We start from the raw sequence: 55,185 nt of genomic DNA, 5'->3' as shown, positions 1-55,185 counted from the left end.
CACAGGTGTTCACGGACCTCGTCCGGTACGAGACCAGGCTCTACAACGCGCTGGGCGAACGGCTGCGCGCCGAGCACGGCCTGACGATGGGCCAGTACGAGTTCCTGCGCATCATCGACGGCCGGGACGGCTGCCGGGTCAACGACCTGGCCGAGGAGGCCGCCATCACCGTCGGGGCGACCAGCAAGGGGGTGGACCGCCTGGAGGCCGCCGGCTGGGTGGTCCGGCGTCCCAATCCCAGCAACCGCCGCTCGTCCCTGCTGGAGCTGACCCCCGAGGGGGACGCGCTGCTGGCCGCTGCCACGCCCACCTTCGAGGACGGCCTGCGCTCCTGGCTCGCCGGGCCGCTGACGGCGGCCGGCTCGCTGGAGCGGCTGGCGTCCACCGTCGCCCTGCTGCGCAGGACGATGGAAGACGCCTCGGCGGGCTCGGCAGGCCCGGCAAGCCCGGCAAGCCCGGCGGGAACGCCTGCCGGCTAGCCGGCTCTCCCGCGGGACGGCGTCAGGCTCCGAAGTCGCGGAGGGAGCGGACGAGGGAGGCGATGAAGGCGTCCTGGGTCTCCGGCGGGAGGAGGTCCAGGGAGAGGTACGGGTTGAGGTCCTCCAGTTCGACCAGGAGGAGCTCGCCCGAGGGCGCACGGCAGGCGTCCACGCGCTGGATGCCGTGGGTGAGGGTGTTCCAGTCGATGAAGGTGCGCGCGAAGGAGAGGTCCACGGGGGTGGGCTCGTAGGGGACCAGTTCCCAGCGGCGGGCCGGGTCGGGCGCGTACAGGGCGTATTGGAAGGTGTCGTCCACGAAGTAGAAGGAGACTTCGTAGGAGAAGTCGATGCGCGGCTGGATCAGGAACTCCCCCGGGGCGCAGTCCGGGTGCGGGGTGAAGGTCAGGCCTATCGAGTCGGCGCCCTGCTTCGGCTTCACCGCGTACGAGGGGGACGCGGGGAGGAGCGGGAGGTGCGCCGGGTCGTCGATCGTGGGGATGACCGGGTGGCCGGAGGCGGTGAGGTCGACGAGGTACTGCTTGCCCGCCATGTCGCCGCGGCCCGTCAGGGGGTTGTAGACGCGGACGCCGGCGGCGAGGGCGGCCGCGCGGAAGGAGTCGTAGGCCTCCTGGTGGTGGATGACCGGGCCGCTGTTGCGGACGATGACCGTGTCGAAGGCAGGGAGCAGGGCCTCCGCGTCCAGGGGGTGGCACAGGGCGAGGGGGAAGTGCTGTCGCAGGCGTGCGGTGAGGAAGACGTCCTCGTCGCCGTAGCGGCGGCCGCGCGCCGGGTACGCCAGGTCGGTCACGTAGAGGAGTGGCATGACCGGAACCTATCGCGGGCAGCGATGAGGGCGTGAAATACCTGGTACGGGACAAAATGCTGGCCATCGGGGACGACTACTGGATCGAGGACGAGGACGGCCGGCACGCCTTCCTCGTCGACGGCAAGGCCCTGCGGTTCCGGGACACCCTGGAGTTGAAGGATCCCGACGGGCGGATCCTCATCACGCTGCGGGAGAAGCTCTTCGCCCTGCGCGACGCGATGACGCTGGAGCGCGACGAGCGGCGGCTCGCGGTGATCCGCAAGAAGCGGTTCTCGCTGCTGCGCAACCACTACTCGGTGGTGCTCAACGAGGGCACCGAGCTCGATGTCAGCGGGCGGATCCTGGACCGGGAGTTCAAGGTCGAGTACGAGGGGGAACTGCTCGCGCTGATCTCCCGCCAGTGGTACCGGATCCGCGAGACGTACGCCGTCGACGTGGTCCGCGAGGACGCCGACGCCTCGCTGCTCATCGCCGTCGCGGTGTGCGTGATCCGGATGGCGGAGAAGGAGCGGGAAGGCCCGGGCGAGCCGTAGGGCGTGTCTTTCGGATCAGGCGGGGCCCGCTCAGTCGCACTCGCCGCGGCTGCAGTCCCGGAGCGGGCCTGCGCCGGGGATGGCCGTCAGGGCCTCGCGCAGGGCGGCGCGCTCGGGTTCGGTGAGGCTCTCGTCGTACGTGACCTTCAGGCGGGTCCCGGAATCGAGGAACGACTCGTTGATGCCCGTCACTCCGTACAGCCCGAGGCCCGCCTCGGCGAGGCCGTCCTCGCCGTACAGGGAGCCGGGGATGTCCACGGAGTAGGAGTACGAGGGCCGCAGCCAGGCCTCGGACGCCAGCCAGCCGGCGACGGTCAGCACCGCCGCGGTCACCAGCACGGCGATGCCGGCGTACACGCGGGCGAGGACCGGGCGGCGGCGCGGATCGGCCGAGCGGGCCAGCAGCAGCACGGTCGCCGGCGCGATGACCGGGAACATTCCGAAGATGCCCAGCAGGATCCCGAGGACGATCCCGCCCACACCGACACCGAGGCACAGGACACGGAAGTCTTCGCGACCCCGGACGAAGAGGGTCCAGCTGAAGGCGATGAGGGGGAAGAGCATGACCACACCGAGCGGGAACGACATCGCCCAGACCGCCACGGCGGCGGTGGAGAGGGTGGCGAGGCCCGCCATCGAGCGCTGGAGCCAGTGGACCCGTTCCGCCGGGACTGGTTCCGCCGGTTCTGCGCCCGCCGAAATCGTCGCCACCGGTCCCGCCGACGGGTCCGCCACCGGTCCCGCTTCCGGGTCCGTCGTCCCGTCCGTCATGCCCCGTACCCCGTCCGTGTCCTCGTCCCCCGAGGGCTCTCGTCGAGTAAAGCACCGCCGTCGCCGCGCACGTGCCGTGGGCCCTTCGGGGGGCTCAGAGGCCGAGGCGGCGGTCCTTCAGGGCCGGGAACTGCTCGCGGGTCTCGGCGACCTTCTTCGGGTCGAGGTCCACCGTCAGGACCTCCTCCCCCGGGCCCGCCTCCGCGAGGACCTCGCCCCACGGGTCCACGACCAGGCTGTGGCCGGCCTGTTCCACGCCCCCGTTGGTGCCTGCCGTGCCGCACGCGAGGACGTACGACTGGTCCTCGACGGCGCGGGCCCGGTTCAGCAGCGTCCAGTGGCCCCGGCGGCGGGCCGGCCAGCCCGCGGAGACGACCAGCGTCGTCGCCCCGGCGTCGACCAGGCCGCGGAACAGCTCCGGGAAGCGCAGGTCGTAGCAGGTGGCCAGGCCGAGGGTCTGCTCCGGCAGGGCGACCGTGGTCAGGGACTCGCCCGCGGACATCAGGACGGCCTCGCCCTGGTCGAAGCCGAAGCGGTGGATCTTGCGGTACGTGGCGGCGAGCTCGCCCGTCGGGGAGAGGACGAGCGCGGTGTTGTAGAGGGAGCCGTCGCCCGCGCGCTCCACGAAGGAGCCGGCGTGCAGCCAGACCCCGGCGTCGCGGGCGGCCGCGGACATGGCCCCGTAGGTCGGCCCGTCCAGCGGCTCGGACTCTGTCTCGAACTGCTCGTAGGCGAAGGCGCCCACAGTCCACAGTTCGGGCAGGACGACGAGGTCCGAGCCGGACTGTTCGCGCACGAGGTCAGTGGCCCGGGAGCGGCGGGAAACCACCGACTCCCCCTCATTCACCGCGATTTGGATCAGGGAAGCGCGCACAGTACCACCGTCCTGGCTTTCAAGCCGTCAACTCGGGCCTACGATCGTCACACGAAAGCACTGCCGGGGTGCTCACCGGCAGCGTAGTTTTGAAGCCATTGCACAAGCTTCCAGAACGCGCCAAAGCGCCAACGCGCCCAACAGGCCAATGAACAGCACGCGAGGGGTCCCGTTGACCGTCCATCCGCATCCCAGCCTTCAGCCCTATGCCGACGCGTGGACCCACTCCATCGAGGCGATATCCGAGCTGGTCCTTCCGTTGACGGAAGGCGAGTGGAGCCGGGCGACGCCCTGCCCGAACTGGTCCGTGCGCGATGTCGTGTCCCACGTCATCGGCATCGAGTGCGAGCAGCTGGGCGACCCGCGGCCGATCCACACCCTGCCGCGGGACCTGCGGCACGTGGTCGACGAGTTCTCCCGGTACATGGAAGTGCAGGTCGACGTGCGGCGGCACCACACCGCGCCCGAGATGACCTCCGAGCTGGAGTACACGATCATCCGCCGCTCCCGGCAGCTGCGGAACGAGAAGCGGGAACCGGACACGATGATCCGCGGCCCGCTGGGCGAGCCGGCGACGCTGGAGCACTCGCTGCGGCTGCGCGCGTTCGACGTGTGGATCCACGAGCAGGACCTGCGGGCGGCCCTGGGCGCACCCGGGAACTGGGACTCGCCGGGGGCCTACGTGGCCCGGGACGTCCTGCTCGCCGGGCTGCCGAAGGTGGTCGCGAAGAAGGCGGGCGCGCCCACGAGCTCGGCCGTGATCATCGACGTGCACGGGGCGCTGGAGTTCATGCGGACCGTACGGGTCGACGCGGAGGGCCGCGGCACCATCGACAAGGCGCCCTCGCTGGGGCCCGCGGTGACGCTGACCCTGGACTGGGAGACGTACGTACGCCTCGCGGCCGGCCGGGTGCGTCCGCACACCGTGGCCGACCGGGTGAAGGTGGAGGGTGACCCGGCGCTGGCCGAGGCCATCCTGGCCAACTTCTCCGTGACTCCGTAGGCCGGAGAGCCCCTGGTGTGGTCGGTGATTTCGTCCGCTGCCGTACCGGCAGCGGACCGGTTCGATTGGTTTTCCGACGTGGTGGCACAGCAGCTGGTGTCCACGTCGATCAGGAGTGAGCACGCGGGCGACTTCCAGGCGGAGGCCGCCGTGCTCGACCTGGGCTCCGTGCAGGTGTCGCAGTTCGGCTACGCCCCGCTGCGCGCCCGGCGCACGGCGGCGCACGTCCGCAGCAGCGACCCCGAGCAGTACCAGTTGGGGCTGGTGACCAGCGGGTCCATGTGGATCGCGCAGAACCGGCACGACTCGGGGCCCTTCTCGGGGGACCTGGTGCTGTGGGACACCTCGCACCCCTTCGAGTCGGGCGTCCCGGGCACCGAGCCGGTCCGGGCCGTGATCCTCTCGCTCCCCCGCACCGCGCTCCCGCTGCGGCCGGACCGGGTGGACCGGGTGCTCGCCGAGCGGATCCCCGCCGACCGGGGCATCGGGGCGATCCTCGCGCAGTACATGCGATCCCTGGCCGCGCACGGGGAGGAGTGCGCGCCCGCCGAGCTGGAGCAGTTGGGCTCCGTCGCCCTCGACCTGGCCGGAGCCTGCCTCGCCGAGCGGATCGGCGCCGAGGACGAGCTGTCCGAGGAGAGCCGGACCCGGGCGCTGCTGGCCCGGATCGACACCTTCATCGGGCACAACCTCGGCGATCCCGAGCTGAGCCCGTCCCTGGTCGCCGACCGGCACAGCGTGTCGCTGCGCCGGCTCCAGCTGCTCTTCCGGGAGCGCGGGGAGAGCGTCGCGGCCACGATCCGCCGGCGCCGGCTGGAGCGCTGCCGCGAGGACCTCGCCGATCCCGGGCAGCCGGCCGTCCCCGTCCACACCGTGGCCCTGCGCTGGGGATTCACCAACGCCTCGGTGTTCAGCCGGCTGTTCCGCGATACGTACGGGGCCAGCCCCAGCGAGTTCCGCCGCGCGGTGGTGGAGGAGGCCGCTGCGGGTGCCGCGGCCGGTGCCGCTGCGGCTGCCGCAACCGACGCCCCGGCCGGCGCCACCGCCTAGCCGGCCGTCAAACCCGTTGCGCGGATTGTCAACGCTCCCTGCGCGCAGTGCACACGCGGCCGCGCGGAGCCCTCGTAGGCTCGGCAGGCGTTGGCCGGAACCCGACTCCGCGGAGTGGACGGGCGGATGGGTGGGAAAGGACGGGGGTCTGTCCCACCCGGACCCGTCCTCCTCGGTACGGGGCCTACGCGCAAGCCGGGCCGGCACCGGATGTCACCGGGCCGGCCGCGGGTCGGCAGGGGTGCCGACGGGGGTGCCGGCCCCGGCGGCTGCCACGGCGGTGGCGGCCGGAACCGGGGCCGGCGGAGTGACCGGGGCGATGCCCACTGCTTCCACCCGCTCGTGTTCGCGGGCCAGGGCGCGGCCGCGCAGGCGCAGGATCTGGGCGATGCCCAGGAGTTCCAGGACGAAGACCGACGAGAACGCGATGCGGTAGTTGTCCCCGGTGGCGTCGAGGAGAAGGCCCACCACCAGCAGGGTCGTCATCGAGGCGATGAAACCGCCCATGTTGGTGATTCCGGAGGCGGTGCCCTGACGTTCCGCCGGGTTGGCGGGCCGGGCGAAGTCGAAGCCGATCATCGACGCGGGCCCGCACGTGCCCAGCACCAGGCAGAGCGCGATCAGCAGCCACATCGGCGCGTGGTCCCCCGGATAGGCCAGGACCGAGCCCCACAGCAGTGCGGTGAGGGCGACCGTGCCCAGGGCGAGCGGGATCCTGGAGGACTGCCTCCGGCCGACGATCTGGCCGTAGACCAGGCCGAGCGCCATGTTCGAGGCGACCACCAGCGTGAGCAGCCTGCCCGCGGTGGTCCGCGAGAGCCCCTGGGCCTCGACGAGGAAGGGCATCCCCCACAGCAGCAGGAACACCATCGCCGGGAACTGCGTCGTGAAGTGCACCCACAGGCCGAGCTTGGTGCCCGGCTCCCGCCAGGAGTCGGCGATCTGGCGCCGTACGAATCCACCCGCGCCGGAGGCAGCCGGGGGTACGGGCTCGTGCCCCTCCGGGTGGTCACGCAGGAACAGCACGAGCGGGACCAGGACGACCAGCCCCGCCACCGCGCTGCCCGCGAACGCCGGCACCCAGCCGACCCCGTGCAGCACGGGAGCCAGCACCAGCGTGGAGATCAGGTTGCCCGCCATCCCGACCAGGCCGGCCAGCTGCGCCATCAGCGGGCCCCGGCGGGCCGGGAACCAGCGGGTGCCGAGCCGCAGCACGGAGATGAAGGTCAGGGCGTCACCGCAGCCCAGCAGGGCGCGGGCCGCCAGCGCCATCCCGTAGGAGGGGGAGAGCGCGAAGCCGATCTGGCCGGCGGTGAAGAGCACGGCGCCGAGGGTGAGCACCTTCTTGGTGCCGAGCCGGTCCACCATCAGGCCGACGGGTATCTGCATGCCCGCGTAGACCATGAGCTGGAGCAGGGCGAAGGTGGACAGCGCCGAGGCGTTCACGTGGAAGCGGTCGGCGGCCTCCAGCCCGGCGACGCCGAGGCTGGTGCGGAAGATGACCGCAACGAAGTAGACGGCGACGCCGATCGACCAGACGAACACCGCCTTGCGGCCGCCCGGCGGGTCCTTGAAGACCGTTGTCCCGGGGGCGGCGATGGACGCGGAGCTCATCGGGCGGACCCCCGCACCAGTTCCCCGACCCGGCTCACGTGGGCCCGTACCGCCGCGGCGGCCGTGTCGGCGTCACCCGCGCGCAGGGCGTCGAGGATCTCCCGGTGCTCGGCCAGCGTCCGCTCCACCCGCTCGGGGTGCGCGTGCAGCAGGGCCACGCCCATGCGGAGCTGGCGGTCGCGCAGTTGGTCGTAGAGGCGGCAGAGGATCTGGTTGCCGGCGCTGCGCACGATCTCCGCGTGGAAGGCCCGGTCGGCGGCCATCATCGCCCCGAGCTCGCCCGCGTCACCGAGCCGGCGCTGCTCCTCGACCAGTTCCGCGAGCCGCTCCAGCAGCCCGGCCGGGGCGGGCACGGCCTGCCGGACGGTGAACTCCTCGACCAGCAGCCGGGTTTCGATCACGTCGGCGATCTCCTGGGCGGAGACCGCGAGGACGAGGGCGCCCTTCTTCGGGTACAGCTTCAGCAGTCCCTCGGTCTCCAGCCGCAGCAGCGCCTCGCGGACCGGCGTCCGCGAGACCCCGACGGCGACCGCGAGCTCGCCCTCGGTCAGCAGCACCCCGCCCTCGTAGCGGCGGTCGAGCACGGCCTGCTTGACGTGCTGGTAGACGCGTTCGGCAGCGGTCACGGTGGTACCGGCGGTACGGGCGGGTGGCATGCGCACAGCATAGATACAACAGAGGTGCAACCCGGGGCCCGTCCACCATGCGGACCGTCACGATGTAGACCGTCACGATGTAGACCGTCACGATGCGGACCGTCACGATGTGGACCCTGCCTAGGCCGGGCCGATCACCGCCCCCTCGTGCCAGCCGGAGCCGTCGCGCCAGTAGTGCTGGAGCAGGCGGTCGGTGCGCAGGACGATCACCTCCAGGTTGAACCCGAAGCTGCCCTGGAGCATCCCGGTGACCGCCAGCACGTCGTGGCCGAAGACGGCCGAGCGCCGCCAGGGGGCGCCGCCCGCGTTGCCGCGCCACCAGTGCTCGACGCGGCCGCCGCCGCCCGTCACGCACAGCTCGTAGTTCCCGGCGGTGTCCTCGTCGGCCGCCCCGTGCTGCCCCTCGATCAGGCAGGGCGCGGAGGTGATGCCGGAGCCGAAGATCTCGCCGGGGCGCCAGACGAACCCGTTCGGGTCGTCGCGCCACCACAGCTGCATCCGGCCGTCGGCGCGGGTGGCGACCAGGTCGAGGTGGCGGGAGCGGGTCTGGACCAGGGCCGGGCCGAAGTGCGCGATGCCGGAGGCGAAGCGGCCGCCGTCGTTCCAGGTCCAGGGGGCGCCGTTGATCCGCCACCAGTGGTTCAGGCGGCCGTCGGCGGTGCGGACGACCACCTCGAAGTTGCCGGGCGCCCCGTAGTCGCTCTGGATGAAGGCCGGGGTCGAGCCGACCGCCGCGTCGCCGGGGCCGAAGGCGCCGCCGTCGCGCCAGGCGCCGACGAAGTGCTCGTAGTACCAGTGGCGGAGCCGGCCGCCAGTGGTGACGTGCAGGGACTCCATGTTCCGGTTGTACGTGGTCCCCGTGAAGGCGGGCTGGCCGGAGGCGTCGGACGCGAAGCTCTGGGCGCGGATCCAGGCGAAGGGGGCGTCGCCCTCGCGCCACCAGTGGCTCAGGGAGCCCCCGCCGGCTCCGCCGAGCGCCGCCAACTCGAAGTTGCGGTGGGCGCGGCCGTTGCCGCTCTCGTAGACGTTGCCGGTGTGCAGGCGGCGCTTGCTCCACGGGTCGATGTTGGTGTCCTGCAGCCCGCACTTCGCCCAGTCGTCGATCCGCGCCTCGCCGTACGCGATCCGGCCGTAGCCGCCCACGTGGTGGCCGGTCCCCCAGGAGTTCTTGAACAGCCAGCAGCCGGCCGCGTCGTCGTAGCCGGTGATCAGCACGCAGTGGCCGCCCGCCAGGTGGTCGCTGGTGCGGTGGTAGACGCCGGAGCCGAGGCCGAAGAAGTCCTCGTACACGTCGAAGCAGGCCGTCAGCGGGCCCACCGTGTCCAGCCACACCTTCTGCTGCTCCACGTCGCCGAGCAGCACGTGCCCCCCGGTGATGCGGACGGTCCGGCCGGAGCGGTCCCAGCTCGGGGTGCACTCGGCCCGCCAGGCCTCCCGGCGGTCGACGGGTGTGCCGGGCGGCGGCGGCGAGTACGGCCGGCAGCCCGGGTCCGCGAGTCCGCCGTTGGTCCGGATCCAGTCGAGGGCGGCCTCGGGGCTGCCCGTCTGCCCGCAGGGGGACTTCATCCCCTCGTGCACGTCCCCCTCGGACCGCTCGGCCCACACGTGGTGCTCGATGCGGGCCATCGACTCCACCAGGCCCGCCGCCCCGAACGCCCAGCAGGCGCTGCACGGGTTCTGGTCCTTCACCTTGGTGAGCCAGGGCCACCCCCACCGGCTCCGCCAGTCCACGGCGGAGGGGCGCGCGGCGGCGAGGGGGTGGGTTCCGGGGAGCAGGCCGTGCGCCGCCCTGCGCCGGGTGAGGTGCGGATTGCCGCTGACCCGGCCCACGAGGCTCCGCAGGTCCACCGGCGGCGCGGCCCCGGCGGGGGTCAGCTCCGCTGCCGCCGCCGTGCTCGTACCCAGGCCGAGGGCGGGCCTCGGCACGGGGTCCCCGTCGGCGAGGTGCTCGCTCACGGACCACCGCGCCCCGCGCGCCGCGAGCAGGGCCCGCAGCTCCCCCGCGGTCTGGACACGCCCCTCCGACTGCTCCGGCATTCCGGCCCCCCAACGCACCGTACGGATCCGAGCCCCGGGAGCGTCCCCCTGCCCGGAGGGCGCGTCAAGGGGGTCCGCACGGTCGCGCGGCGGCACGAGGGGCGCTGGCCGCTTGGTGAACGGGAGCCCCGGGGTGCGGGTCGCTGCTGCTGCTGGCCGTCGGCCGCCAGGGTCCGGCGGGCGGTCCGGCCGGAGTCGTCAGGCGGGGAGGAAGAATCCGGTCACGTCGGCGAGCAGGCCGTCGCGGTGCACCGCGCTGCTCACGCCCGTCATGAAGGTCTCACCGTCCGGGCCGACCTGGGTCCAGCGGGCCAGTGACCGGTCGTGGTGGTCGAGGACCTCGTCGATGCGGAAGCGGTGTCCGGGAAACGCCCCGGCGAAGCCGTCCATGTACGCGTCCAGTTCGGCCAGGCCGCCGACCTCGGTCCCCGGGTCCCGGTAGGTGACGTCGTCGACCGCGACCGCGCCGAGCGCGGTGAGCCGTATCGAGGGGTCGGCCGACCAGCACGCGGCGTAGTCGTCCCAGAGCTGCTGTTGGTCACTCATCGATGTTCCTCTTCGTTGGCTTGCTCGGCTGTCTTGGCTCGCCTGGCGCCGATCGATGCCAGGGCTCCGTCGGTGATGGTGTGCAGTTTGGCGGCGGCCGTACCGGACCGGACGAGCACCAGCAGTCCCTGGTAGAGCGCCAGGAGCTGGGCGGCTGACTCCTCGACGTCGAGTTCCGGGGGCAGTAGCCGCTGGGCACGGGCGCGCGTCAGCGCGTCGGCGAAGCCGGACTCGATCGTCTCCAGCCCCCGGCGCACGCCCGGCGTCGCCTGCGGAACGGTGAACGACTCCACCGCGCTGTTGGTGAGCAGGCACCCCGGATCGGGTTCGGGGCCGATGCCGGTGTCGAACGCCGAGGTGAAGAACGAGCGGATGCCGGCCACGGGGTCCTCCGCATCCCGCAGATGGACGCGGACCCGGCCCTCCACCACACGCTCGTTGTAGGCGTCCAGCGCGGCACTGAACAGGCCTTCCTTGCTGTGGAACGCCCGGTACAGGCTGCCCGGGTGCATTCCGGTCGCCTCTTCGAGGTCGCGCAGCGAGGCGCCGAGGTATCCACGACGACGGAACAGGCGCATGGCGGAGGCCAGCACTTCGTCCTGGTCCCAGACCTGCTTGCGGCCCATCAACCCTCCCCGTAGTTGAACGATCGCTCACAAACTAGCACGCTCGTGGCCCCTATAGGCCAACCACTGCTGCCGCGCCCTGAGCACAGCCGGGTCAACTGAGCCGCTCACGGGCCAAGTGACGGGTGCTGACCGAGGCGCAGGCGCGCTCTTCCGGCAACACCGGGGCGGAGGCGCGCAGCCGCCAAGGGTGGGCAGTGTCAGGGCGGACGCGTGCCGCGCTCCACCAGCAGTACCGGGCCGGAGGCGCAGCCGCCACGGGTGGGCAGCGTCAGGGCAGGGTGGGGCGTGCTCAACCCCGGGCGCCCGGCGGGGCGCTGCCGCTGGTGGGCGGGCAGCGCCAGGGCCGGGGGTACGGCGGCTTCGCTACTGGACGGGCAGCGGGACCGGGAGCGGCGGGGCCGGGACCGGGAGCGGGGGCAGGCCCGGGAGGCCGAGGCCGGTGAGCAGGGCGACCAGGGCCGCGACCAGGTCGGTCACCACGTCCGTGGCCTTGGCCTTGGCGTCGGTGGAGCAACCGCAGGGGCCGGCGGCCTTGGTGAGGCCGTCGACGGAGCCCTTGAGCTTGTCGATGGCACCGGTGGCCAGGTCGAGCGGACCGGCGGCGGGCTTGGCCTTGTGGACGGAGACGGTGAGCGCCACGGGCAGCGCAGGCGCCGCCACCGGCAGCTTCGGCGCGTCGACCGGCAGCTTCGGAGCCTCGACGGGCAGCGCCGGGGCCTCAGCAGGGAGCTTCGGAGCGTCCACCGGCGGCTTCGGAGCCTCAACGGGCAGCTTGGGGGCCTCCACCGGGAGCTTCGGCGGGTCCACCGGCAGCTTCGGGGCGTCCACCGGCGGGAGCGGTACCGGGAGGGCCGGGGCGGCGGGCAGGCTCTTCTTCAGCTCGGCGATCGCGGCGTCGATCTTCTCCTTGAAGGCAGCCAGGTCCGCGTCCGGGATCTTGCCGTCGGGGGACTTCAGGACGGCCGCCAGCAGATCGGTGACGGGTTTGAGCAGCCCGCCGACCCCGCCCAACGACTGCACCTGCGCGAGCAGGGCCTCCGTACCGGGGATGGCCTTCCCGGCCGGCGCGGCCGCCACGAACGCGGCGGCCTGCGGCTTCGCGGACGACTCCGCCGCCGCCGACGCCAGACCGGGGGACGCGGTCAGCAGGGTCAGGCAGAGGGCGGCGGGAAGGGTGTAGCGCGTGATGCGGTGCAACGGATCTCTCCTGTCGAGGAGCCGCGGCATGGGACGTGCCGGGGCGTGGCGTGACGTGGGACGGGACATGGGACGTGTCCCAGCCCACTCACCGACACCCCGTCAGCCCCCGCAACCCGAGCCCCCGCACGGCCCGCGCGGACACGCCGCGCAACCGGCCTACGTACGCCCTTGACCTGCGTCTACGCCGTCACCCTCGGGCGATGCCCCGTCAGACGGGTCCCTCCCAGCGGATCTCGCCGTCCTCGACCCGGTCCGTGGCGGCGAGTCCGACCCGTGTGGCGACGGCCGCGGATGCGGTGTGGTCGGGATGCACATGCGCGATGACCGAGCGCACCCCGGCCTGCGCCCCGAGCCATTCGACCATCGCCCGGGTCGCCTCGGTGGCGATGCCGCGGCGCTGCCAGGCCGTACCGACGACCCAGGCGATCTCGGCGGCCTCCCCGAACACGGTCGCCTGGACCGTGCCGGTCAGGCAGTTCTCGGCGTCGAGCCGGACCACCCAGTTGCACCAGGAGACGGCGGGGTCCGGCGAACCGGCGACCAGTCGTTCATAGCGGGCGTGCAGCTCCGACACGGTGAGCGGGGCCCCGCCGATGAAGCCGTGCAGCTCTGGGTCCCCGAGCACGGCGGCCATCTCCCCGGCGTGCGAGGCCTCCAGCGGCAGCAGCGTCAGCCGATCGGTGCGGATCATCATCCCGCCTGAGTCGCCGCGAAGTCGGCCCACGCGGTGGCGGTGACCCGGATGACGGGCCCGTCCGCCTGCTTGCTGTCCCGGACGGCGACGGTTCCGACCACGTTGGTCGCCACCTCGACGCACTCCGAATCGGTCTGGCCTTCGCTGTAACTGGACTTCTTGAACTCGAAGTTCTTCACGTGACTACGTACCTTTACTGATCGCTTCGATCAGGTCGATGGAAGCCTGCGGAGCGAGACTCATGCGTGTCAGGCGCTCGAACGTCCGGGTGTACTTCTCGCTGGCTTCCGCCCCCTCTGCCCACACAGTAGACGCGATGCCCTCGGCATAGCCCACGTCCAGGGCCCCGGGTTCGGCGAACGACAGGACGTTGAACGCGCCGCCGGCGGCATGGTGCGCCCCTGCTCGGAAGGGCAGCACCTGGACGTGGACGTGGGGCTGTCTTGCCATCTCCACGAGGTGGTCGAGTTGTGCGCGCATGACGTCGGGGCCACCGATCTGCTGACGCAGCGCAGCCTCCCAGAGCACCGCGTGGAACCCCGCCGGCTTCTCACCCCAGAGGCGTGCTTGCCGCTTCAGCCTCGACTGCACCAGCACCTCGATCTCGTCGGGGTTCGTCCAGTCGGATGTGACACCGAGAGCCCGCACATAGTCCGCGGTCTGCAGGAGCCCTGGCACCAACGCCAGTTGCCACGTGCGGATGTAGGTCGCCACCTCTTCCATCGCCACGTACTCGCCGAGACCGCCCACCTGGGGGACGTGGTGCCACCAGCCCTTGACCTTCCGGCGTTCACGGTCCAGACGGGCCAAGTCCAGCAGTCCGCTCACGAACTCCGCGTCGGTCACTCCGTAGAACTCGCACAGCACGCGGATGTCCGGGTCGCGCATGGGCACCCAGCCGCTCTCCATCTTCTGGACCTTCGTCGGCGTCGCGGTGATCTCCCCGGCCGCCTGAGCCTGGGTTCTGCCCGCCGCTGCGCGCAGCTTGGACAGCTCGCCACCCAACCTGCGGCCCAACACCGTTGACACCCGGTTGCCCTCGGGTTCTCGCATTCCACGGTTCACCGCGCCAGTCTCGCGCCATCCTCCGGCGGAAGTCGACACCGTCACCCATTCAGGGAACATAATCCCCGAACGGCTTGTGCCCCAGAGGTGTCGTCCCTACCGTCAGTGCCGAGCGAACTACTCACCGCACAGAGTCAGTTGGCGGAAGCGCACCGGCCTGTCCACGGGACGGCACCGGCATGACACCGCCCGTACCGGAGGTGCAGCACCATGGACCGTCACGACGTACGGAACTACCCGCCCCGCCAGGACTCCGTACCCACCGCCCGCCGGCACACCGCCTGGCTCGCCGTGGCGTGGGGGCGGCCCGAGCTGGCGGCGGACGCTGCGCTGCTGACCAGCGAGCTCACCACCAACGCGCTGCTGCACGGCTCCGTCTGGGACCGGTACTTCCGGGTCGAGGTCCGCCTCACCGGAGCAGTGCTCCGCATCGAGGTCACCGATCCGAAAGGAGAGCGCCGCCCCGAACCGCGAGCGGCACTCGCCGACCACGACCAGTTCGGGCGCGGGCTGCACATCGTCAAAGCCCTCTCGGCGCACTGGGGATGCACGGACCTGGTCGTCGGCAAGACCGTGTGGGCGGAGCTGGCCGCCGCCCACTGAGGGCAGGAGATCCCCCGTTAGGGTGATCCACATGGATGGGTGGACGGCGCCGAGTTCCATCGAGCGCGAGCTGCACGAGGCCAAGGCGCGCGGGGACTGGCCGGGGTACCTCGACGCCCTCGCACGCAGCGAGCTGTTCCTGCCGCAGTCCCGGGCGCAGGTCGACGCCGAGCCCACGACGGCCCGCTTCCACCCCACCCCCGACCGGCGCTGCCTCGTCGTCCACACCCGCGGCATGCTGCCGGTCCCCGACCCGCACACCGTGTACCTGCCCAGGTCACTCGCCTGGTTCGCGAACGCATGGGACTCCGCCGACCCCCCGCACCTCGCCGTGAACCCCGGCACCCCCTCCGAGGCCTACCTCACGACCACGCCCGCCGACCTCGCCCGCTGGCGCGCCCACTGGGACGCCGTGGCCCCGGTCTGGGGCCTCGCCCCCGGAGCCGTGCACTCCCTGCACGTCGGCGGCCCGCTGCACGGGCCGGTCGCGCACGGGGTCGCCGTCGGAGCCCATCTCGCCGTCTCCAACGGGGAGTTCTGGAACGCACTGGCCTACCACGGCAACGGATACACCCGAGAGCGCGAACGGCTGCGCAAGGGCTGGGGCATCACCGGCGCCACCGAATGGCACGACACGCTGCGCCGCCTGCTGGCCACCGAGATGGTCAGCCCCGTCTGGGAGTTCGCCCTGCGCGTGCGCCGCGTGCTCGCCTCCGACTTCGCCGGCCCCGTGGACGTGGAGCACTGGCGGCACGCCGCCGCCTCCACCCTGCGCCGCAGCGCCGAACGGGCCGCCGAGCCGCAGCTCACCCCCGACGGGGTCACCGTCGCCGCGCCCCGCCCCACCGCCGAGGTGGAGGGCGAGGTGGCGGGCGTGCAGCGGCTGATCGGCCGGATCGCCCGCTACGAGCAGCGCTTCCGTGCCGACGGGCTGCTGCCCGAGGACGGCTGGGTCCGCTCCGTGGAGGGCTGGGACCAGGGCCGGGCCTCGCAGATGGCCCGTTGGGGCCTCGGGACCCGCTACGGAACACTCGCCGACGCGGAACACGGCGTACTGCGCGCCTCAGAGGCGGCGAGGGCCACGTACCGCTCCTGGGAGGAGTTCTCCGCCGGGTACGCCCTGGGGCGCTGCCTGCACTTCGACGAGGAGGAGTTCGGCGAGTGGTACACGGGCGTGCTGGCCACCCACCTCACCCTGGTCACCGACCCGGCGAGCCCCTGGCGCAACATCCCCTGGCGGGCACCCTAAGGAGCCACATGACGCAGCAAGGCCCCCTCACGACGGAGCGCATGGACGGCCCGGCCGCGGTACGGGCCGCGGACGCGTTCAGGCTGGTCTACGCCGAGGCGTTCGCGGAGGCTCCGTACCACGAGACCGACGAGCACGTCGCCGCCGCCTTCCGCCGCTTCGCCGTGCAGACGCGCAGGCCCGCCTTCCGCGCGGCCTTGGCCCGTACCCCCGGCGGCGAACCGGCCGGCATGGCCTACGGCTGGACGCTCGCGCCCGACGCGGTGTGGTGGGACGAACTCACCGAGCCCGTGTCCGACGCCATGCGGCGCGAGGACGGCCGCCGCACCTTCGGGCTGATCGAACTCGCCGTGCGCGGGCCGTGGCGCGGACAGGGTGTCGCGCGGCGGCTCCACACGGCGCTGCTCGACGGCCTCACGGCCGAGCGGGTGCTGCTGAAGGTCCACCAGGAGGCCGGGACGGCCTCGGCCGCCTACCGGGCGTGGGGGTACCGCAAGATCGGCGAAGCCCGGCCCCCGGGCGCCGACGCGGGCGGGGACGCGGGCGGGGACGCGGGCGGAGACGCGGGCGGGGACACGGGCACGGACCTGCGTGACGTGATGCTGCTCGATCTGCGGCGCTGAAGGCGACGGCCCTCAGCTCACGGCCGGGGGTCCATGGCGGCCTTGTCGGACTCGCTGCGCAGGACGCAGAACTCGTTGCCCTCGGGGTCGGCGAGGACGGCCCAGCCCGAGCCGTCGGGGTTGCGGCGATCGGCGACCAGGACGGCGCCGAGGCCCAGCAGCCGGTCCACCTCCCACTCGCGCGAGCCCTCGGGGCGCAGGCACAGGTGGATCCGGTTCTTGACCGTCTTGGCCTCGGGCACCTGGTTGAAGTACAGCGCCGGGCCCTCGGCCAGCAGCACCTGCGTCGCCCGGTCACCCGGTCTGGCGTCCGGATCCACCGGGCGGCCCGTCACGCCGCTCCAGAAGCGGGCCAGCCCATAGGCATCCGCACAATCGATCGCCACGTTCTGCACTACCGAAACCATGCGGCCAGCCTTGCCGATCACCGCTCAGGACGCCACGGGGTTGTGGCGCTCGTCACGGCTTCGCGGGAGCCGGGCGAGGGTGACCGCGCGCAGCAGCCATTCCACCGGTCCGTAGCGGTGCCGGGCCATCAGGTGCTTGCTGAGCACGAGTTGGGACCCGTACAGGGAGAGCGCGCCGAAGACGACGGCGGCCGCGCCGAGGCGGTCGTACAGGGCGAGGCCGTATGCGGTGAAGACGAGGGCCATGACCAGGGACTGGCTCAGGTAGTTCGTCAGGGCCATCCGGCCGGCCGGGGCGAGGAGCAGGGCGATGCGCCCGCCCGGGGCCGTCCTCATGAAGAGGAGCATGCCGCAGACGTACGCGGCGGTGAGCGCGGGGGCCGTGACCATACCCACGACCGAGCCGAGGAGGGACCACCGGGGACCGAGCGCACCGCCGGCGGCCACGGCCATGAAGAGGCTGCCGGGCAGGCCCACGGCGACGCCGAGCACACACATGCGGCGCATCCGGGCCGTGTGCCTTCCCGTGTCGGCGAGGAGGCGGCGCTTGCCGCAGTACAGGCCGGTCAGGAAGGCGGCCAGGACGAGGCCGCCCATCAGCGGTACGGCGAGGAGCGCGTCGGGCAGCTGGCCGAGGTTGGCCCGCACGACGGAGGCCGGGTCGCCGCGGTAGTCGGCAACCAGGGCGGCGAACTCCGGGGAGAGTTCGTTCAATCCGGCCGCCTCGGTGTCCGACATGAACAGGGAGCCCAGCCCCAGGAGGAGCAGGAAGGCGCTCGTGCAGCCGTACACGATCCGGGCCGCGCGCCGGGCCGCCCCGGGCGAGCAGGTGCGGGCAGCGATCAGGATCAGGCCGATCAGCGCGTAGGTCATGAGGATGTCGCCGGTGTACAGCAGGACGGCGTGCAGGAAGCCCAGGACGAGCAGGCCGAGCGAGCGGCGCAGCATCCGGGGAACGGCGCTCGCGCCCTCGCGTGCGGCGGAGTCCTGCTGAAGGGTGAAGCTGTAGCCGAAGAGGAACGAGAACATCAGGTAGAACTTGCCGACCGCCAAGGCCTGTACGGCCCCCTCGACGGTCCGGTCGAGCATGGAGGCATCCGGGTCGACGGCGCCACCGGGGCCGTACGGGCCGGCCATCATCAGCGCGTTCACCAGCAGGATGCCCAGCAGCGCGAAACCGCGCAGGGCGTCGACCTCCGGTATGCGTGTCGGCCGGTCTGTCCGTTCGTGCGCAGCAGCCGTTGCGGGCACCGCTCCCCCAAGTGGTCGTGGGCTCTCTCGTGGAGACGGTAGCCCGGCGGGTCGGGGCCGGGTCCCCGGCCCCTCACTCGCGCGCGTAAACCGAGAAGGGGCGCACCCCCGGACCCTGCCGCGCGGCGACTACCAGGTCCTCGTACACGAGCAGGGCCGGCAGTTCGCCCTTCGCCCGGTCCACGTCGAGACCGGTGTCCATGCTCTCCTTCTCGTCGCCGGTGGCGGCGTCGAGCACCCGCAGGTCGTCGAGGCCGTCGTTGCGGGAGCCGCGGTCGGCGAGGACGGTCACCCGGCCGCCGGTCACGTCCAGGGCGCGCAGACCGCCCGCGACGCCCACGTCCCGAAGCCACACCTGGCTGCCGCTCGCGAGGTCGAAGGCGACCACCCGGTCCCGGTACGCCTTGCGCTGCCTGCTCTCGGCGCCGAGATAGAGCCGCCCGTCCGCGATGGCCACGAGAGCCGGCGTGTCTACCCGGCCGCCGAGGAGTGCGGTCCACCGCTGCTTGCCATCGGCGAGGTCGAACGCGGCGAGCCGCAGTTCGGTGCGGTCGCAGGCGAGTACGGCCACCACCTGCCGCTCCCCGGCGGCAACCTGCTCGGGCACGCAGCCCTCGGGCACGGCGGCCGTCCAGCGCGGGGCGCCGGTCCTCAGGTCGAAAGCGCGCAGGGCCTTCGCCCCGGAGACCTTGGGCCGGGTGCTGGGAGTCCACATGTCCTCGCCGATGGCCCACATGTCGTCGGCGTCCCGCAGGACGGCTGTCCCGCCACCGACGGCGACCATGTCGCTGAACGTCTCCGTCAGTTCCCCGCCCGGGGTACGGGGCGTGTGCCATCGTTCGCGGCCGGTCGTGAGGTCGAGCGCGGCCACGGTCGAGCATCCCCCGTTCGCCATGTTCCCCCGGGCGATCAGGACGACGGAGCCGGCCGTGCGGCGGCTGACGGTGCAGATGCGCTCCTGCCCGGGCGGGGCGTACTCCCAGCGCCCCTTGCCGGTCCTCGCGTCGAAGGCGGTGACCGCGTCGTACCGGCTGCGGACGAGTGTGTCGCCGACCACCCAGGCCCCGTTGCCGTACTTCATGGCGCCGCCGTCGACCGGGGCCTCCCAGGCGACGCGCAGCGAGCCCCCCGGGGCAGAGCAGCCCGCCGTGAGGAAGTCGCTTGGGGCGAGCGGGCGCCCCGATTACCGTTCCTCCCATGACTCTTGTGCTCAGCGACACCGTCCGAAAGCTCCTCGACGCCCCGCACCCAGCGGTGCTCGCGACCCTCAACCCCGATGGCAGTCCGCAGAGTTCGGTGGTGTGGGTGACGCGGGACGGCGACGAGATCCTGATCTCCACCGTGCGCGGCCGCCGCAAGGAGCGCAACATCGTGCGGGACGCCCGGATCGGCCTCACCGTCTTCGACCTGGCCAACACCGACCTCTACGCCGAGATCCGCGGCACCGCCACCGTCACCGAGGACACCGGCCGGGCCGTCGCCGTCCGGCTCGCGGAGGAGTACGAGGGACCGGGCGCGGGCGCGGAGTATGCGAACGCCCCGGCCGAGAACGTCCGGGTCGTCATACGCCTCACCCCGGCCAAGGTGCTCGGCAGCGCGGCGCGCTGAAGCCCACCGCGCGGCAGGCCCTACGGAAGCCCCGGCCGCACCGCCGCCCAGGCGTCCAGCGCCGCCGCCAGGGGGTCGGTCGCCGCGAGGTACGGCCGGGCGGGTTCCGTACAGCCGAGCAGGTTCTTGATGCGGCGCAGCCGGAGGATGTCGGCGCGCGGCAGGTCCCGCCACACGCGTGCCTGCGCAGCCGCCTGCGCCGGGGTCAGCTCGAAGCGGGCCAGCACGGCCCGGCACAGGGCGGCGGGGTCCCGGTCGCCGTCCCCGTCCTCTCCGGGCCCGAGATACCGGATCAAGTAGGCGTGTACGTAAGGCCGTTCCTCCGGCCGGCCCAGCCGGTCGAGGGCGGCCAGCGCGACCCGGGCCCAGCGCAGCCGCACCCCGTCGGGCAGCTCCTCGTTCTGCATCGAGAACGTGGCCAGGCACCGCAGCGTCTCCGAATGCGGCTCCTCCAGCAACGGGGGCCCGGTGGCCAGCCAATCCTCCAGGTCGGCCAGCGCGTGCCCGTCCGGCGGTACGTACGTCAGCACCTGCCCGCGCGCGAGCAGCGCGACCACGGGCCCCGTGAGCTGCACCTTCGCCACGTGCCCCGCGTCGAAGGACCCGACCGCGCGCCCGTACCGCTCGATCTCCCGCAGCCTGGTCCGCAGCCCGCCGGCCGCGAACACCTGCCCGGACCGCGCCACCCCGCCGATGCACCGCACCACGCACACGCCACCCGTGACATCGGCCGTCTCGACGGCACACACCTGCAACTCCGCGAAGGACACCCGCTCCCACCCCTCTCCCGGCGGGGAGGCTACCCCCGGGAGCCCGCGTGCGCAGTCACTTCGTGACCGCGCACGGACCACGTTCGCCCGAGACGACCCCGGCGGTTCCGTTCAGGCCCCCTGTTCCGCCTCCAGGACCAGGCGGATCTCCGTGACTTCGTACCCGGCGCGGGTGAAGGCGGCGGCCATCGGGGCGTTCACGGTGTCCGTGGTGGCGGTGATGCGGTCGGCTCCCTCGGAGGCGTGGAAGCGGGTGATCTCGGCGAGGATCTCGTCGATCAGGCCCTGGCCGCGCTGTTCGGGGACGACGCCGAGGTAGCCGACGTTGCGGTGGTACGGGGTCGCGGAGGGGATCGCCATTCCGGCGAGCGTGCCGTCGGGCAGGTGGGCCAGGCGCCACCAGGAGCGCTCGCCCGGGCAGTCGGTGTAGAACTCGATGTCGTCGCGCGCCAGTTCCTCGGCGTCGATCGTGCGGAGCTCGTTCTGGGTGTGCAGGTCCAGGCTGCCGGACGAGAGGCGGACGAAGGCGTCGACGAACTCCTCGTCGGTGCCTTCGCGGAAGACGAGGCGGCCGGTGGGCTCGGCAGTCCCGGCGGCGGGGGTCCACTCGAAACGGAGCCGCTCGATCTCGCGGACCAGGCCGGAGGAGGCGGCCGCCTTCCGGCGCCAGGCGACCGCGTCGGCCAGGCCGTCGGGGGAGGTGCGCCAGTCGCGCGGGAGCGAGATGTTGTAGTCGGGGAACTTGCCGAAGGCCTCGTGTCCGGCGGCGAGCAGCCCGGCGGCGACGGCGGCCGGGTCCGCCGCGGTGCTCCGTACCTGGAGGCAGTCGAGCGCGATCGGCCGCTCGCTGTCGGCGCGGCCCCACCACAGGGCGCGGGCCAGGACCTCGCCGTTCTCGTCCTCGGCGATCCAGGTCCACTCGGGGCGCATCTGGCCCGCGGCGAGCTCTTCGCGGATCTTCTCGGGGGTGAGGGCGGGGACGGGGCCGTCGGCCGGGTAGGCGAGGGCGCGGTCCAGGTCGGCGGGGTCTGCGGTGGCAGCGCGGAAATGCATTGGCCGATGATCACACCGCCGCGGAAACCCCCACAAGGGCATTTCGCCGCGTCGGAGCGGGCACCGGGCGCAACGGAACCGGCCCCCCGGCAGGTGCCGGGGGGGCCGGTCCGGGCCGTCAGGACCAGGTGATCAGACGGCGGGGGTGCTCCAGGACGGCGGCGATGTCCGCGAGGAAGCGGGAGCCGAGTTCGCCGTCGATGAGGCGGTGATCGAAGGACAGCGCCAGCGTGGTGACGTGGCGGGCCTTGACCTTGCCCTTGTGGACCCACGGCTGGAGCTTGATCGCGCCGACCGCGAGGATCGCGGACTCTCCGGGGTTCAGGATGGGCGTACCGGTGTCGACGCCGAAGACGCCGACGTTGGTGATGGTGATGGTGCCGTGCTGCATGTCGGCCGGGGAGGTCTTGCCCTCGCGGGCCGTGGCGACCAGCCCGGACAGGGCCTGCGACAGCTCGCCGAGCGTCTTGGCGTGGGCGTCCTTGATGTTCGGGACGATCAGCCCGCGGGGCGTGGCCGCCGCGATGCCCAGGTTGACGTAGTGCTTGAGCACGATCTCCTGGGCCGCCTCGTCCCAGGACGCGTTGACGTCCGGGTTGCGGCGGATCGCCACGAGGACGGCCTTGGCGATCAGGAGCAGCGGGTTGATCCGCAGACCGGCGAGGTCCGGGTCCTCCTTGAGCTCCTGGACCAGCTTCATCGTGCGCGTCACGTCGAAGGTGATGAACTCGGTGACGTGCGGCGCGGTGAAGGCGGAGCCGACCATGGCCTGGGCGGTGACCTTGCGGACGCCCTTGACCGGGATACGGGTCTCGCGGACCGACCCGGCCACCTCGGCCGGGGCCTGGGCCTGTACCGGAGCCGCCTGGACCGCCGGAGCCGCCACCGGTGCCGCCGGAGCCGCCGGAGCCGCCGCCTGCGGGGTGAGGGCCGCCGCGGCCGCCGCGTGCACGTCCTCGCGGGTCACGACCCCGCCGTCGCCGGTGGGGATCACCGCCGCCAGGTCGATGCCGAGGTCCTTGGCGAGCTTGCGCACCGGCGGCTTCGCCAGCGCCTTGCCCGCTCCGCTCTGCGCCGGGACCACGACGGCCGGGGCCGCCGGAGGAGCCGGGGCAGCCGGAGCGGCCGGGGCCGCCTGGGCCACGCCCGTGCCGTTCTGCGCGGCCACCGCGGGCTGCGGCGCAGCCTTGCGCGGGCGGCGCTTCGTAGAGGCGGTGGAGACTCCGTAGCCGACCAGGACGGGCTGGCGGGCCGCCGGGGCCTCGGGCTCCGCCTCGGCGGCGGCCGGAGCGGCGGCCGGAGCAGCGGCGACGGCCTCGGCCGCTGCCGGACCCTCCTCGCCGGGGGCCGTCTGGACCGAAATGATGACCTGGCCGACGTCGACCGTGACGCCCTCCTCGAAGAGGAGCGCGTGCACGACCCCGTCGAAGGGGATCGGCAGCTCGACGGCCGCCTTCGCCGTCTCCACCTCGCAGACGACCTGGCCGTCGGTGACCGTGTCACCCGGCTGGACGTACCACTTGAGGATCTCGGCCTCGGTGAGGCCCTCGCCCACATCGGGCATCTTGAATTCGCGGATCGTCATCGCAGGGCTCTCCTCAGTACGCCAGCGAGCGGTCGACTGCGTCGAGCACCCTGTCCAGGCCCGGCAGATACTCGTCCTCCAGGCGGGCCGGCGGGTACGGGGCGTGGTAGCCGCCGACGCGCAGCACGGGCGCCTCCAGGTGGTAGAAGCACCGCTCCGTGATGCGAGCGGCGATCTCCGAACCCACACCGAGGAACACCGGCGCCTCGTGGACCACCACGAGCCGGCGGGTCTTCTCCACCGACGCCTGGATCCCGTCGAAGTCGACCGGGGACATCGAGCGCAGGTCGACGACCTCCACCGACTTGCCCTCCTCGGCGGCCGCCGCGGCGGCCTCCAGGCAGACCTTCACCATGGGCCCGTAGGCCGCCAGGGTGATGTCGGTACCCGTACGGGCCACGCGCGAGCCGTGCAGCGCGTCGGGGATGGCCTCGACGTCGACCTCGCCCTTGTCCCAGTAGCGGCGCTTCGGCTCGAAGAAGATCACCGGGTCGTCGCTGAGGATGGACTGCTGGAGCATCCAGTAGGCGTCGCTCGCGTTGGACGGCGAGACCACCTTCAGGCCCGGGACGTGCGCGAACAGCGTCTCCGGGGACTCCGAGTGGTGCTCGACCGCGCCGATGCCGCCCGCGTAGGGGATGCGGATGACGACGGGCATCTTGATGGTGCCGAGCGAGCGCGCGTGCATCTTGGCGAGCTGCGTGACGATCTGGTCGTACGCCGGGAAGACGAACCCGTCGAACTGGATCTCCACGACCGGCCGGTACCCGCGCAGGGCCAGGCCGATCGCGGTGCCGACGATGCCGGACTCGGCGAGCGGGGTGTCGATGACCCGCTCCTCGCCGAAGTCCTTCTGCAGTCCGTCGGTGATGCGGAAGACGCCGCCGAGCTTGCCGACGTCCTCACCCATGATCAGGACCTTGGGGTCCTCTTCCAGGGCCTTGCGCAGGGAGTCGTTGAGCGCTTTCGCGATGGTGAGCTTCTGTACGGCCATGACGGTCACTCCCCGCCTTCGAAGGACGCGAGGTAGGCGGCGAACTGCGCGCGCTCCTCGTCGACGAGCGCGTGCCCGTCCGCGTAGACGTTCTCGAAGATCGCCATCGTGTCGGGGTCGGGCATCGAGCGCACGACCTCGCGCACCCGCTTGCCGAGCGCCTCGCTCTCCACCTCCAGCTGCTCGAAGTACGCCTCGTCGGCGCCTCCGGTGGCCAGCAGGTGGGCCTTCAGGCGCAGGATCGGGTCCTTGGCCTCCCAGGCCGCCGTCTCCTCGTCGCGCCGGTACTTCGTCGGGTCGTCGGAGGTGGTGTGCGCACCCATCCGGTACGTGAAGGCCTCCACCAGGGTGGGCCCCTCTCCCCGGCGGGCCCGCTCCAGCGCCCAGCGGGTCACCGCGAGGCAGGCCAGTACGTCGTTGCCGTCCACCCGGACGCCCGGGAAGCCGAAGCCCTGCGCGCGCTGGTAGAGCGGCACGCGCATCTGGCGCTCGGTGGGCTCGGAGATGGCCCACTGGTTGTTCTGGCAGAAGAACACCACGGGCGAGTTGTAGACCGCCGAGAAGGTGAAGGCCTCCGCCACGTCGCCCTGGCTGGACGCGCCGTCGCCGAAGTAGGCGATGACGGCCGAGTCGGCGCCGTCCTTGGCCACGCCCATCGCGTACCCGGTCGCGTGCAGCGTCTGGGAGCCGATGACGATCGTGTACAGGTGGAAGTTGTTGGTGGTCGGGTCCCAGCCACCGTGGTTCACACCGCGGAACATGCCGAGGAGGTTGGTCGGGTCGACCCCGCGGCACCAGGCCACACCGTGTTCCCGGTAGGTCGGGAAGACGTAGTCGTCGTCGCGCAGGGCCCGGCCGGAGCCGATCTGGGCGGCCTCCTGGCCGAGCAGCGAGGCCCACAGGCCCAGCTCGCCCTGGCGCTGGAGGGCGGTCGCCTCGCCGTCGAAGCGGCGGGTCATGACCATGTCGCGATAGAGATTGCGCAGGTCATCGGTGGTGATGTCGGCGACGAAGGGTGCGAATTCCGCGACGTCGGGATTTTCCGCGACGTCGACGCGCACCCCCTCGGGCGTCAGCAGCTGTACGAGCTGGGGCTCGGCGTCATGCGTCTTCGCGGTGGCAGCGGCGGGCTTGGCGGCGCTTGTTGCGCCGGCCGGCCGCTTGGTGCCACTGCTGCGTCGCGGCTTGCGCGCGGCAGTGCTCTCCACGGTCACGATTGCTCCTCCGTCGGTCCGGCTCCCGGGTTCTCCGGGGACCAGTGCGGCTCACCTGGATCTCTGCCCGCGCACGGGGTGGGTGCGCTTCGGGTCTGGGATTCAGGCGTGACAGGTGCCCCGGCGAGTGCCCTGCTCAATGCACGTTACCCAGTGCGTCGCATAACTGCGAAACCCCGTTTGACCTGCGATTTTGCTTGGATTTCCAAGTAAATCGGCGGAACCGGGAACAACCACTGGTCACAGCCTTGCAGGGGGCCGGAACAACGGCACGTTATCCCGCTCGTCCCCGGCAGGGAAGGGGTGAGTGTGTGAAACTGAGTTCGTGCGCGAAAACGGAAAAATCAAGGTATTCCTCCTGGACGACCACGAAGTGGTGCGTAGGGGTGTTCACGAGCTGTTGTCGATGGAATCGGACATCGAGGTCGTGGGTGAGGCCGGTACGGCCGCCGACGCGCTGGTCCGGATCCCCGCCACCCGCCCCGACGTGGCCGTTCTCGACGTCCGGCTGCCCGACGGCAGCGGCGTGGAGGTGTGCCGCGAGGTGCGCTCCCAGAACGAGGACATCAAGTGCCTGATGCTCACCTCGTTCGCCGATGACGAAGCGCTGTTCGACGCGATCATGGCCGGTGCCTCGGGCTACGTGCTCAAGGCGATCCGCGGGAACGAGCTGCTCAACGCGGTGCGTGACGTGGCGGCCGGCAAGTCCCTGCTGGACCCCGTCGCCACGGCCCGGGTGCTGGAGCGGCTGCGCGACGGCAAGAACGGCAAGGGCGACGACCGGCTCTCCAACCTCACCGAGCAGGAGCGCAAGATCCTCGACCTCATCGGCGAGGGCCTGACGAACCGCGTGATCGGCGAGCGGCTGCACCTGGCCGAGAAGACCATCAAGAACTACGTCTCCAGCCTGCTGTCCAAGCTCGGCATGGAGCGCCGGTCCCAGGCCGCGGCGTACGTGGCCCGCCTGCAGGCCGAGAAGGGCCGCTAGTGCTGTGACCGGAAAGGTTCACCGGGTCGCGACGCCCGGCACGGCACCTCGCCGCGTTGTCGGACCACGCCGGTACGTCCAGTACGAGGCGCGGTCCTCCGCCTTGCGATGCGTCCCCTCGGCCCTTCGGGCCTGGGGAGACCCCATGCACCGAACGCCGCGACCCGGCAAACCTTTCCGGCCACAGCACTAGCCTCCCCGCAATTCGCTACACAGCGTTACGCCCCGTGGTCGCACCATTCCACGGGGTGCGCTGTTTAATTCGGGACCAACGTCCCCGATGTGCGGGGCGGGCTCCTCTTTTCCGGCAGGGTGTCGGTACCGGACAGTGGATGACATGTCCCCAGAGGAACTCCACGCCATCGAACTGCTGCGCCGCGTGCCGTACGGCCGTGCCGCCACCAGCATGCGCGCGCTGCCCTTCCTCGCCGTCGCGCGCCACATCGTGGTGAACGGCAAGGTCGTCCTGAGAATGCACGCCGGTTTCGGCTACCACCAGGCCTGCAACGGCAGCGTGGTCTCGTACGGCGCCGACAACTTCAATTCCGGCGAGTCCCAGTTGTGGTCGGTGCAGTTCACCGGCACCGCGAACCTCGTCGAACCCACCACCGCCGAACTGGAACTGTTCGGCCCCGGTCCGCACTTCGTGGACGGCGCGGTCTTCGACCCCGTCTACATGCGCATCGAGCCGCACCTCGTCACCGTCCACACCCTCGCGGGCAATCTGGACCGGCAGTACCAGCACGCGCTCTGAGCAGGCCCCTTGGGACTTTGGTCCCATGAAGAACGGCCCGGCGGCCACCTCATCGAGAGGGACCGCCGGGCCGTTCTTCATCACTCAGGGCTACTCCCCGGGCTGCCCGGCCCCGTCGTCCACGGGCGGCTTCGTCGAGGGCGGCGGCGTCGTCGACTTCGACGTGCTCGGCGAGGGCGTCGGCGTCGGCGTGGGCGTCGGAGTGGGCGTCGGCGTCGGAGTCGGAGTGGGCGTCGGCGAGTACGAGTAGCTCGGCGACGGGGTCTTGCTCCGGCTCGGGGGCGGCGTGTAGGAGTACGAGCTCTCCGGCGCCGACTTGGACGTCGAGGTCTCCGGCGTCGAGGCCTCCGGCGTCGTACCGGCCGAGGAAGACACGGAGGACGCCGGCGGGGTCACGTTCGTGCCGGGGTCCTTCTTGTCGCCGAAGCCGTTGACCGCGTACGCCACGCCGCCCGCGACCGCCAGGACGGCGAGGACCGCGAACAGCCACAGCTTCCAGTTGCCGCCGCCGGAACGGTCGTCGTACCCGTCATAGCCGCCGGGCCCGTTGTACCCGCCGTTTCCGCCGTGGCCGTTACCGCCCCCGCCGGGGTAGGCGGAGCCGTCGTCCGGGTTCAGCGGCGGCACCATCGGCTGCTGGAACTGCGAGGTGTTGGAGTGCGAGCCGTACGGCGGCTGGCCCTGACCGGGCGTCGCCATCGCCGTGGTCTGCGCGGGGCCGCGGCCGTGCGGCAGCGCCATGGTGACCGGGCCGGTGTTCCAGGTGCCGGTGTTGGGCCCCTGGTCGTGCAGCATCTGCAGGGCGTACTGGACCAGCCCGCGCATCTCCTCGGCGCTCTGGAACCGGTCGTCCGGGTCCTTCGCGAGGGAGCGCATGACGAGCCCGTCGAGCTCCTGCGGGATGTTGCCGCCCTCCGGCAGCTGCGAGGGCGGGATCGGCGCGTCCTGCACGTGCTGGTAGACCACCGACAGCGGGGTCTCCCCGGTGAACGGGGGCCGCAGCGAGAGGAGTTCGTAGAGCAGGCAGCCCGTCGCGTACAGGTCGGAGCGGTGGTCCACGGCCTTGCCGAGGGCCTGTTCGGGCGAGAGGTACTGCGGCGTGCCCATGACCATGCCGGTCTGGGTCATCGTCGACTGCGCGCCGTGCAGGGCGCGCGCGATGCCGAAGTCCATCACCTTGACCGCGCCGGTGTCCGTGATGATCACGTTGGCGGGCTTGATGTCACGGTGCACGATGCCGTGCTGGTGCGAGTACGCCAGCGCTTCGAGCACGCCGGAGGTGATGATCAGCGCCTGCTCGGGGCCCGGGGCCTCGGCACTGATCAGCAGGTCGCGGATGGTGCGGCCCTCGACCAGTTCCATGACGATGTAGGGGACGACGTTCGGCCCGACACGGTCCTCGCCCGAGTCGTACACGGCGACCACGGCATGGTGGTTCAGGCCGGCGACCGACTGTGCTTCACGCGTGAAGCGGGCCTTGGACACCGGGTCCTCGGCCAGATCCGGGCGCAGCAGTTTGACGGCGACGGTCCGGCCCAGCCGGACGTCCTCCGCGGCGAAGACCTCGGCCATGCCGCCTCGGCCCAGACGGTGGGTCAGCCGGTAACGGCCGTCACCCACCAGGCCGCCCGCGCCCCAGTGCTCAGGACTTTCTGCCATCCCGGCGCCGCTCCCCTCGGGTTCGGGTGCCATCAGTCCTCACCGTCGTCTGTCTCGGCCGCCGCTCAGCGGTAGGTCCTCATCGTGTGCTCCGACGAACGCTACAGCCTCAGAACCGGTCACCGTTCGGACAAGCGCGCCTTGGACCGCCTGTGGACCCCCTGTGGCCTTGTGGTCACGGAACGGGAACCTGGCTTGACGTGTGCTTGCCCTCCGGCAGACTGAGGCCGACATGCGCTCAGCCAGAGGCGTAGGGACACATCCCGAGGGGAAGCAACAGTCATGAGCCAGGACGGCACTCAGGGCCAGTACGCGGGCGGCTCTCTGGCCGGTGGCCGTTACCAGCTACGGGACTTGCTCGGCGAGGGAGGCATGGCCTCCGTTTACCTCGCCTACGACTCGGCGCTCGACCGCCAGGTCGCCATCAAGACCCTGCACAGCGAGCTCGGGCGCGAGCAGTCCTTCCGCGAACGCTTCCGCCGCGAGGCTCAGGCTGTAGCGAAACTGTCGCACACCAACATCGTCTCGGTCTTCGACACCGGTGAGGGCGTCGTCTCCTTCGCGAACCCGTCGATGGCCGACGGCGCGGTCATGCCGTACATCGTCATGGAGTACGTCGAGGGGCAGCCACTCGGCTCCGTCCTGGACGGCGACATCAGGCAGTACGGGGCCATGCCGGCCGACAAGGCGCTGAAGGTGACGGCCGACGTGCTGGCGGCTCTGGAGAGCAGCCACGAGATGGGGCTGGTCCACCGCGACATCAAGCCGGGCAACGTCATGATGACGCGGCGCGGAGTGGTCAAGGTCATGGACTTCGGCATCGCGCGGGCCATGCAGTCGGGGGTCACCTCGATGACGCAGACCGGCATGGTCGTCGGCACCCCGCAGTACCTCTCCCCCGAGCAGGCGCTCGGGCGGGCCGTGGACGCCCGATCCGACCTGTACTCGGTGGGCATCATGCTCTTCGAGCTGCTGACCGGTCGGGTTCCCTTCGTCGCCGACTCGGCCCTGGGCATGGCGTACGCGCACGTGCAGGAGGAGCCGGTCGCGCCCTCCTCCATCAACCGCTCGGTCACCCCGGCGATGGACGCGCTGGTGGCGCGGGCCCTGAAGAAGAACCCGAACGAGCGTTTCCCCACCGCCGCCGCCATGCTCGACGAGGTCGCGCGGGTGGCGGGGTCCGGGCACACCGGGGCCCCGGTCATCGTCCCGGGCGCGCACCCGACGAACAGCGGAGCCGGGCTCGGCTCGGCCGTGTTCCCGCCGGTGGACTCCGCGCTGCAGGCCCCGCCGCACTCGGTGCAGCAGCCGTACCAGGCGCCGCACACCCCGATGCCGTCCGCGTACGCGCCGACGCCGCCGCCGGGGCCGCAGTCCGGGGCGTACGGGTACCCGCAGCAGCAGCCCCTGCACCAGCCGATGCACCAGCAGGCGCCGACCCCGGCGCCGTACTCGGCCGCGACGCCGCCGCCGTACGCGGTATCGCCGCAGGGCGGGCACAGCAGCCAGGGCGGGCACGGCGGTCAGAGCGGGGCCGGCGGGAAGAAGAAGAACACCCCGGTCGTGGTGGGGGCCGTCGTCGTGGCGCTGGTGGCCATCGGCGGGCTGATCGCCGCACTGGACCTGGGCGGAGACGACAAGGACAAGGCCGGGCCGACCAACCCGAGCGCCTCCACTTCGGCGTCCGGCCCGGCGAAGACCGGGCACAAGGGGCCGGACCTCTCGCGGACGATCGAAGAGTCCAAGTGCAAGGAGCCCCGGAAGGACTCCGACCCCACCAAGGTGGTGGCGCCGGACTTCCGGTACATCAACGAGGTCTCGGTGAAGGCGTGCATCCGGGCCGGCGGCTGGAAGTACGACCCGAAGCCCAAGGACGAGGCGGTCTACGGCGAGGGGACCATCGTGGAGCAGTACCCCGTCGAAGGCTCCGCGATCGACCCGAAGGACACCACCTTCACCCTGTTCATCTCGACCGGCGACCCGGAGTGATCCGGGAGTGATCCGGCGCTGAGAGGTGCGGTGCGCCACGGAGGAGTGAAGCGGGGTTCGCCCGCCGGGCGGCGGGTCTGATACATACGCGCAGGACACACCCGCCGCACCTCCGGGAGTCCTCTTGCACCACCCCGCGCGCCACCTCGTCCGCGTCCTCACCGCCACCGCCGCCGCACTGGCGGTGGGCGCGCTCTGCGTCGCGCCCGCTTCGGCGGCCGGCGCCTCGTCCAGCTGCGAGACCACCGGCGCCTACGGCAGCGCCGACTGGACCTGGCTGAACCGCTCCACCCTCATCCACATCAAGCTCACGTCCGTGGACACCGCGGACGACGCCCGCGTCGCGGGGGTCCACCTCTACACGCTGGACCACCAGGGCGGCTCGCACGAATGGCCCTGGCGCTTCAACAAGCGCGGGGCCGGCAAGAGCCAGACCTGGGAGACCACCCTCCAGGACAAGCGCGGGATCGACCGGGTCGGCGTAGAGGTCGCGGCGTTCAACGACGCCGGCTACCGGAGCCTGTGCGGGTCCGGATCCGTGAAGAATCCGACCTTCTGAGCGGGCCGGCATCCCGAACGGCCCGTACGGGATGCCGGTTTTGTCCGGTTGTGTAAATCTGAGTCCGTGACCTACGCCCGCGCGCTGCGCTGGACCGCCGGGGCAGCGTTGGCGACCGCCACGCTGCTGATCACGGCGCCCGCACACGCGGCGGCTTCCACGTCCGTCCCAGCCTCCGCTTCGGCCTCCGCCCGCGCCCTTCCGTTCGCCTCCGCTTACGTCTTCGCCCCTGGTTCCGTTGCCGCCGCCGCTTCCGTCGCCGCCGCCGCGCCCGCGGACGCGGACGCGGCCGACGCGGCGGAAGCGGCGGAAGCGGCGGACCGGGCCTTCGAGGATCTCGCCGGAAGTTCCGCCGGGGCCGGGCGGGAGCGGCCCGGGCGGCCGGTGGGCGAGCCCGCCAATCCCGAGACCGTGCTCGCCGCGCGCCCCGTCCCGGCGCATCCGCGCACCGAGCAGGTCCCGGCGGTTCCCGCGACCCCTTCCGAGGCCCCGGTGATCGGTGCGCTCGGCACCGAGCCGAACGAGCGGGCCGCCGATCTGGCCGCGCACATACTGCCGCTCGGAACGGGATTCGCCCTGATGGGACTGGGTCTCGGGTTCATGGGAATGCGGCTGCGCCGGGGCATGTAGCCCCGGCCCCGCCCCCGGCGTCCACCACCGCCTCACCCCCGGTCCCGCACCGGTCCCGCACCGGTCCCGCCCCCGATCCCGCCCCGGGTCCCCCTTGCGACGTAGGCCCCAGGATGGTTGCGGAGAGAGGCATACTCGGTATACATACTGAGTATGTCGATCCGCCACGGCCTTCTCGCCCTGCTGGAACGGGGCCCTCGGTACGGCTCCCAGCTGCGCACCGAATTCGAATCCCGCACCGGTTCCACCTGGCCGCTCAACGTCGGGCAGGTGTACACCACACTCGCCCGCCTGGAGCGCGACGGCCTCGTCGCCCCCGGCGGCGAGGACACGGCCGGGCACACCCTGTACGCCATCACCGAGACCGGGCGGGGCGAACTGCGCGAGTGGTACGAGCGTCCCGTCGACCGGGCCAACCCGCCCCGGGACGAGCTCGCGATCAAGCTCGCCATGGCCGTCGGCGCGCCCGGGGTGGACATCCGCGCCGTCATCCAGGCCCAGCGGCACGCCACCGTCCAGGCCATGCAGGACTACACACGGCTCAAGGCTCAGGCGCTCGCCGCCATCGAGAGCGGGCGCGGCAGCGAGCGCGACGACATCGCCTGGCTGCTGGTCCTGGAGCAACTGATCTTCCAGACCGAGGCCGAGGCCCGCTGGCTCGACCACTGCGAGTCCCGGCTCGTACGGCTGTCCGCGCGCGGGGAGCGCGCGCCGGCCGAGGCCGAACCGCCCGAGGGCACCACCGTCCCGACCACGCCCAAGCCCACGCCGACGACCACGCCCACGACCACCGACCGGTCTCTTTCCCGTACCGCCCGCACGCGGCGGGTCTGAACCACCGCTCCACGTCCCAGGGGGGAACCCTTCATGCCCGACCAGCCCGTATTGCAGCTGGACCAGCTCGTCCGCATCCACGGCAGCGGCGCCACCGAGGTGCACGCCCTGCGCGGGATCGACCTCTCCGTGTACCCCGGCGAACTCGTCGCCGTCATGGGCCCCTCCGGGTCCGGCAAGTCCACGCTGCTGACCCTCGCCGGCGGACTCGACACCCCGAGCAGCGGCAAGGTGATCGTCGAGGGCACCGACATCACCACCGCGAGCCGCAAGCAGCTGGCCGCCCTGCGCCGCCGCAGCATCGGGTACGTCTTCCAGGACTACAACCTGATCCCGGCGCTCACCGCGGCCGAGAACGTCGCCCTGCCGCTCGAACTCGACGGCGTCTCCGCCCGCAAGGCCCGCGTCTCCGCGCTCGCGGCCCTGGAGGAGATGAACCTCGGGCAGCTCGCCGACCGCTTCCCCGACGAGATGTCCGGCGGCCAGCAGCAGCGCGTGGCCATCGCCCGCGCCCTGGTCGGCGACCGCCGCCTCGTCCTCGCCGACGAGCCGACCGGCGCCCTGGACTCCGAGACCGGCGAATCCGTACTCGCCCTGCTGCGCGCGCGCTGCGACGCCGGCGCGGCCGGGATCCTGGTCACCCACGAGCCGCGCTTCGCCGCGTGGGCCGACCGCGTGGTCTTCCTGCGCGACGGCAGCGTCGTCGACGAGACCCTGCGCAGCCACGCCGACTCCCTGCTCTCCGGGCAGGCGGCCGCTCAGTGATCTCCTCGTACCACTCCTGGATCGCGGCGATCCGGATAGCCCGCCGCGACGCCTGGCGCTCCAAGGGCCGCAGCGCCCTCGTCCTGGCCATGATCGCCCTGCCGATCGTCGGCGTGAGCGCCGTCGACCTCACCGTGCGCAGCTCGGAGCTCTCCACCGAGCAGCGCATCGAGCGGGTGCTGGGCGCCGCCGACGCCAAGCTGACCCCGTCCCACATGAACGCGCCCCTCTACCAGAGCCCCGACGCGCAGAACTACGCCCCCGTCGGCGGCTACGACAAGTACAACCAGGGCTTGGACGGCCGGGACGAGCCCGCCACCGCGACGCCCGTGCTCCCGGCCGGAGCGCAGTCCGTCAAGGACAGCACGACCTACGCCAAGGTCCGCACCCGCTACGGGATCCTGGACGCCGAGCTCCGCGAGGTGGACCCGGCGAGCCCGCTGGTCAAGGGCCTGTGGACGCTGGAGCGCGGCCGACTGCCGCAGGCTCCCGGCGAGATCCTCGCCACCGGTCACTTCCTGGAGGAGTCCGGGTACTTCCTCGGCTCCAGCGTGACCCCGCGCGAGTCGACCACCTCGTACAAGATCGTCGGAATCTACGAGATGCCCGACTCCCTGAACAACGCACAGCTCCTGGCCCCGCCGGGAACCCTGTTCGCCCCCCTCGACCGGGACCGCAAGGCCGCCGGCGGCACGGGCCTCGACCCCCAGGACGAGTACCTGGTGAAGGTCGGCGGCGAAGGTTTCACGTGGAACATGGTCAAGGAGACCAACGCCAGGCAGCACCTCCTCGTCGAATCGCGCGTCGTGCTGCTCGACCCGCCGGCCGACTCCGAGGTGCCGCTCTACACCCAGCAGCCCAAGAACCTCTGGCAGCCGGGCGTCACCGTCGGAGCCACCGAACTCGCCATCGTCTCCACGGTCGTGGGCCTCGCCATGCTGGAGATCTGCCTGCTGGCCGGACCCGCCTTCGCGGTCGGCGCCCGGCGCTCGCGCCGCCAGCTCGGCCTGGTCGGCGCCAACGGCGGTGACCGGCGGCACATCCGGGCCATCGTGCTCTCCGGCGGCCTCGTCATCGGCGCCGCGGCGGCCGTCATCGGCACCGCCCTCGGCATCGCCCTCACCCTCGGGCTCCGCCCGGTGCTGGAGGACACGATCGGCCAGAGGTTCGGCAGCTTCGACGTCCGCCCGCTGGAGCTCCTCGGCATCGGCCTGCTAGCCGTCCTGACCGGCCTGCTGGCCGCGATCGTCCCCGCCGTCAACGCCTCCCGGCAGACCGTGCTGGCCTCCCTCACCGGCCGCCGCGGCGTGCGCCGGGCCAACCGGGTGCTGCCCGTCCTCGGCCTGATCGCCATCGCGGCCGGGGCCGCCATCGCCCTGTTCGGCTCCGTCTCCGAGATGGGCGTCACCGTCGTCGCCGGCGGCAGCGCCATCGCCGAGCTGGGCGTCGTCGCCCTCACCCCCACCCTGGTCGGCCTGTTCGGCCGGGCCGGCCGGTGGCTGCCGCTGTCGCCCCGCCTCGCGCTGCGCGACGCCGTCCGCAACCGGGGGCGCACGGCGCCGGCCGTGGCCGCCGTCCTGGCCGCCGTCGCCGGCACCGTCGCCGTGGCCACGTACCAGCACAGCAAGGAGCTCCAGGCGCGGCACGAGTACGTCGCCCAGCTCCCGTACGGCTCGGGTCTGATCGAGACCAACGAGTTCACGGCGTACCGGGACGTGCCCGCGATGCGCGAGAGCCTGACGAAGGAACTCCCGGTCGCCGTACGGGCCGACGTGGACCGGATCGCCGTCGGCAAGCCGGGCTGCTCCCCGTACGGGGACGACCCGGAGTGCGGGCAGGCCGCGATCGTCATCCCCAAGGAGCAGCGCTGCCCGCTCTACGGGGTCGCCGACTGGTCGACCGCGTTCTCCCCGGCCCGGCAGAAGGAGCTGCACGGGGACTGGCGGTGCCAGAACGACCGCTACGGCGCCCAGGCCTCCGTGGTCATCGCCGACGAGAAGCTGATGTCCGTACTGGCCGTGGGCGACCCGGGCGCCACGTCCGCGCTGAAGGCGGGAAAGGCCGTCTCCTTCAAGAAGCAGAACGTGCACGACGGCAAGGTCACCGTCCGGCTGATCAAGGGCCGCAACGAGCCCGCCCCCGGGTCCGCGCCCGATGAGCCGGGACCCGGCCAGGACAAGGTCTTCGCCGCGTACCAGGTCCCCGCATCGGTGACGGGCTACGGCCTGGAGCTGGTGCTGCCGCCCGCGGCCGCGAAGACCGCCGGCGTCCTGGGCGTCCCCTTCGGCTCGTACTTCACCCTCGACGGGGACGCGAGCTCCGAGCAGCGCCAGCGGCTCGAAGGGGCCCTCGACAAGCTGGGCCTGGACACGCACGTCCGGATCGAAAAGGGCTACGAGGGCGACGACAGCCTGGCCATGCTCGTCCTGACCATCTTCGCGGGCCTGGTCACCATCGGCGCGGCCGGCATCGCCACCGGCCTGGCCCAGGCGGACGCCGAGGGCGACCTGAAGACCCTGGCGGCGGTCGGCGCACCGCCGCGGGTGCGGCGCACGCTCAGCGGCTTCCAGTGCGGGGTGGTCGCCCTGATGGGCGTGCTCCTCGGCTCGGCGGCCGGGCTCCTGCCCGCGGTCGGGCTCCGGCTCACCGAACGGCGGGCCGCGGCCGACATGGTCCGGTCCGGCATCGAGAGCGGCTACGAGGCGGCCTCCGAGGCCATCCCCTACATCCCGATCGCGGTGCCCTGGACCACGCTGGGCGGGCTGCTGATCGTGGTCCCGGTGGGCGCGGCGCTGCTGGCGGCCCTGGTCACCCGCTCGAGCGGAGCACTGGCCCGCCGCGAGGTCTGACGCCTCCGGCGCCTGCTGCCGCCCCAGTTGGTGACCCAGTTGGTGCCCCCACACAGGGTGGATCACGCCCGTGCGGGGGCACACCGTGTGAATACGAAGGTGTGCGAGAGAATGACGGCATGGAGATGCCGAGGAGTGAACGGTCGCAGGACAGCCCCCCGCACGGCCTGATCGTGGGGCAGGACGGGATGCCGGTCGGCGGCGCCGATGACGAGTCGCGCGAGGTCCCGGTGACGGAGATGGTCGAACAGCCCGCCAAGGTCATGCGGATCGGCAGCATGATCAAGCAACTCCTGGAAGAGGTACGCGCCGCACCTCTGGACGAGGCCAGCCGGGTCCGTCTCAAGGACATTCACGCAGCGTCGGTGAAGGAGCTGGAGGACGGCCTGGCTCCCGAGCTGGTGGAGGAACTGGAGCGCCTTTCCCTTCCCTTCACCGAGGAGGCGATCCCCTCCGAGGCGGAACTGCGGATCGCCCAGGCGCAGTTGGTGGGCTGGCTGGAAGGCCTGTTCCACGGCATCCAGACGGCCCTGTTCGCGCAGCAGATGGCGGCGCGGGCCCAGCTGGAACAGATGCGCCGCGCCCTCCCGCCAGGCTCCTCCCACGAGGACGACGAGGACGGCCCCCACGGCGCCATCCGCTCGGGCCCGTACCTCTAACCCCCACCCCACCACCCACCCCTCCGGGGCCGCCCCCAACCCTCGGGCGGCCCCGCCCCCATGCGGTGCCCGTGCGGGGCCGTACGGAACCTGCGGGGCCGAGCGGAACCTGCGGCGCCGTAACCGGGGACCAGCCCCCGGACCCCCGCGCCTCAAACGCCGGCGAGGCTGGATCGGGCCCGCCGTCCGGCGCTCGTGGCCCGGCGTCCAGGTCTCTTCAGCCCGCCCGCGCCAATCCAGCCGTCCGGCGTTTGAGGACCGGGGTCTGGGGCGGAGCCCCAGGGGGTCCGGGCAAAGCCCGGCACCCCCCTCCAGCCCGTCCGGCGCTTGAGGACCGGGTCCGGGCAGCGCCCGGCTGGGGGTCCCCCCGGACGGAGTCCGGGGGATGGGCGAAGGGCGGGTAGGGGACTTCGCCCGCGCAGCGGAACACCGCAGTCGGCCCGCGGGCCACCGGGTTAAGAACCCGGTAAACGCCACAGCCCATCCGCCCCCAACCCCCCTCATACTCAGGGAATGACCTACGACGCCATCGTCCTGGCCGGCGGCGCCGCAAGCCGACTGGGCGGAGCCGACAAACCAGGCCTCCTGGTCGGCGGCCGCCCCCTCCTCGACCGCGTCCTGGACGCCTGCGCAGACGCCCGCACCACCGTCGTCGTAGCCGGCCGCAGGCCGACCGCCCGGCCCGTGCACTGGGCCCGGGAGGACCCCCCCGGCGGCGGCCCCCTCGCCGCGCTGGACGCCGGCCTGCGGCACACCACCGCCCCGCTGGTCCTCGTACTCTCCGCCGATCTGCCGTTCCTGGACCGGCAAACGGTCCGCTCCCTCCTCGATGCCCTCGACGCGCCCGAGCACAGCACCCGGGACGGAGCCCTGCTCCGGGACCCGGGCGGCCGCGACCAGCCCCTGGTCGCCGCGTACCGCGCCGAGCCCCTGCGCAGGGAAATCGCCCTGCTGGCCACCGAACACGGCTCCGTGAACGGCCTCCCCCTGCGCGCCCTCACCGCCGAACTCGACCTCACCCCGGTCACCACGGCTGCGCCACTCGCCTCCTTCGACTGCGACACCTGGGAGGATCTCGCCGCCGCCCGCGCCCGAATCAGAGAGCATGGAACCGTGCTGGAGCAATGGATCACCGCCGTCAAGAACGAGCTGGGCATCGACGTCGCCGTCGACACCGAGACCCTGCTCGACCTCGCCCGTGACGCCGCGCACGGCGTCGCCCGGCCCGCCGCCCCGCTGACGACCTTCCTCGTCGGCTACGCGGCCGCCCACGCCGAAGCCACCGGCGCCGACCCCGCGCAGGCCGTGGCCGAGGCCTCCCGCAAGGCCGCCGAGCTGGCCCTGCGCTGGGCCGCGGAAAGCGAGGCCACCGGCCCCGCGGCCACCGGCCCCGAAGCGACCGGCTCCGGATGACCGCCGACCCCGGCACCAGCAGCGACGCCGACCGCGCCCTCGACCAGGCCCTGGCGCTGGTCAGCCGCGACCCCCGTGCCGACGCCACCGGGGGCGGCGGCGGTGGCGGCGGTGGTGGCGGCGGCGGTGGCGGCCACCGCGCCTCGACCTGGCTCCGGGCCCGGGAGACCGCGACCCGCGCCGGTTCGGCCGTCCGCGGCCGCACCCACCGCGTCCCCCTGGCGGCCGCCCTCGGCGAGGTCCTGGCCGTGCCCCTCGACGCCCTGGGCGACCTGCCGTCCTTCGACACCTCCGCGATGGACGGCTGGGCCGTCGCCGGGCCCGGCCCCTGGACCATCCGCCCCGGCGAGGGCGCACTGGCCGGGAGCGAGCGCCCCGCGCCCCTCGCGGACGGCGAGGCCGTACGGATCGCCACCGGCGCCCGGATCCCCGCGGACACCACCGCCGTGATCCGCAGCGAGCACTCGCGCGAGGCCGGCACCCTGCTCTACGCCGAACGGCCCGTCGCCACCGGCCAGGACATCCGCCCGCGCGGCCAGGAGTGCCGCTCCGGCGACCTGTTGCTGCCCGCCGGGTCCCTCGTGACCCCGGCCGTCCTCGGCCTCGCCGCGGCCGCCGGGTACGACGAGCTCACCACCCGCCCCCGGCCGCGCGTGGAGATCCTGGTCCTCGGCGACGAACTGCTCACCGAGGGCCCCCCGCACGACGGCCTCATCCGTGACGCCCTGAGCCCGATGCTCGGCCCCTGGCTGACCCGGCTCGGCGCCGAGGTCATCGCCGTCCGGCGGCTCGGCGACGACCCGGCGGGCGCCGAAGCGCTGCTGGCAGCCGTCACCGGATCCACCGCCGACGTGGTCATCACCACCGGCGGCACCGCCTCCGGCCCCGTCGACCACGTCCACCCCGTGCTCGCCAAGGCAGGCGCCGACCTGCTCGTCGACGGGGTCGCCGTACGCCCCGGGCACCCGATGCTGCTGGCCCGCCTCGGCGAGCACCCCGACAGCCGCCACCTGGTGGGCCTGCCCGGCAACCCGCTGGCCGCCGTCTCCGGACTGCTCACCCTCGCCGAGCCGCTGCTGCGCGCCCTCGCCGGACGGCGTCCGCGCCCCCGGTACGTGGTGCCCGTGGAGGGCGACGTACCGGGCCACCCGCACGACACCCGGCTCGTACCGGTCCTGCTGACCGAGGACCACGCCGTACCGCTGCGCTACAACGGGCCGGCGATGCTGCGCGGCGTGGCCGCCGCGGACGCGCTGGCCGTCGTACCCCCGAACGGGGCGCGGTCCGGGCAGGAGTTGGAGATCCTCGATCTCCCGTGGGCCTCGGGGGGATGTTTCACGTGAAACTTCACGGATCCGATGCGATGGCACGCGGCGCCGACGAGAAGCTCGTCTCGCGGCGCATCAAACTGCCCAAGCGCATCGTCGAAAAGCCGCTCCGCCAGGTCTCCCGGCGCCTGCTGATGGCGCTGTTCGTGATGTTCCTGACGGTCCTGATCGTGTGGATCGACCGCGACGGCTACCACGACAACGCCAACGACAAGGTCGACTTCCTCGACTGCGTCTACTACGCGACCGTCACCCTGTCGACGACCGGCTACGGCGACATCGTCCCGTACAGCGACAGCGCGCGGCTGGTCAACATCCTGCTGATCACCCCGCTGCGCGTGCTGTTCCTGATCATCCTGGTCGGCACCACCCTGGAAGTCCTCACCGAACGCACCAGGGAAGAGTGGCGGCTCAGCCGCTGGAGGAAGAACTTGCGCGAGCACACGGTCGTCGTCGGCTTCGGCACGAAGGGCCGCTCCGCCCTCCAGACCCTGCTGGCCACCGGCCTCAGCAAGGAGCAGGTCGTCATCGTCGACCCGAGCGCCAAGGTGATCGACATCGCCAACTCGGAGGGGTTCACCGGGGTCGTCGGCGATGCCACGCGCTCCGACGTCCTGCTGCGGGCCGAGATCCAGAAGGCCCGTCAGATCGTCATCGCCACCCAGCGCGACGACACGGCGGTCCTGGTCACCCTGACCGCCCGCCAGCTCAACCGCGGCGCGAAGATCGTGGCGGCCGTCCGGGAAGAGGAGAACGCACCGCTGCTGAAGCAGTCGGGCGCGGACGCGGTCATCACCAGCGCGAGCGCGGCGGGCCGGCTGCTCGGGCTCTCGGTGCTCAGCCCCAGCGCGGGCACCGTGATGGAAGACCTCATCCAGCAGGGCAGCGGACTCGATCTGATCGAGCGTCCGGTGAACCGCTCGGAGGTCGGCAAATCGGTCCGGGACACCGACGACCTGGTCGTCAGCGTCCTGCGCGGCCACCGGCTGCTCCCGTACGACGATCCGCACGCGAGCCCCCTGCAGCTGACGGACCGTGTGATCACCATCGTCCGCGCGATCCCGCCGAGTTCGCCGCCGGTGGTACTGGGCTCGGCGGACTAGCCGGGTCCCGTGCCGGAGGTACCGCCCGGACTGTAGCCTCCGGCCATGCATGCGATCACCATCGAAAAGCCCGGCGGCCCCGAGGCCCTGGTGTGGGCCGAAGCACCCGACCCGGTGGCCGGCGACGGCGAGGTCATCGTCGACGTGGCGGCGAGCGCCGTGAACCGCGCCGACGTCCTGCAGCGGCAGGGTTTCTACAACCCTCCGCCCGGGGCCTCCCCCCACCCCGGCCTGGAGTGCTCCGGGCGGATCTCCGCGATCGGGCCCGGGGTGTCCGGCTGGTCGGTCGGCGACGAGGTGTGCGCGCTGCTCTCCGGCGGCGGGTACGCGCAGCGGGTGGCCGTACCGGCGGGCCAACTGCTCCCGGTACCGGCGGGCGTGGACCTGGTAACGGCGGCGGCCCTGCCGGAGGTCGTCTCCACGGTCTGGTCGAACGTGTTCATGGTGGCCGGCCTGCGCCCGGGCGAGACCCTGCTGGTGCACGGCGGATCGAGCGGCATCGGGACGATGGCGATCCAGCTCGCGAAGGCCGTGGGCGCACGGGTCGCGGTCACCGCGGGCGGCAAGGAGAAGCTGGCGCGCTGCGCCGAGCTGGGCGCCGACATCCTGATCGACTACCGCGAGCAGGACTTCGTGGAAGAGCTCCGGGCGGCCACGGACGGCGCCGGGGCGGACGTGATCCTGGACATCATGGGCGCGAAGTACCTGACCCGGAACGTGGACGCGCTGGCCGTGAACGGCCGCCTCGCGATCATCGGACTCCAGGGCGGGGTCAAGGCGGAGCTGAACCTGGCCGCCCTGCTGGCGAAGCGGGCGGCGATCACCGCCACCACGCTCCGGGCACGGCCCCTGGAGGAGAAGGCCGCGATCATCGCGGCCGTACGGGAACACGTGTGGCCCCTGGTCGCCACGGGCCGCATCCACCCGGTGGTCCACGCGACGTACCCCATGAGCGAGGCGTCCGAGGCCCACCGCGTCATGGAGTCGAGCACCCACGTGGGCAAACTACTCCTGACCACCTGATCCCAATTCCAGCCTCGGGGCGCTACATCCAGCCCCGCCGGCACCACATCCAGCCTCACGGGCGCCGATCCAGCCCCGCGGGCGCCACATCCAGGCTCACGGGCGCTAAATCCAGCCTCGCCGGCGTTTGAGGCGCGGGGTCTGGGGCGGAGCCCCAGGGGGTACCGGGCACAGCCCGGTACCCCCTTCCAGCCCGTCCGGCGTTTGAGGACCGGGTCCGGGCAGCGCCCGGCTGGGGGTCCCCCCGGACGGAGTCTGGGGGATGGGCGAAGGGCGGGTAGGGGGCTCCGCCCCGCAGGGCAGACCACCCACACCCGCCCCCGCCCCACCCGCGGAGCTACACGCTGCGCAGCAGCACCGAAGGCGACTCGACGCAGTCGGCGACGTACCGCAGGAACCCACCCGCGGTCCCGCCATCACACACCCGGTGATCGAAGGTCAGCGACAGCTGGACGACCTGCCGAACCGCCAGCTCCCCCCGATGCACCCACGGCTTCGGGATGATCCGACCCACACCGAGCATCGCCGCCTCGGGGTGGTTGATGATCGGCGTGGAGCCGTCGACCCCGAACACCCCGTAGTTGTTCAGGGTGAAGGTGCCGCCGGTGAGGTCGGCCGGCGCCAGCTTGCCCGCCCGGGCCAGCTCCGTGAGCCGGGCGAACTCGGCCGACAGCGACTCCGCGCTCCGCGCCTGCGCGTCCCGGACCACCGGGACCATCAGCCCCCGCTCCGTCTGCGCGGCGAAGCCCAGGTGCACGGCCGGGAGCCGGACGATCTCGTTCGCCGCCAGATCCACCGTGGAGTTGAGCTCCGGGTGGCGGGCCAGGGCCGCCGTGCAGATCCGGGCGAGCAGCGCGAGCACCGAGATCTTGGGGCCGCCCGCGGCGTTCATCGCGGCCCGGGCCGCCATCAGCTCGGTGGCGTCCGCGTCGACCCAGCAGGTGGCGTCCGGGATCTCGCGCCGGCTGCGCGACAGCTTGTCCGCGACCGCGCCCCGCACACCCTTGAGCGGCACACGGTCACCCTGAGCCGCCCGCGCGGCCGGAGCGGCCGGAGCCGCCACCGGAACCGCGGCAGCCGGCACCGCACGCAGGGCCGCCAACGCCGCCTCGACGTCCGCCCGCAGGATCAGCCCGTCCGGCCCCGACCCCGACAGCCCGCGCAGGTCGACCCCGCCGTCCCGCGCCAGCTTCCGCACGAGCGGCGAGATCACCGGCACGGGCCCGCCCGGAACCACCGGCACGACCGGAACCACCGGAGCCACCGGAACCACCGGCACAGCCGGAGCCCCCGACGCCGACACCGCGGCGGTGACGGGTCGCACCCGTCGCCGACGCGCCGGGCGCGAGTGGTCCGAGCCGTAACCGATCAAGGGCCGGGGCGCGTTCGCGGAGTCCGCGGCCCCCTCGGGGGCGACGGCATCGGCCGGCCCGCACTCCACACCCACCGCCACCGTGATCAGCGGGGCGCCGACGGGCAGTTCGGTCCCCTCCTCGCCGAAGCGGGCGGTGACCACGCCCCCGTACGGGCAGGGCACCTCCACCATCGCCTTGGCCGTCTCGACCTCGACGACGGGCTGGTCGATGGCGACGACGTCACCGACGGCCACCAGCCAGCGGACGATCTCCGCCTCGGTGAGCCCTTCTCCCAGGTCCGGCAGCTTGAACTCCATGACCTGCGGCATCAGTTCTCCCACTGCAGACGGGCCACGGTGTCCAGGATCCGGTCCACGCCGGGCAGGTGGTGCTTCTCCAGCATCGGCGGCGGATACGGGATGTCGAAGCCGGTGACGCGCAGCACGGGCGCCTCCAGGTGGTGGAAACACCGCTCCGTGACCCGGGCGGCGATCTCCGCGCCCGGTCCGCCGAAGCCGCCGGACTCGTGGACCACCACCGCGCGCCCGGTCCGGCGTACGGAGGCCACGACGGTCTCCTCGTCGAAGGGGACCAGCGACCGCAGGTCCACGACCTCCAGGTCCCAGCCCTCCTCGCGGGCCGCCTCGGCCGCCTCCAGGCACACCGGCAGGGAGGGCCCGTAGGTGATCAGCGTCGCGCTGGTGCCGGTCCGCCGGACGAGCGCCGTGCCGATCCCGGGGACCGCCGCGGGCGCCTCGGGCGACCAGTCGGCCTTGGACCAGTACAGCCGCTTCGGCTCCAGGAAGATCACCGGGTCGTCGCTGGCTATCGAGGCGCGCAGCAGCCCGTAGGCGTCCTCGACGGTCGCCGGGGTCACCACGTGCAGGCCGGGCGTGGCCACGTAGTACGCCTCGGAGGAGTCGCAGTGGTGCTCCACCCCGCCGATCCCGCCGCCGTACGGCACCCGGATGGTGATCGGCAGCGGCATCGCGCCCCGCGTGCGGTTGCGCATCTTCGCCACGTGCGAGATCAGCTGCTCGAAGGCCGGGTACGCGAAGGCGTCGAACTGCATCTCCACGACCGGCCGCAGCCCGTACATGGCCATGCCGACGGCCGCACCGAGGATTCCCGCCTCGGCGAGCGGGGTGTCCGTACAGCGGTCCTCGCCGAACTCCTTCGCGAGGCCGTCCGTGATGCGGAAGACCCCGCCGAGCGCCCCGACGTCCTCGCCCATGACGTGGACGGTCGGGTCCTCGGCCATCGCGTCGCGCATGGCCCGGTTCAGGGCCTGGGCCATGGTCGCCGGCTTCGTGGTCGCAGGCTTCACCGCCACCGTGGTCATGATCCGTCCCCCTCTTCCTGCTCGGCCGCGTCCAGCTCGGCACGGAGCATGGCCGCCTGTTCGCGCAGCCGGCCGGTCTGCTCCGCGTAGACGTGTTCGAAGAGGTCCATCGGGTCGAGCACGGGCTCCGCGTTCATCCCGTCGCGGAGCGCCGCCGCCATCTCCTCGGCCGCGTCCTTGGCGGCCTTGATGCCCGCCTCGTCCAGCAGTCCGCGCGCGGTCAGCTCGCGCTCCAGCAGCTCGATGGGGTCGTGCGCCTTCCAGGCCTCGACCTCGGCGTCGCCCCGGTAGCGGGTCGCGTCGTCGGCGTTCGTGTGGGCCTCGATCCGGTACGTGACGGCCTCGATCATGGTCGGTCCACCGCCGGACCGGGCCCGCCGGACCGCCTCGGACAGCACCTCGTGCATGGCGGCGATGTCGTTGCCGTCGACGAGGCGGCCAGGCATCCCGTACCCCACGGCCTTGTGGGCCAGGGTCGGGGCGGCGGTCTGCTTGGCCAGCGGGACGGAGATCGCGAAGCCGTTGTTCTGCACGAGGAAGACGACCGGCGCCTGCCAGACGGCGGCGAAGTTCATGGCCTCGTGGAAATCGCCCTCGCTGGTGCCGCCGTCGCCGACCATGGCGAGGGCGACCACGTCGTCACCGCGCAGCCGGGCGGCGTGCGCCAGGCCGACCGCGTGCGGCAGCTGGGTGGCGAGGGGAGTCGAGAGCGGGGCTATCCGGTGCTCGCGCGGGTCGTACCCGGTGTGCCAGTCGCCGCGCAGCAGCGTCAGGGCCTGTACGGGATCCAGTCCGCGCGCCACGGCCGCGAGGGTGTCGCGGTAGCTCGGGAAGAGCCAGTCCTGCTCCTCCAGGACCATCGCGGCGGCGATCTCGCACGCCTCCTGGCCGACGGTGGAGGGGTATACGGCCAGACGGCCCTGCTTGGTGAGGGCGGTGGCCTGGGCGTTGTAGCGGCGGCCGCGCACCAGCTCGGCGTAGCACCGGCGCATCAGCTCGGGGTCGAGCCGGTCGGCGGCCGGGGTGCCCAGCACCCGGTACGGCTCGGGGTCCGGGAGCAGCGGGGCGGCATCCGTACGGGGCCTCCAGGCGGGCGGCGGGGTGGAGCGGTGGGACGCACCGGCACCGGGCAGCTCTTGGACCGTCATGGCGGCGTACACCTCCTCGTGGGAAGCGGGCAGGGAGTACCCCGGGTGTGAGGCCCCTCACCTACCGATTGTTCGGTTGTCCGGGCAATTTGGCTACAGGCGGCGCCAGGCTGTGGACAAAGTGGCGTCGACGCCCTGGTATGGATGCAGGACGTCCAGGAGAGGCAGGCATCGGGCGATGACGGATGAACAAATGGCCGGAGCCGGTTCGGCGGCAGGTTCGGCGGCGGGGTCGGCGACGGGTTCCGGAGCAGGGGGGGCACTCGGGGGCGCACCCGTACCGCCGGTAGCCCCCGGGCCGCCGGCGCCGCCGGCGCCGCCCCGCCCGCTGGACCCGATCGACCGGTCGATCGTGCGGCTGCTCCAGGCGGACGGCCGCGCCTCGATACGCTCCGTCGCCGAGCAGGTCCACGTGTCCCGGGCCAATGCCTACGCCCGGATCAACCGGCTCATCGACGACGGGGTGATCCGCGGCTTCACCGCCCGCGTCAACCACGAACGCGCAGGGCAGGGCGCCTCCGCCTACATCACCCTGAAGATCGTCCAGAACTCCTGGCGCACGGTCCGCGAACAGCTCCGCGAACTCCCCGGCGCCGCCCACATCGCCCTGGTCAGCGGCGATTTCGACGTCCTGCTCCTGGTCCACACCCCGGACAACCGCACCCTGCGCGAGCTGGTCCTGACCCGCCTCCAGTCCATCCCGGAGGTCCTCTCCACGCGCACCCTGCTGGTCTTCGAGGAAACGGATCTGCTGGCCCGCGACCAGAGCGCCGGCCCCACGATCACCGAGGACTGAAGTCCGGGCGGCCCGCACCTGAAACCGGGGAGCGCCGCGGTGGCCGCCCATGGCAGCCTGACACGTCACCGCGATGCGCCCCCCTGCGGGGCGAACCGTCCACCACCGGAGAGCACCCGTGATCCCACCCCGCCTGGTCCCCCTGCTCGACCAGTTCGACTTCGCCCGCGAACGCCTCACGGCCCGGATGGCGGGGCCCGTCATGGACAGCGGGGACGGTTCGGACACCGAGGTCGGCCCGATGACCGACGAGGAGTACTTCTGGGAGCCGGTGGCGGACTGCTGGTCCGTGCGCACCCGCGCGGCCGGACCCGGGCCGCGCGCGACCCTGCTGGCGGGCGCGGGCCCCTGGGGGCGCGACGCCGCGGCCTACCCGCACCCCTGGCCGCCGCCGGTCACCACGATCGCGTGGCGGCTCAGCCACCTCGGCGAGATGATCGCCCTGCGCGCCGACCACGTGGCCGGCAGCCGCTCGCTGACCCGGGACGTCCACCCGGTGCCGGGCGGCGCCGTGGAGGCGGTCGCCGCCTTCGACGCGGCCGCCGCGGCCTGGCGCACGGCACTGCTCACCGTGGACGACGGCGCGCTGGACACGATCGGGTACTCCAGTTATCCCCACGGCAGCGATCCGGAGGACGCCTTCGTCGACGTCGTGTGGTGGGTCAACCAGGAGCTGCTGCATCACGGGGCCGAGATCGCCCTGCTCCGCGACCTGTACCGGGGGCGCCCGCGCTGACCCGCACCCCTGACCCGCACCCCTGATCCGCCCCGCGGGCCCTCAGCGCTGCGTGCGCAGGCCGTCCAGGGCCATGCTGACCACGGCGTCCGCGAGCTGGTCGGGGGTCGTGCCCGGGTGCGGGCGGTACCACTCGACCAGGGAGTTGACCATGCCGAAGAGCAGGCGGGTGGCCAGCCGGATGTCCACGTCCGCGCGCAGGTCGCCCTCGGCGGCGGCGGCCTTCAGCAGCTCCGCGACCTGGTGGTCGAACTCGCGGCGGCGCTCCAGGGCCCAGCGCTCGGTGCGGGTGTTGCCCCGGACCCGCAGCAGCAGGGTCACGTAGGGGAGCTCGGCGACGAGGACCTCGACCGTGCGGCGCGTGACGTACTCGACGCGTTCGACCGCGCGGCCGCGTATCGCCCCCGGCTCCGCCAGGACCGTGAAGAGCTCGTCCAGGGCCCGGCTGACGGCGCGGTGGAGCAGTTCCTCCTTGCCGGCGACGTGGTGGTAGATCGAGGACTTCGAGATGCCGGCCGCCTTGGAGAGGTGCTCCATCGACGTGCCGTCGTAGCCGCGCTCGTTGAAGACCTGGACGGCGACGGACAGGAGCGTCTCGGGCGTGTACGTGTCCCGCTTGGCCGTGGTCATTCCGTCTCCCCCGCCTCGTCGTCGTCCGCGCCCTCGTCGTCCGTGCCCTCGTCCTCGCCCTCGCCCGCCGCGTAGCCCAGCTTGTACAGCGCCAGCGACGGCGCGTACCGGCCGCCGGGGCAGCGCTCGTCGAGGTGGTGCAGCAGGTCGTACGCCCAGTCGCGGCCGAGCCGGTCGTGCCATTCGGCGGGGCCCGCCGGGTAGTTGACCCCGAGCCGCATCGCCGTGTCGATGTCCTGCGCGCCCGCCACCCCGCGCGCGACGGCGTCGGCGGTGAGGTCGATCAGCATCGCGACCGTCCGGGCGACGATCATGCCCGGGACGTCGCCGATGACGGAGACCTTCTTGCCGAGCTTCTGGAACAGTCCGACGGCCTCGGCGAGCGTCCGCTCGCTGGTGTCCTCGCTGACGGAGAGCGCGATCCGGGTGGCACCGTGGTAGTCGAAGGCGAGGTCGAAGTAGACGACGTCGGCGAACTCGATCGCCGTCTTGCCGTCGGCGAGCACGAGCTGCCCCTCGCCGGGGAGCTGGATGTACGGGCCCCCGTGCTCGACGGCCGTGACCTCGATCCCGGCCTCCTCCAGGAGGTCGAGGAGGCCGGCGGCCGGTCCGAGGTCGCCGACGACGGTCACCTTCGCGGGCGCGTCCTCGGGGCCGGCGGTGTGCGGGGCCGGGGCCTTCGCGTCCGGGCCGTAGGGGTACCAGCCGTGGCCCGACTTGCGGCCGAGGCGACCCGACTGGACGAGGCGGCGCTGCGCCAGGGAAGGGGTGAACTTGGGACTGCGGAAGAAGGACTCCCACACCGAGCGGGTGACGGCCTCGTTGACGTCCTGGCCGATCAGGTCGGTCAGCGCGAAGGGGCCCATCTTGAAGCCGCCGCTCTCGCGGAGCACGGCGTCGATGGTCGCCGGGTCGGCGCCCTGCTCCTCGTACACCGCGAAGGCCTCGGCGTAGAAGGGCCGGGCGATCCGGTTGACGATGAAGCCCGGGGTGTCGGCGCAGCGCACCGGCGTCTTCCCCCAGCCCAGGACGGTGGCGTACGCGCGGCTCGCGGCGGCCGGGTCCGTCGCGAACCCGGAGACCACCTCGACCAGCGGGAGCAGCGGGGCCGGGTTGAAGAAGTGCAGGCCCAGGAAGCGGCCGGGGTGCACGAGTCCGGCGGCGAGCTCGGTGACCGAGAGGGAGGAGGTGTTGGTGGCCAGCAGCGCCTCCGGTGAAACCACCTCTTCGAGCGCCGCGAACAGTGCCCGCTTGACGGTGACGTCCTCGACGACCGCCTCCACCACGAGGGCCGCGCCGGCCAGCTCCGCCAGCGCGGCCGCCGATGCGATCCGGCCGATCGCGTCCTCGGCCTCGGCGCGGTCCAGCCGGCCCTTGGCGGCCATCCGCTCGACGCGGTCCTGGACGAATCCGACCGCGTCGGCGGCGAGCGGGGCGTTGATGTCGTAGATCAGCACGCGGTGACCTGCGAGAAGGGCGACTTGGGCGATGCCCTGCCCCATGGTGCCGGCGCCGACGACCGCCACTGTGCGGGACCGCTCGATTGCTGTCATGCCCAGATCCTCCCGCACCGACTTGTCCACAGGTCTGCCGGGCCCTCTTGTCCCGACCGATCGTTCGGTTACTCTAACTCCAGTCTGCTCTTGTTCATCCCTTCTTGCCTGCCCCGATCGCCTGATCCCGCCCGGCTCAAAGAGGAGTTGGTCCCTGATGGCCGCCGAGCTCACCGTCCCCCAGCTGTCCGCCAAGCACCGGCCCACCCTGGACCAGGCGCTGGCCACGATCCGCAGCCGCGCCTACTGGTCCCCGCACCCCGAGCACCCCAAGGCGTACGGGGAGACCGCGCCGGCCGACGGCCTGGCCGCCTTCGAGGCGCTGCGCGGCACCCGGCTCGACCTCGGGCAGCCCGGCACCGACGGCTGGACGGGCTCGGAGACCTCCCCCTACGGCCTGGAGCTCGGCGTCGAGTACCCGCACGTGGACCCGGAGGTGCTGCTGCCCGCGATGCGGGCCGGCATGGGCGCCTGGCGGGACGCGGGACCCGAGGCGCGCGCCCTGGTCTGCATCGAGATCCTGGCCCGGATCTCGGCGCGGACGCACGAGTTCGCGCACGCCGTCATGCACACCAGCGGCCAGGCCTTCATGATGGCGTTCCAGGCGGGCGGCCCGCACGCACAGGACCGCGGCCTGGAAGCCGTGGCCTACGCCTACGAGGAGCAGACCCGCGTCCCCGGGCAGGCCGACTGGTCGAAGCCGCAGGGCAAGAAGGACCCCCTCGAACTGGGCAAGACCTTCACGGCCGTCCCGCGCGGCATCTCCCTGATGATCGGCTGCAATACCTTCCCCACCTGGAACGGCTACCCGGGCATCTTCGCCTCCCTGGCCACGGGCAACCCCGTGCTGGTCAAGCCGCACCCGCGCGCCGTGCTCCCGCTGGCGCTGACCGTCCAGGTGGCCCGCGAGGTCCTCGGCGACGCCGGCTTCGACCCGAACCTGGTCGCGCTGGCCGTGGAGCGCCCGGGCGAGGGCATCGCCAAGGAGCTCGCCGTCCGCCCCGAGATCAAGGTCATCGACTACACCGGGTCCACCGAGTTCGGCGACTGGCTGGAGGCCAACGCCCGCCAGGCGCAGGTCTACACGGAGAAGGCCGGCGTCAACACCGTCGTCCTGGACTCCACCGACAACTACAAGGGGATGCTGTCCAACCTGGCGTTCTCCCTCTCCCTCTACAGCGGCCAGATGTGCACCACCCCGCAGAACCTGCTGATCCCGCGCGACGGCATCGAGACCGACGCCGGGCACAAGTCCTACGACGAGGTCGTCTCCGACCTCGCGGGCGCGGTCGGCGGCCTGCTCGGCGACGACGTGCGGGCCAACGCCCTGCTCGGCGCGCTGGTCAACCCGGACGTCAAGGCCCGCCTGGAGGCCGCGGCCGGGCTCGGCGAGGTCGCGCTGGCCTCGCGCGAGGTGACGAACCCGGAGTTCCCGGGCGCGGTCGTGCGCACCCCGGTGATGGTCAAGCTGGACTCGGCCAAGCCGGACGACTCCGCCCCCTACCTCTCCGAGTGCTTCGGCCCGGTCTCCTTCGCGGTGGCGGTCGACTCCACGGCGGACGCCCTCGAACTGCTGCGGCGCACCGTCCGTGAGAAGGGCGCCATGACGGTCGGGGCGTACACCACGTCCGCGGACACCGAGCGGGCCATCGAGGAGGTCTGCCTGGAGGAGTCGGCGCAGCTCTCGCTGAACCTGACGGGCGGGGTCTATGTGAACCAGACCGCGGCCTTCTCCGACTTCCACGGCTCCGGAGGCAACCCGGCGGCGAACGCCGCGCTGTGCGACGGGGCGTTCGTGTCGAACCGCTTCCGCGTGGTGGAGGTCCGCCGCCAGGGCTGACGTTCTAGGGCTTCGGCCCGCCCCAGTGGAAGAGGGTCATGGCCACGCTGGTGGCCAGGTTGTAGCTGGAGACCTGCGGGCGCATCGGCAGGGACACCAGGTGATCGGCGCGGGCGCGCAGCTCGGGCGAGATGCCGTGGCGTTCCGAGCCGAAGGCGAGCAGGGCCTCGTCCGGGAGGGTGAGGGCGCGGATGTCCTCGCCCTCCGGGTCGAGGGCGTACAGCGGGCCGGGCGGTAGCGCGTCGATCTCCACCCGGTCCACGGTGGTGGCGTAGTGCAGGCCCGCCCCGGCCCGGACCACGTTGGGGTGCCAGGGGTCGAGGTCACCGCGGGTGAGCACGCCGGTGGCGCCGAAGCCGGCGGCGAGCCGGACGACGGCGCCCACGTTGCCCAGGTTGCGGGGATTGTCGAGGAGCACGATCGGGGCCGTCCTGGGCCGTGCGTCGAGCCGGGCCCGCCCCTCGGCCCGGCCGGGCCGGACCGCGAGGGCCGCCACCCCGGTGGGGTGCACCCGCGCCAGCAGCCCCTTGAGCGGCGCCCGCCGCACCAGCCGGGCGACGTCCGCCTCGACGTCCCCGGCCAGCTCGTGCGCGAGGCCCCGTACGGCTTCCGGATCGTCGGCGACGGCGATGCGCACGTCCGCCCCGAAGCGCAGGGCGTGCTTCAGCGCATGAAACCCGTCGAGAAGCACGAGGTCCTCCCGCACGGCGGCCTCCCGCCAGTCCCGCTCGGTGTCCCTGGCGTTCCCGTGCTGCTCACTCATACCGCCGACCTTACGGTCCCCCGGCCGAACCCAGCCCCGCCGGCCATTTCCAGCCCCTCCGGCGTTTGAGGACCGGGGTCTGGGGCGGAGCCCCAGGGGGGTCCGGGCGCAGCCCGGCACCCTTTCAGCCCGTCCGGCGTTTGAGGACCGGGTCCGGGCAGCGCCCGGGGAACGGTGGAAGGGCGGGTAGGGGACAAGCCCCGCAGGGCCCGGCCTCAGCGCGGGACGGGGCTGGGAAGCGCAGGCTCGGGATCCGCGTACGACTCCGGACCCGGCTCCAGGTCCGGAACGGACCCCCGCGCAGCGACCCGCCCCCCGACCCAGACCAGAAACCCGGTCGGCAAAAACACCGCGTCGGCGGCGATCATCGCCAACGAGAAGAACGGCAGACCCAGCAGCACCGCGATCCCGGCGTGCTCCAGCATCATCAACACCAGCAGCACGTTCTTGATCCGCCGGTTGAACACCGTGAACGGAAAGGCCACCTGGACCGCGACCGTCCCGTAGGACAGCAGCATGACCAGCGTGCCGCTGCTCGCGAGGAAGGCCGAGACCCCGGGCCACGGGGTGAAGTAGTCCAGGTTCAGCGGGTAGTACAGCGCCGTGCCGTCCTGCCACCGCGAACCCTGGATCTTGTACCACCCGGCCGTCGCGTAGATCAGGCAGACCTCCACCATGATCACCAGCATGCCGGCGTTGTGCAGCAGGTTGGCCAGGACGTCGAGGACCGCCCGACCCTCCCCTTCCGGCTCGTAGCGGTCGACCATCCACCACAGCGCGGCGAGCACCCACAGGGAGGTGAAGACCACCAGCCAGCCGGTGCTGAACCGCCCGGTCACCGCCCCGTACGCGAACACCGCGCCGAGCACGCCCCACAGCACCGGCCCCGCCCGCCCGGCCGTGGCCGCGCCGAGGCGGCGGGCGCGGCGGGCGTCCAGCGACCACACCTGCGCGCACCGGGTCAGCACGAGGTAGATCGCCATCAGGTGGATGACGTTGTCCCCGCCGTCGCCCATGAAGACGCTGCGGTTCTGCAGGGACAGCACGCCGACCATGAACACCACGGAGGTCGCCCGGGTGCGCCAGCCCAGCATCAGCAGGGCGGACGACAGCACGGCCACGGCGTAGACGATCTCGAACCAGAGCGCCGAGTCCGACCACATCAGCACCGTGAAGGCGCGGTTCGTGTCGATCAGCCGCAGCGCCAGCTCCCAGCTCCACGGTCCGTCCGGCCCGTACAGCTCGTGGCGGTGCGGGAACTCGCGCAGCAGGAAGAAGAGCCAGGTGCCCGCGAAGCCGATGCGGACCACGGCGCTCTGGTAGGGCCCCAGCGCCTGCCCGCTGACCCGCGCGAGCGCCCGGCCGGCGGAGACCTTGAGCCCCTTCACACCGGACTCCTTCACACCGTCCACCACGGCAGCTCCCGGTAGTACGTCTGGGTGTCGGCCTTCTCGTCGGACCACTGGGGCGCGCGGACCTCCGTCGTCGCCCCGCGCAGCTGGATCCGTACGATCCGGCCCTCTGCCAAGTGCCCGCCCTTGCCCACGGACGTGTCGGCCGGTGTGCGCGGGTCCAGCCGGTCCAGGGCGATCCGGCGCAGGTACTGCTCGGAGAGGTCGCCGCGCTCGCCGGTGGACTTGTTGTCCTCGTCGTGGGAGGTGGTGAAGAAGTCCCAGGCCCGGCGGAGCTCGTTCTGCTCGGTGTGGCTCGGCAGCAGGCTGTGGCGGATGGCCGCGCCGTCCTCGGCGGAGAGCCCGCGCCAGTTGCCGGTCACCAGCAGGCCGTCCTCCGTCCGCACCTCCGCGCGCACCTCCACCGCGATGTTCTGCTGGAGCGGGTTGGGGGCGAAGAGCTTCCAGTTCTGTTCGAACTCGGGATAGATCCAGCCGTCGATCATGCGCGCGTGCTGCTTGCTGACCGTGTTGGACGGGGCCACGTGCAGGAAGACGAGGGCCAGGTGCCCGCAGGCCGCCACCGCCACCACACCGAGCGCGAGGGCCGTGACGACCCGGTACGGGGTGGACAGACCGGCGATTCCGGGCGCCCTGGACGGGGGTGGAGCCGCTCCTTCGAGGGGCTCGCGCTCGTTCGAAACCATCCCGCCCCGATCATCCGGTGTCCACAGGGTTGACCACAGAGGTTGACACCCTACGGGCCCTCGTCCCACCATTGAAGAGGATGAACCGAACGATCGGTCGGTCGGGCGGGACGAGGCGGGAAATGACCTCTGACAGGGGGCCGTGATGGTGGCAGTGACCCCGGCAGCGACATCGGGGACGGAGGGACGGGACGCAGGTCAGGACGCGGGGATCGGCGTGACCGCCGATCTCGGCGCGCAGCTCGCGGCGGCCTTCGACGCAGCCGTGGCGGCCGACGAGCGGGTGGAGCCGCGCGACTGGATGCCCGACGAGTACCGCGCCTCCCTGGTCCGCCAGATGGCCCAGCACGCCCACTCCGAGATCATCGGCATGCAGCCCGAGGCGAACTGGATCACCCGCGCGCCCTCCCTGCGCCGCAAGGCGATCCTGATGGCGAAGGTGCAGGACGAGGCCGGCCACGGTCTGTACCTGTACAGCGCCGCCGAGACGCTGGGCACCAGCCGCGACGAGCTCCTCGACAAGCTCCACGCCGGGAAGCAGAAGTACTCCTCGATCTTCAACTACCCCACGCTGACCTGGGCCGACGTCGGCGCGATCGGCTGGCTCGTGGACGGCGCGGCGATCACCAACCAGGTCCCGATCTGCCGCTGCTCCTACGGGCCGTACGCGCGGGCCATGGTCCGGATCTGCAAGGAGGAGTCCTTCCACCAGCGCCAGGGGTACGAGCTGCTCCTCGCCCTCTCCCGGGGCACCGAGGCCCAGCACGCGATGGCGCAGGACGCCGTCGACCGCTGGTGGTGGCCCTCGCTGATGATGTTCGGCCCGCCGGACGGCGAGTCGGCGCACTCGGCGCAGTCGATGGCCTGGCGGATCAAGCGCCACACCAACGACGACCTGCGCCAGCGCTTCGTGGACATCGCCGTCCCGCAGGCCGAGTCGCTGGGGCTGACCCTGCCCGACCCGGACCTGAAGTGGAACGAGGAGCGCGGGCACCACGACTTCGGAGCCATCGACTGGACGGAGTTCTGGGAGGTCC

At 72.4% G+C, this 55,185-nt stretch carries 54 protein-coding genes (2 of these 54 running past the window's edge); 25 read left to right on the top strand and 29 right to left on the bottom strand.

The annotated features are described in order from the left end of the window. Positions 1-479, top strand: the 3' portion of a protein-coding gene (locus AC3IYI_RS21155) for a MarR family winged helix-turn-helix transcriptional regulator (RefSeq protein ID WP_489405245.1). The gene continues 13 nt to the left of window position 1, outside the view; the window shows 479 of its 492 coding nt (coding positions 14-492); its start codon lies off the left edge, out of view; its stop codon occupies positions 477-479. A gap of 22 nt (positions 480-501) precedes the next feature. Here AC3IYI_RS21155 and AC3IYI_RS21150 read toward each other — a convergent pair whose 3' ends face one another. Next, on the bottom strand, positions 502-1,302 hold the full coding sequence (locus AC3IYI_RS21150; protein WP_489405244.1) for a hypothetical protein: 801 nt from the start codon (positions 1,300-1,302) through the stop codon (positions 502-504). A 32-nt stretch (positions 1,303-1,334) separates the two neighbouring features. On the opposite strand from AC3IYI_RS21150, the gene AC3IYI_RS21145 reads away from it, so the two are divergent. Next, entirely contained in the window at positions 1,335-1,838 is a 504-nt protein-coding gene (locus tag AC3IYI_RS21145; RefSeq protein ID WP_489405243.1) for an LURP-one-related/scramblase family protein, read from the top strand. Between the two features lie 30 nt (positions 1,839-1,868). Here AC3IYI_RS21145 and AC3IYI_RS21140 read toward each other — a convergent pair whose 3' ends face one another. After that, positions 1,869-2,609 (bottom strand): hypothetical protein, encoded by a 741-nt coding sequence (locus AC3IYI_RS21140; protein WP_489405242.1) that lies wholly within the window; start codon positions 2,607-2,609, stop codon positions 1,869-1,871. A gap of 94 nt (positions 2,610-2,703) precedes the next feature. Then, on the bottom strand, positions 2,704-3,483 hold the full coding sequence (locus AC3IYI_RS21135; RefSeq protein WP_489405241.1) for a carbon-nitrogen family hydrolase: 780 nt from the start codon (positions 3,481-3,483) through the stop codon (positions 2,704-2,706). Between the two features lie 172 nt (positions 3,484-3,655). Here AC3IYI_RS21135 and AC3IYI_RS21130 point away from each other — a divergent pair, with 172 nt between their 5' ends. Next, entirely contained in the window at positions 3,656-4,486 is an 831-nt protein-coding gene (locus AC3IYI_RS21130; RefSeq protein ID WP_489405240.1) for a maleylpyruvate isomerase family mycothiol-dependent enzyme, read from the top strand. A 78-nt stretch (positions 4,487-4,564) separates the two neighbouring features. Further along, positions 4,565-5,536, top strand: a complete 972-nt coding sequence (locus tag AC3IYI_RS21125; RefSeq protein WP_489405239.1) for an AraC-like ligand-binding domain-containing protein — start codon at positions 4,565-4,567, stop codon at positions 5,534-5,536. Positions 5,537-5,749: 213 nt separating this feature from the next. Here AC3IYI_RS21125 and AC3IYI_RS21120 read toward each other — a convergent pair whose 3' ends face one another. From AC3IYI_RS21120 to AC3IYI_RS21080, 9 genes are all read right to left on the bottom strand, one after another. Next, positions 5,750-7,150: an MFS transporter gene (locus AC3IYI_RS21120; protein ID WP_489405238.1), complete on the bottom strand. Its 1,401-nt coding sequence runs from the start codon at positions 7,148-7,150 to the stop codon at positions 5,750-5,752. Beyond that, a complete protein-coding gene (locus tag AC3IYI_RS21115; RefSeq protein WP_489405237.1) occupies positions 7,147-7,806 on the bottom strand; it encodes a GntR family transcriptional regulator in 660 nt (219 codons plus the stop codon). The genes AC3IYI_RS21120 and AC3IYI_RS21115 overlap by 4 nt, the downstream gene beginning before the upstream one ends. A gap of 120 nt (positions 7,807-7,926) precedes the next feature. Beyond that, the gene (locus AC3IYI_RS21110; protein WP_489405236.1) at positions 7,927-9,843 is read right to left on the bottom strand and encodes a C1 family peptidase; all 1,917 of its coding nucleotides are present in this window, start codon (positions 9,841-9,843) and stop codon (positions 7,927-7,929) included. 198 nt (positions 9,844-10,041) lie between these two features. Continuing rightward, a complete protein-coding gene (locus AC3IYI_RS21105) occupies positions 10,042-10,389 on the bottom strand; it encodes a nuclear transport factor 2 family protein (RefSeq protein ID WP_489405235.1) in 348 nt (115 codons plus the stop codon). Beyond that, positions 10,386-11,015, bottom strand: a complete 630-nt coding sequence (locus tag AC3IYI_RS21100; protein WP_489405234.1) for a TetR/AcrR family transcriptional regulator — start codon at positions 11,013-11,015, stop codon at positions 10,386-10,388. The genes AC3IYI_RS21105 and AC3IYI_RS21100 overlap by 4 nt, the downstream gene beginning before the upstream one ends. A 366-nt stretch (positions 11,016-11,381) precedes the next feature. Then, positions 11,382-12,215 carry a hypothetical protein gene (locus tag AC3IYI_RS21095; RefSeq protein ID WP_489405233.1) on the bottom strand — a complete coding sequence of 278 codons (834 nt, stop codon included), beginning with the start codon at positions 12,213-12,215 and terminating at the stop codon, positions 11,382-11,384. Positions 12,216-12,426: 211 nt separating this feature from the next. Beyond that, positions 12,427-12,912 carry a GNAT family N-acetyltransferase gene (locus AC3IYI_RS21090; protein ID WP_489405232.1) on the bottom strand — a complete coding sequence of 162 codons (486 nt, stop codon included), beginning with the start codon at positions 12,910-12,912 and terminating at the stop codon, positions 12,427-12,429. Further along, a complete protein-coding gene (locus AC3IYI_RS21085; protein WP_489405231.1) occupies positions 12,909-13,091 on the bottom strand; it encodes a DUF397 domain-containing protein in 183 nt (60 codons plus the stop codon). Before AC3IYI_RS21085 ends, AC3IYI_RS21090 begins: the two co-directional genes overlap by 4 nt. Before the next feature lie 4 nt (positions 13,092-13,095). After that, entirely contained in the window at positions 13,096-14,022 is a 927-nt protein-coding gene (locus AC3IYI_RS21080) for a helix-turn-helix domain-containing protein (protein WP_489405230.1), read from the bottom strand. Between the two features lie 165 nt (positions 14,023-14,187). Here AC3IYI_RS21080 and AC3IYI_RS21075 point away from each other — a divergent pair, with 165 nt between their 5' ends. Genes AC3IYI_RS21075 through AC3IYI_RS21065 form a run of 3 tightly spaced genes read left to right on the top strand, consistent with a single transcriptional unit; the run spans position 14,188 to position 16,452 of the window. Further along, positions 14,188-14,580, top strand: a complete 393-nt coding sequence (locus AC3IYI_RS21075) for an ATP-binding protein (RefSeq protein WP_489405229.1) — start codon at positions 14,188-14,190, stop codon at positions 14,578-14,580. A 31-nt stretch (positions 14,581-14,611) separates the two neighbouring features. Then, complete coding sequence (locus AC3IYI_RS21070) at positions 14,612-15,829, top strand: DUF1266 domain-containing protein (protein ID WP_489405228.1); 1,218 nt, start codon at positions 14,612-14,614, stop codon at positions 15,827-15,829. 8 nt (positions 15,830-15,837) lie between these two features. Further along, entirely contained in the window at positions 15,838-16,452 is a 615-nt protein-coding gene (locus tag AC3IYI_RS21065; protein WP_489405227.1) for a GNAT family N-acetyltransferase, read from the top strand. A gap of 17 nt (positions 16,453-16,469) precedes the next feature. Here the strand turns inward: AC3IYI_RS21065 and AC3IYI_RS21060 are convergent, their stop codons facing one another. The 3 genes from AC3IYI_RS21060 to AC3IYI_RS21050 all read right to left on the bottom strand — a co-directional run bounded on the left by AC3IYI_RS21060 (position 16,470) and on the right by AC3IYI_RS21050 (position 19,191). Then, positions 16,470-16,859 (bottom strand): VOC family protein, encoded by a 390-nt coding sequence (locus AC3IYI_RS21060; protein ID WP_489405226.1) that lies wholly within the window; start codon positions 16,857-16,859, stop codon positions 16,470-16,472. 24 nt (positions 16,860-16,883) lie between these two features. Next, positions 16,884-18,110, bottom strand: coding sequence for a DUF418 domain-containing protein (locus AC3IYI_RS21055; protein WP_489405225.1), 1,227 nt, complete (start codon positions 18,108-18,110; stop codon positions 16,884-16,886). A 73-nt stretch (positions 18,111-18,183) separates the two neighbouring features. Further along, entirely contained in the window at positions 18,184-19,191 is a 1,008-nt protein-coding gene (locus AC3IYI_RS21050) for an outer membrane protein assembly factor BamB family protein (RefSeq protein WP_489405224.1), read from the bottom strand. A 116-nt stretch (positions 19,192-19,307) separates the two neighbouring features. Here AC3IYI_RS21050 and AC3IYI_RS21045 point away from each other — a divergent pair, with 116 nt between their 5' ends. After that, complete coding sequence (locus AC3IYI_RS21045; RefSeq protein WP_489405223.1) at positions 19,308-19,718, top strand: PPOX class F420-dependent oxidoreductase; 411 nt, start codon at positions 19,308-19,310, stop codon at positions 19,716-19,718. A 20-nt stretch (positions 19,719-19,738) separates the two neighbouring features. Here the strand turns inward: AC3IYI_RS21045 and AC3IYI_RS21040 are convergent, their stop codons facing one another. The 5 genes from AC3IYI_RS21040 to pdhA (AC3IYI_RS21020) form a co-directional block, all read right to left on the bottom strand. Next, positions 19,739-20,488: a hypothetical protein gene (locus tag AC3IYI_RS21040; RefSeq protein ID WP_489405222.1), complete on the bottom strand. Its 750-nt coding sequence runs from the start codon at positions 20,486-20,488 to the stop codon at positions 19,739-19,741. Positions 20,489-20,599: 111 nt separating this feature from the next. Continuing rightward, positions 20,600-21,541 (bottom strand): GNAT family N-acetyltransferase, encoded by a 942-nt coding sequence (locus AC3IYI_RS21035; protein ID WP_489405221.1) that lies wholly within the window; start codon positions 21,539-21,541, stop codon positions 20,600-20,602. Between the two features lie 118 nt (positions 21,542-21,659). Beyond that, positions 21,660-23,126 carry a dihydrolipoamide acetyltransferase family protein gene (locus AC3IYI_RS21030; RefSeq protein WP_489405220.1) on the bottom strand — a complete coding sequence of 489 codons (1,467 nt, stop codon included), beginning with the start codon at positions 23,124-23,126 and terminating at the stop codon, positions 21,660-21,662. A 13-nt stretch (positions 23,127-23,139) separates the two neighbouring features. Continuing rightward, entirely contained in the window at positions 23,140-24,120 is a 981-nt protein-coding gene (locus AC3IYI_RS21025) for an alpha-ketoacid dehydrogenase subunit beta (protein WP_489405219.1), read from the bottom strand. A gap of 5 nt (positions 24,121-24,125) precedes the next feature. Then, a complete protein-coding gene (gene pdhA / locus AC3IYI_RS21020; RefSeq protein ID WP_489405218.1) occupies positions 24,126-25,334 on the bottom strand; it encodes a pyruvate dehydrogenase (acetyl-transferring) E1 component subunit alpha in 1,209 nt (402 codons plus the stop codon). Between the two features lie 325 nt (positions 25,335-25,659). Between pdhA (AC3IYI_RS21020) and AC3IYI_RS21015 the strand changes: the two genes are divergently transcribed. Together AC3IYI_RS21015 and AC3IYI_RS21010 are read left to right on the top strand one after the other, a co-directional pair. Further along, on the top strand, positions 25,660-26,322 hold the full coding sequence (locus AC3IYI_RS21015; RefSeq protein WP_266906697.1) for a response regulator: 663 nt from the start codon (positions 25,660-25,662) through the stop codon (positions 26,320-26,322). Positions 26,323-26,659: 337 nt separating this feature from the next. Then, positions 26,660-27,076 (top strand): pyridoxamine 5'-phosphate oxidase family protein, encoded by a 417-nt coding sequence (locus AC3IYI_RS21010; protein ID WP_243330989.1) that lies wholly within the window; start codon positions 26,660-26,662, stop codon positions 27,074-27,076. Positions 27,077-27,166: 90 nt separating this feature from the next. On the opposite strand, the gene AC3IYI_RS21005 is transcribed toward AC3IYI_RS21010, so the two are convergent. After that, complete coding sequence (locus AC3IYI_RS21005) at positions 27,167-28,735, bottom strand: protein kinase domain-containing protein (protein WP_489405217.1); 1,569 nt, start codon at positions 28,733-28,735, stop codon at positions 27,167-27,169. 282 nt (positions 28,736-29,017) lie between these two features. Here AC3IYI_RS21005 and AC3IYI_RS21000 point away from each other — a divergent pair, with 282 nt between their 5' ends. The 11 genes from AC3IYI_RS21000 (at position 29,018) to AC3IYI_RS20950 (ending at position 41,887) form a co-directional block, all read left to right on the top strand. Beyond that, positions 29,018-30,724, top strand: coding sequence for a Stk1 family PASTA domain-containing Ser/Thr kinase (locus AC3IYI_RS21000; protein ID WP_489405216.1), 1,707 nt, complete (start codon positions 29,018-29,020; stop codon positions 30,722-30,724). A 124-nt stretch (positions 30,725-30,848) separates the two neighbouring features. Then, positions 30,849-31,283 carry a hypothetical protein gene (locus tag AC3IYI_RS20995; protein WP_489405215.1) on the top strand — a complete coding sequence of 145 codons (435 nt, stop codon included), beginning with the start codon at positions 30,849-30,851 and terminating at the stop codon, positions 31,281-31,283. Positions 31,284-31,349: 66 nt separating this feature from the next. Next, a complete protein-coding gene (locus AC3IYI_RS20990; protein WP_489405214.1) occupies positions 31,350-31,913 on the top strand; it encodes a hypothetical protein in 564 nt (187 codons plus the stop codon). A gap of 153 nt (positions 31,914-32,066) precedes the next feature. Next, positions 32,067-32,747 (top strand): PadR family transcriptional regulator, encoded by a 681-nt coding sequence (locus AC3IYI_RS20985; protein ID WP_489405213.1) that lies wholly within the window; start codon positions 32,067-32,069, stop codon positions 32,745-32,747. 33 nt (positions 32,748-32,780) lie between these two features. Further along, the gene (locus tag AC3IYI_RS20980) at positions 32,781-33,512 is read left to right on the top strand and encodes an ABC transporter ATP-binding protein (RefSeq protein WP_489405212.1); all 732 of its coding nucleotides are present in this window, start codon (positions 32,781-32,783) and stop codon (positions 33,510-33,512) included. Next, a complete protein-coding gene (locus tag AC3IYI_RS20975) occupies positions 33,509-36,361 on the top strand; it encodes an ABC transporter permease (RefSeq protein ID WP_489405211.1) in 2,853 nt (950 codons plus the stop codon). The genes AC3IYI_RS20980 and AC3IYI_RS20975 overlap by 4 nt, the downstream gene beginning before the upstream one ends. Before the next feature lie 119 nt (positions 36,362-36,480). Beyond that, the gene (locus AC3IYI_RS20970) at positions 36,481-37,020 is read left to right on the top strand and encodes a bacterial proteasome activator family protein (protein WP_243330999.1); all 540 of its coding nucleotides are present in this window, start codon (positions 36,481-36,483) and stop codon (positions 37,018-37,020) included. Between the two features lie 513 nt (positions 37,021-37,533). Continuing rightward, a complete protein-coding gene (locus tag AC3IYI_RS20965; protein ID WP_489405210.1) occupies positions 37,534-38,433 on the top strand; it encodes an NTP transferase domain-containing protein in 900 nt (299 codons plus the stop codon). Further along, a complete protein-coding gene (locus tag AC3IYI_RS20960) occupies positions 38,430-39,776 on the top strand; it encodes a molybdopterin molybdotransferase MoeA (protein ID WP_489405209.1) in 1,347 nt (448 codons plus the stop codon). The genes AC3IYI_RS20965 and AC3IYI_RS20960 overlap by 4 nt, the downstream gene beginning before the upstream one ends. 20 nt (positions 39,777-39,796) lie before the next feature. Next, positions 39,797-40,864, top strand: coding sequence for a potassium channel family protein (locus tag AC3IYI_RS20955; RefSeq protein WP_489405208.1), 1,068 nt, complete (start codon positions 39,797-39,799; stop codon positions 40,862-40,864). A gap of 45 nt (positions 40,865-40,909) precedes the next feature. Next, positions 40,910-41,887, top strand: coding sequence for an NAD(P)H-quinone oxidoreductase (locus AC3IYI_RS20950; protein WP_489405207.1), 978 nt, complete (start codon positions 40,910-40,912; stop codon positions 41,885-41,887). 337 nt (positions 41,888-42,224) lie between these two features. Here AC3IYI_RS20950 and AC3IYI_RS20945 read toward each other — a convergent pair whose 3' ends face one another. Genes AC3IYI_RS20945 through pdhA (AC3IYI_RS20935) form a run of 3 tightly spaced genes read right to left on the bottom strand, consistent with a single transcriptional unit; the run spans position 42,225 to position 45,732 of the window. Continuing rightward, the gene (locus AC3IYI_RS20945; protein ID WP_489405206.1) at positions 42,225-43,571 is read right to left on the bottom strand and encodes a dihydrolipoamide acetyltransferase family protein; all 1,347 of its coding nucleotides are present in this window, start codon (positions 43,569-43,571) and stop codon (positions 42,225-42,227) included. Further along, positions 43,571-44,584 (bottom strand): alpha-ketoacid dehydrogenase subunit beta, encoded by a 1,014-nt coding sequence (locus AC3IYI_RS20940; protein WP_489405205.1) that lies wholly within the window; start codon positions 44,582-44,584, stop codon positions 43,571-43,573. The genes AC3IYI_RS20945 and AC3IYI_RS20940 overlap by 1 nt, the downstream gene beginning before the upstream one ends. Continuing rightward, positions 44,581-45,732, bottom strand: a complete 1,152-nt coding sequence (gene pdhA / locus AC3IYI_RS20935) for a pyruvate dehydrogenase (acetyl-transferring) E1 component subunit alpha (protein ID WP_489405204.1) — start codon at positions 45,730-45,732, stop codon at positions 44,581-44,583. The genes AC3IYI_RS20940 and pdhA (AC3IYI_RS20935) overlap by 4 nt, the downstream gene beginning before the upstream one ends. A 178-nt stretch (positions 45,733-45,910) precedes the next feature. Between pdhA (AC3IYI_RS20935) and AC3IYI_RS20930 the strand changes: the two genes are divergently transcribed. Together AC3IYI_RS20930 and AC3IYI_RS20925 are read left to right on the top strand one after the other, a co-directional pair. Beyond that, complete coding sequence (locus AC3IYI_RS20930) at positions 45,911-46,528, top strand: Lrp/AsnC family transcriptional regulator (protein ID WP_489405203.1); 618 nt, start codon at positions 45,911-45,913, stop codon at positions 46,526-46,528. A gap of 118 nt (positions 46,529-46,646) precedes the next feature. Then, complete coding sequence (locus tag AC3IYI_RS20925) at positions 46,647-47,264, top strand: DinB family protein (RefSeq protein ID WP_489405202.1); 618 nt, start codon at positions 46,647-46,649, stop codon at positions 47,262-47,264. Positions 47,265-47,306: 42 nt separating this feature from the next. Here AC3IYI_RS20925 and AC3IYI_RS20920 read toward each other — a convergent pair whose 3' ends face one another. Beyond that, positions 47,307-47,894, bottom strand: a complete 588-nt coding sequence (locus tag AC3IYI_RS20920) for a TetR/AcrR family transcriptional regulator (RefSeq protein WP_489405201.1) — start codon at positions 47,892-47,894, stop codon at positions 47,307-47,309. Then, positions 47,891-49,447 (bottom strand): 3-hydroxyacyl-CoA dehydrogenase, encoded by a 1,557-nt coding sequence (locus AC3IYI_RS20915; RefSeq protein ID WP_489405200.1) that lies wholly within the window; start codon positions 49,445-49,447, stop codon positions 47,891-47,893. Before AC3IYI_RS20915 ends, AC3IYI_RS20920 begins: the two co-directional genes overlap by 4 nt. 157 nt (positions 49,448-49,604) lie before the next feature. On the opposite strand from AC3IYI_RS20915, the gene paaN reads away from it, so the two are divergent. Beyond that, entirely contained in the window at positions 49,605-51,287 is a 1,683-nt protein-coding gene (paaN, locus tag AC3IYI_RS20910; protein WP_489405199.1) for a phenylacetic acid degradation protein PaaN, read from the top strand. A gap of 4 nt (positions 51,288-51,291) precedes the next feature. Here the strand turns inward: paaN and AC3IYI_RS20905 are convergent, their stop codons facing one another. The 3 genes from AC3IYI_RS20905 to AC3IYI_RS20895 all read right to left on the bottom strand — a co-directional run bounded on the left by AC3IYI_RS20905 (position 51,292) and on the right by AC3IYI_RS20895 (position 54,148). Beyond that, complete coding sequence (locus tag AC3IYI_RS20905) at positions 51,292-52,050, bottom strand: TrmH family RNA methyltransferase (protein ID WP_489405198.1); 759 nt, start codon at positions 52,048-52,050, stop codon at positions 51,292-51,294. A gap of 215 nt (positions 52,051-52,265) precedes the next feature. Further along, positions 52,266-53,438 carry an HTTM domain-containing protein gene (locus tag AC3IYI_RS20900; RefSeq protein WP_489405197.1) on the bottom strand — a complete coding sequence of 391 codons (1,173 nt, stop codon included), beginning with the start codon at positions 53,436-53,438 and terminating at the stop codon, positions 52,266-52,268. A gap of 11 nt (positions 53,439-53,449) precedes the next feature. Further along, entirely contained in the window at positions 53,450-54,148 is a 699-nt protein-coding gene (locus AC3IYI_RS20895; protein ID WP_489405196.1) for a DUF5819 family protein, read from the bottom strand. Positions 54,149-54,293: 145 nt separating this feature from the next. Here AC3IYI_RS20895 and paaA point away from each other — a divergent pair, with 145 nt between their 5' ends. Further along, a protein-coding gene (gene paaA / locus AC3IYI_RS20890) for a 1,2-phenylacetyl-CoA epoxidase subunit PaaA (protein ID WP_489405195.1) crosses the window boundary here: on the top strand, positions 54,294-55,185 show its 5' portion. It continues 158 nt past the right edge of the window; 892 of the gene's 1,050 nt are visible here — the first part of the coding sequence; it begins with the start codon at positions 54,294-54,296; the stop codon falls past the right edge of the window.

This window comes from Streptomyces sp. GL_148, from assembly GCF_057834205.1.
This window is presented reverse-complemented; position numbering and strand designations above follow the sequence as displayed.

What these genes read in the sequence shown, in the direction of transcription:
- AC3IYI_RS21150 (WP_489405244.1), bottom strand. Translation starts at nt 1,302, where the DNA reads ATGCCACTCCTCTACGTGACCGACCTGGCGTACCCGGCGCGCGGCCGC.
- AC3IYI_RS21140 (WP_489405242.1), bottom strand. Translation starts at nt 2,609, where the DNA reads ATGACGGACGGGACGACGGACCCGGAAGCGGGACCGGTGGCGGACCCG.
- AC3IYI_RS21120 (WP_489405238.1), bottom strand. Translation starts at nt 7,150, where the DNA reads ATGAGCTCCGCGTCCATCGCCGCCCCCGGGACAACGGTCTTCAAGGAC.
- AC3IYI_RS21115 (WP_489405237.1), bottom strand. Translation starts at nt 7,806, where the DNA reads ATGCCACCCGCCCGTACCGCCGGTACCACCGTGACCGCTGCCGAACGC.
- AC3IYI_RS21110 (WP_489405236.1), bottom strand. Translation starts at nt 9,843, where the DNA reads ATGCCGGAGCAGTCGGAGGGGCGTGTCCAGACCGCGGGGGAGCTGCGG.
- AC3IYI_RS21105 (WP_489405235.1), bottom strand. Translation starts at nt 10,389, where the DNA reads ATGAGTGACCAACAGCAGCTCTGGGACGACTACGCCGCGTGCTGGTCG.
- AC3IYI_RS21100 (WP_489405234.1), bottom strand. Translation starts at nt 11,015, where the DNA reads ATGGGCCGCAAGCAGGTCTGGGACCAGGACGAAGTGCTGGCCTCCGCC.
- AC3IYI_RS21090 (WP_489405232.1), bottom strand. Translation starts at nt 12,912, where the DNA reads ATGATGATCCGCACCGATCGGCTGACGCTGCTGCCGCTGGAGGCCTCG.
- AC3IYI_RS21075 (WP_489405229.1), top strand. Translation starts at nt 14,188, where the DNA reads ATGGACCGTCACGACGTACGGAACTACCCGCCCCGCCAGGACTCCGTA.
- AC3IYI_RS21070 (WP_489405228.1), top strand. Translation starts at nt 14,612, where the DNA reads ATGGATGGGTGGACGGCGCCGAGTTCCATCGAGCGCGAGCTGCACGAG.
- AC3IYI_RS21065 (WP_489405227.1), top strand. Translation starts at nt 15,838, where the DNA reads ATGACGCAGCAAGGCCCCCTCACGACGGAGCGCATGGACGGCCCGGCC.
- AC3IYI_RS21060 (WP_489405226.1), bottom strand. Translation starts at nt 16,859, where the DNA reads ATGGTTTCGGTAGTGCAGAACGTGGCGATCGATTGTGCGGATGCCTAT.
- AC3IYI_RS21050 (WP_489405224.1), bottom strand. Translation starts at nt 19,191, where the DNA reads ATGAAGTACGGCAACGGGGCCTGGGTGGTCGGCGACACACTCGTCCGC.
- AC3IYI_RS21045 (WP_489405223.1), top strand. Translation starts at nt 19,308, where the DNA reads ATGACTCTTGTGCTCAGCGACACCGTCCGAAAGCTCCTCGACGCCCCG.
- AC3IYI_RS21035 (WP_489405221.1), bottom strand. Translation starts at nt 21,541, where the DNA reads ATGCATTTCCGCGCTGCCACCGCAGACCCCGCCGACCTGGACCGCGCC.
- AC3IYI_RS21030 (WP_489405220.1), bottom strand. Translation starts at nt 23,126, where the DNA reads ATGACGATCCGCGAATTCAAGATGCCCGATGTGGGCGAGGGCCTCACC.
- AC3IYI_RS21025 (WP_489405219.1), bottom strand. Translation starts at nt 24,120, where the DNA reads ATGGCCGTACAGAAGCTCACCATCGCGAAAGCGCTCAACGACTCCCTG.
- AC3IYI_RS21010 (WP_243330989.1), top strand. Translation starts at nt 26,660, where the DNA reads ATGTCCCCAGAGGAACTCCACGCCATCGAACTGCTGCGCCGCGTGCCG.
- AC3IYI_RS21005 (WP_489405217.1), bottom strand. Translation starts at nt 28,735, where the DNA reads ATGGCAGAAAGTCCTGAGCACTGGGGCGCGGGCGGCCTGGTGGGTGAC.
- AC3IYI_RS21000 (WP_489405216.1), top strand. Translation starts at nt 29,018, where the DNA reads ATGAGCCAGGACGGCACTCAGGGCCAGTACGCGGGCGGCTCTCTGGCC.
- AC3IYI_RS20985 (WP_489405213.1), top strand. Translation starts at nt 32,067, where the DNA reads ATGTCGATCCGCCACGGCCTTCTCGCCCTGCTGGAACGGGGCCCTCGG.
- AC3IYI_RS20980 (WP_489405212.1), top strand. Translation starts at nt 32,781, where the DNA reads ATGCCCGACCAGCCCGTATTGCAGCTGGACCAGCTCGTCCGCATCCAC.
- AC3IYI_RS20970 (WP_243330999.1), top strand. Translation starts at nt 36,481, where the DNA reads ATGGAGATGCCGAGGAGTGAACGGTCGCAGGACAGCCCCCCGCACGGC.
- AC3IYI_RS20965 (WP_489405210.1), top strand. Translation starts at nt 37,534, where the DNA reads ATGACCTACGACGCCATCGTCCTGGCCGGCGGCGCCGCAAGCCGACTG.
- AC3IYI_RS20960 (WP_489405209.1), top strand. Translation starts at nt 38,430, where the DNA reads ATGACCGCCGACCCCGGCACCAGCAGCGACGCCGACCGCGCCCTCGAC.
- AC3IYI_RS20955 (WP_489405208.1), top strand. Translation starts at nt 39,797, where the DNA reads ATGGCACGCGGCGCCGACGAGAAGCTCGTCTCGCGGCGCATCAAACTG.
- AC3IYI_RS20950 (WP_489405207.1), top strand. Translation starts at nt 40,910, where the DNA reads ATGCATGCGATCACCATCGAAAAGCCCGGCGGCCCCGAGGCCCTGGTG.
- AC3IYI_RS20945 (WP_489405206.1), bottom strand. Translation starts at nt 43,571, where the DNA reads ATGCCGCAGGTCATGGAGTTCAAGCTGCCGGACCTGGGAGAAGGGCTC.
- AC3IYI_RS20940 (WP_489405205.1), bottom strand. Translation starts at nt 44,584, where the DNA reads ATGACCACGGTGGCGGTGAAGCCTGCGACCACGAAGCCGGCGACCATG.
- pdhA (WP_489405204.1), bottom strand. Translation starts at nt 45,732, where the DNA reads ATGACGGTCCAAGAGCTGCCCGGTGCCGGTGCGTCCCACCGCTCCACC.
- AC3IYI_RS20930 (WP_489405203.1), top strand. Translation starts at nt 45,911, where the DNA reads ATGACGGATGAACAAATGGCCGGAGCCGGTTCGGCGGCAGGTTCGGCG.
- AC3IYI_RS20920 (WP_489405201.1), bottom strand. Translation starts at nt 47,894, where the DNA reads ATGACCACGGCCAAGCGGGACACGTACACGCCCGAGACGCTCCTGTCC.
- AC3IYI_RS20915 (WP_489405200.1), bottom strand. Translation starts at nt 49,447, where the DNA reads ATGACAGCAATCGAGCGGTCCCGCACAGTGGCGGTCGTCGGCGCCGGC.
- paaN (WP_489405199.1), top strand. Translation starts at nt 49,605, where the DNA reads ATGGCCGCCGAGCTCACCGTCCCCCAGCTGTCCGCCAAGCACCGGCCC.
- AC3IYI_RS20905 (WP_489405198.1), bottom strand. Translation starts at nt 52,050, where the DNA reads ATGAGTGAGCAGCACGGGAACGCCAGGGACACCGAGCGGGACTGGCGG.
- AC3IYI_RS20895 (WP_489405196.1), bottom strand. Translation starts at nt 54,148, where the DNA reads ATGGTTTCGAACGAGCGCGAGCCCCTCGAAGGAGCGGCTCCACCCCCG.